Raw genomic sequence first — 56,235 nt, forward strand, 5'->3', positions numbered from 1 at the left:
CTGGCCGAAACGAGAAGTCCCGGATTCGCGGGAACTCGATCGGCGATCTCAACGACTACCTGGGTCCGGGCCCGCAGTGGCGGGCCCGGTGCACTCGGATTTCCTCAGGAGAGTTCCATGCGTTCTCGCGTGTTGTGCGGCCTGGCTGCCGCGGTCGCCCTGCTCGCCACGGGCTGCGGCAGTGACGGCGGTGCCAAGTCCGGCGACGCGAGCCCGGCTGCGCCGGCCGCCTCGGCCGCGGCTGCCGCGTTCCCCGTCAAGGTCACGGACTGCGCGGGCAAGGAGACGACGTTCGACGCCGCGCCGAAGAAGATCGTCACCAGCAACGCGTCCAGCCTGGAGATGCTGCTGCAACTCGGCGCCGGGGACAAGGTGATCGGCACCGGGTTCCCACCCGGCAAGGGCACCCTGCCGGCCGCCATCGCCGACCAGGCCGCGAAGGTGCCGGTGCTTGGCACCATGGTGATCTCCAAGGAGAAGCTGCTCGGCTCCGGTGCCGACCTGTACGTCGACACGTTCGCGAGCGTGGGCGGCATGGGTGGCGGAATGGGCACGGCACCCACCGACCAGGAGTACGCGGCCGCCGGCATCAAGCACGTCTTCCTGCACTCCACCGCGTGCGCGGCGATGCTCAAGGGACCCCAGCAGGACCTCGCCGAGGTCGAGGCGGACATCAAGCGCCTCGGACAGGTCACCGGCACCTCGGCGAAGGCCGATGACCTGGTGGCCGGGATGGAGAAGAAGGTCGGCGCGGTGAAGACGGCCATCGCGGGGGTGCCGGCGGACAAGCGGCCCACCTACTTCTTCTTCGATTTCGACGCCGGCACCAAGCAGCCGATGGCGGTGTGCGGCAAGCAGGTCGCCAACGCGGTGATCACCCTGGCCGGAGCGCGCAACGTCTTCGCCGACTGCGACGGGGACTTCAAGCCCGTCTCCTGGGAGGACGTGGTCGCCAAGAACCCCGACTGGATCCAGCTCGGCGTACGCAACAAGGGAAGCGAGGCCGACAACACGAAGGCCTTCGACGAGGCGGAGAAGTTCCTGCGCGAGTTCCCCGCCACCAAGGACCTCAAGGCCGTCCAGGAAGGCCACTTCCTGCGGGTCGGCTCCGAGGTGACCACCATCGCCGGAGTCCGCAACGCCGACACCGTCCAGCAGATCGCCCACACCATCCACCCGGACCTGGTCAAGGACGGGCAGTAGATGACGGCCGCAGCCACTGCGGCCACCGACCGCCGGCCCGCGCGCACCGCACGGGTCGGCCTCGTCGCGACCGCACTCACCGCAGCTCTCGTCGCCGCCCTCACCCTCGCCGTCTCGCTCGGCGCCGTCGACATCCCCATCGCCGAGGTGTGGACCGTCGTCGGCCGCAGACTCACCGGCGCCACGCCCGAGCCCGGTACCCGTGACCTGATCGTCTGGCAGCTGCGCGCCCCCCGTGCCCTGCTGGCCGCCGTGGTCGGCGCCGGTCTCGGCCTGGTCGGCACCGCCGTCCAGGCCATGGTCCGCAACCCGCTCGCCGACCCCTACCTGCTCGGCATCTCCTCCGGCGCCTCGCTGGGCGCCGTCGCCGTGACCGTCCTCGGCGCCGGCATCGGCACGGGGCTGGGCTTCGGCGTCTCCGCCGCCGCCTTCGCCGGGGCGCTAGCCTCCTTCGCCCTGGTCTGGGCCATGGCCCGGCGAGGCGGTGGGTTCTCACCGCTGCGCCTGGTGCTGGCCGGGGTCGGCATCGGACAGTTCCTCTCCGGCTTCACCAGCTTCCTCGTCCTGCAAGCCGGCGACGAGCAGCAGACCCGCGGCATCCTGTTCTGGCTCATGGGCAGCCTCGGCGGTGCCACCTGGAGCCAACTCGCCATCCCCACAGCCGCCGTGGCGCTCGGCCTGCTCGCACTCCAGGCCCGCGCCCGACCCCTCAACGCCCTGCTGATGGGAGACGAGACCGCAGCCGGCCTCGGCGTCGACGTCACCCGGCTGCGCCGCGAACTCTTCGCCGTCACCAGCCTGCTCACCGGTGTCCTGGTCGCCGTCTCCGGCGCGATCGGCTTCGTCGGCCTGCTGGTGCCGCACGTCTGCCGTCTGCTCGTCGGCGGCGACCACCGCCGCCTGCTGCCCGTCTCCGCGCTCGCGGGCGCCGTGCTGCTGGTCGTCGTGGACACCGTCGCCCGCACTGCCCTGGACACCCAGGAGGTCCCGATCGGCGTCGTCACCGCGCTGCTCGGCGCCCCAGTCCTGCTCTACCTGCTGGACCGACGCCTGGAGCGCAGTTGAGAATCACCATCGACGACGTCACCGTCACGCTCGCCGGACGCGACGTGCTCTCCGGCATCCACCTGATCGCCGCCGAAGGCGAGATCGCCGGACTCGTCGGCCCGAACGGCAGCGGCAAGTCCACCCTGCTGCGCACTGTCTACCGGCATCTGAAGCCGCAGGCGGGGCGAGTGCTGCTCGCGGGGCGCGACGTGCGCTCCATGACGACCACCGAGACGGCCCGGCACATTGCGGCGCTGCCGCAGGAGCGCGGATCCGACTTCGAGTTCACCGTACGCGAGGTGGTGGCGATGGGCCGCTCCCCGTACAAGCGGGCGTTCGCCGGGGATGACGATCTCGACCGGTCGGCGGTCGCCGCCGCGCTGGAGCAGGTCGGCCTGGACGGGTACGGAAGGCGCGGTTTCGCGGCGCTCTCCGGCGGTGAGCGCCAACGCGTGCTGCTGGCCCGGGCGTTCGCCCAACAGCCCGATGTGCTGGTGCTCGACGAGCCCACCAATCACCTCGACGTCCAGCATCAGGTCGAACTCCTCGCGCTGCTGCGGGCCCAGCGCCGCACGACGCTGATCTCGCTGCACGACCTCAACGCGGCGGCCTCGCTCTGCGACCGGTTGCACGTGCTGCACGAGGGCGCGGTGGTGGCCTCCGGCACACCGCGTGAGGTGCTGACGCCGGAGCTGCTGGCGAAGGTGTTCGGCGTGCGGGCCGCGATCGTCGAGCATCCGCTCACCGGCGACCCGCTGATCGCCTTCGACCACAGGGAGCCCGCCTCTTCGTCCGCGCAGGCGGCCTCGCCGGTGTGAACACTCGGCCACCCGGAAGTCCCGACCCCCACAGCACAGACGGGGGCCGGGACTTCCGCATTGCTACGCGCTCTCGAAGTGGCTGGGGCGGCCGTTGCGCAGGACGAGGTTGCCGAGTTCCTCGGCCTCGCAGCGCCGCATCAACTCCCAGCCGCCGTCGGGCCGGTGCAGGACACTTGAGTGCCAGGGTGTGGTCCAGGCATCTTTGGCGTCCAGCAGTCGGATGCCGAACTTGGCGGCGCCGCGCGGCTGGGGGTGAATGGAGAGCCGGACAGCGCGGGGGTGACGCTCCGCGATCAGGTCGCCCCAGGCGCGGCTGCGCTGGATGACGCCGTAGGCGCGCTGTCTGCACTCGCGCTGGAGGGCGGATCTGGTGCCGGTGAAGTCCACGGTGTCCTCGGTGAGGAAGCGGGTGATGCCGCGGTAGAGGGCGAGGGTGCCGTCGTCGGCCTTCACCTCGGCCCGAAGTTCCTCGACGGTGGGCGCGTACGTCGCGTGGACCCGGGCGCGCTTCTCGTCGTAGGGGAGGTCGCCGAGGACGTCGCGCAGGTCGAACACCGAGAGGTGGCGGAGCCCTTCACGGCGGATCATGGCGGCCAGCTCGTCGGAGTAGGCGTCGATGTGGTGGTCGGGGACGTGGATCAGGTCGCCGAAGATGTGGCCGTCCGAGCAGATCACCATCCGCGCGCCGGGTGCGTACACCTTCCCGACGGTCTCGCACAGCTCGTTGAGGAAGGTGAGGGAGAGGCGCTCACCCTCGTCCGGGAGGTGGCCGAGGACCTTGGCGGGGCTCGGGGACTTGCAGGGGAAGCCGGGCAGGGTGAAGACGATCGGATCGCCGGTGCGGACGAAGTCGGCGAGCTGGCGGAGCTGTTCGGGGAACGCCTCGACGGGTGCAGGGGTGCCGGGGTCGGCGGCGCGGCGGTGGGGCAGGAGCAGTTCCAGGACGGCGGCGCAGGCGCGTTCGACGCCGGGGGCGGGCGGTGTGTTGGTGCCGACGGGCGGCATGCTTCTCCTCCACGAGGGCATGGCGGGATGGCGCCCCGGCGATAGGTGGTGCCGGGGCGCCCGGACGGACGGGCTCAGTGGTTCAGTGGTGCCGGAGTGTCAGATGCGCTTGTCGTACGCGACGGGCAGGCTGTTGACGCCTCGGGCGAGGACGGCCGGGATCCACACCAGCTCGTCGAGGTCGCCCGCGGGCCGCAGCCCGGGCAGGTGCCGCAGCAGGGTGCCGATGGCGATCTGCAGTTCGGCGCGGGCCAGGGCGGCGCCGGGGCAGAAGTGGATGCCGTGGCCGAAGGCGAGGTGGGCGTTGGGGGTGCGATCCAGGTCGAGGGTGTCGGCGTCGGGGAACTGCCCCGGGTCGCGGTTGGCGGCGCACAGGGAGACGATCACGGAGTCGCCGGCCGGGATGCGGGTGCCGTGCAGGTCGCTGTCCTCGGCGAAGAACCGCCAGGTGGTGAGTTCGAACGCGCTGTCGTAGCGCAGGAGTTCCTCGATCGCGCGGGGCGGCAGCTCCGCCTCGTCGCGCAGCCGTTCCAGCTGGTCGGGGTGGCGGAGCAGGGCGATCAGCATGGTGCTGATCTGGTTGGTGACGGGCTCCTGGCCGGCGACCAGGAGCTGGAAGATCATCGAGTCGAGTTCCTCCTGGCTCAGCTCCCGGCGGTCCTTGGCGACGACCAGGCGGCTGAGGAGGTCGTCGTCCGAGTGCTCGCGCTTGTGGGCGACGACGTCGGCGATGTACGTCTGAAGGCCGCGCAGCCGGCCCTCGTAGACGGGTCGGCCGGGGTCGGCCGGACCTACGGGCTGGACGACCTTGCCCCAGTCGCGGTCGAAGCGCGCGGCGAGCTCGGGCGGCAGGCCGATGACCTCGGCGAGGACCTGGAAGGGGTAGTGCGCGGCGAAGCCCTGCACGAGGTCGGCGCCGCCCTCGTCGGGCAGGGCGTCGATGAGGGAGTCGGCGAGCTCCTGGAAGCGCGGGCGCAGGGCCTCGATGCGCCGCGGTGCGAAGGCGTCGAGGACGAGGCGGCGCATGTCGGTGTGCTTGGGCGGGTCCTGGTGCAGGAGGTGGACCTGGAGCTGCGAGTGCTGCGGCTCGGGCATGATCGAGGCGAGGGCGCGCCAGTCGTCGTTGCCGAGGCCGTGGTTCTTGCCTAGGCGGGGGTCGTTCAGGGCCTGGTGGGCGGCCTCGTAGCCGGTGACGAGCCAGGCGGCGATCCCGGAGGGGAAGCGGACGCGGTGGACGGGGCCGGCGTCGCGCATCTCGCGGTAGAGGTCGTACGGGTCGCTCTTGTAGGCGCTGCCGTACAGCGGTATCGGCTCGTCGGCGGTGGCACCGGTGACGGGGCAACGGCCCGGGGAGGGCGTGTTCTGCTCGGGGGAGGTCATGCCTGTGATCCTTCGGAGGCGGACGCGGGTGTTAGAGGGAGAGGGAGGGGCGGTGGTGGTCGAGCCACAGGGCGAGGTCCACCACCCGCTCCAGGCGCAGGCGGTGACCCCACTGGAGCTGGTCGGCAGGGGTGTCGAGGCTGGTCTTGATGACGCTCTCGTCGGCGATGTCGCGCACCTGCGGAGCGTCGAGGGCCTGGCGGGTGAGTTGCTGCAGGCCGCGGTTGTAGTCGGCGTGGTGGGTGGCGGGGTAGTGGTTCTTCGGCCGCCACAGCACCGACTCGGGTGCGATGCCGGTGCCGACGGCGCGCAGCAGGCTCTTCTCCCGGCCGTCGTAGCTCTTCATCGACCAGGGGGCGTTGAAGGCGTACTCGACGAGGCGGTGGTCGCAGTAGGGAACGCGGACCTCCAGGCCCTGGGCCATGGAGAGGCGGTCCTTGCGGTCCAGCAGCTGGCGCAGCCAGCGGGTGAGCGACAGGTGCTGCATCTCGCGCTGGCGGTGCTCGACGGGGTCCTCGCCGTCCAGGTGGGGGACGGCGGCGAGTGCGTCGCGGTAGGTGTCGGCGCGGAACTCGCCGATGCGCAGGGTGGCGGCCAGGTCCGGGTGGAGCGGCATCGCGGCGTTGTCGCCGGTGACCAGCAGCCAGGGGAAGGCCTGCGCCGTGAGTGCCTTCGGGTTGTGGAACCACGGGTAGCCGCCGAACACCTCGTCGGCGGCCTCGCCGGACAGGGCGACGGTGGAGTGCTCGCGGATCCGTCCGAAGAGCAGGTAGAGGGAGGTGTCCATGTCGCCGACTCCGATCGGCGAGTCCCGGGCGACGACCACGGCCCTGCGGTGCTCCACATCGAGCAGGGCGCACGGGTCGAGGACGACGGTGGAGTGCTCGGTGCCGATGAACTCCCCGGCCTCGGCGGCGAACGGGGTGTCGTGCCCGGTGCGCAGCACGTCACCGGTGAACCGCTCGGCCTGGTCGCTGTAGTCGACGGCGTACGAGCGTAGGCGGGCCTGCGGGCCTTCGCTGTGCCGCAGTTCGTCGGCGATCAGAGCGGTGATGACGGTGGAGTCCAGACCGCCGGAGAGCAGGCTGCACAGCGGTACGTCGGCTTCCAACTGGGCGCGGGCGGCGCGGTTGACCAGGGAGCGGACCCGCTCCACGGTGGTGTCCTGGTCGTCGGTGTGCGGGCGGGCCTGAAGCTGCCAGTACAGGTGCTCGGTGATGCCGTCGCGGCCGAGGGTGAGCAGCCCGCCGGGCTCCACCTCGCGGACGCCGGCCCACACGGTCGGGCCGGTGTTGAACAGCAGGCTGTACGCCTCGCGCAGGCCGTCCGCGTCCACGCGGGGCTCGAGTTCGGGGTGCGCGAACAAGGCCTTGGGCTCGGAGCCGAAGGCGAGTCCGCCGTCGATCCGCGCCCAGAACAGCGGCTTGACGCCGAGCCGGTCGCGCACCAGCAGGAGTTGCTCGCTGCGCTCGTCCCAGATCGCGAAGGCGTACATGCCCTCCAGTCGGTCGACGACGCCTTCGCCCCACTCCTGGTAGGCGCGCAGGACCACCTCGGTGTCGCTGCGGGTGCGGAACCCGTGGCCGAGGCGGCGCAGTTCGGCGCGCAGCTGGTGGTGGTTGTAGACCTCGCCGCTGTAGCTGAGCACGACACCGGACGGGTCGGTCATCGGCTGGGCGCCGCCCGTGAGGTCGATGACGGACAGCCTGCGGTGGCCGAGCGCGGCGTGCGCGCCGAGCCAGACGCCGTCGGCGTCGGGGCCCCGGCGGGCCATGGTGGCGGTCATCGCCTCGATGACCGGGGCCTGGGTGCGGGCGTCCTGGTGGAACGACACCCAGCCGGTGATTCCGCACATCGGATGCTCTCCTTGAGGTGGCGTGCAGTCAGTTGGTCCGTGCGAGGCCGGCGGTCCGCCGGCCGGGGACGGCGAGCAGGAGTGCGGCCACGCATGCGGCGGCCGCGGCGAGTCCCAGTCCGGCCCGTACGCCGCCGGTGCCGGCCCCGCCCAAGCCCCAGGCGGTGGTGGCGAGGGCGGGCCCGAGGGTGAAGCCGAGGCTGCGGGCGAGCTGGACGGCCGACCCCGCGGTGGCGATCCGGTCCGGTGGTACGGCGGCCATCACCAGCGACTGGACGGGCCCGCCGTACAGGCCCATGCCGACGCCGGCCAGAGCCAACCGCCACGCGACGTCGGCCAGGGACCAACCGGCGTCCAGCGGGACGAGCAGCAGCAGGCCGAGGGCGGTCACGGTGGCGCCGGCGGTGGCGAGCGGCCGGGCTCCGAAGCGGTCCGCGAGCCGTCCGCCGAGCGGCCCGGCCAGGCCCATCCCGAGCGGGAAGCAGAGCGTGGTCAGCCCGGTCGCGGTGGCGCTCACCGCATCGTCCAGCTGCAGGTGCAGGGAGAGCACGTAACGCATCGCGGCGAAGCCCGCCGCCAGAGCGAGGACGGCTCCGTTGACCCCGTACGTGCCGGAGTCCCGCAGCGTCGAGCTGACGGGCCGCCCACCGGGTCTTCTCAGCCACAGGGCGGTCAGCGGGACGGCCGGGACGGCCAGCAGCAGCCAGGCGGGCGAGCCCGGGGAGAGGGTCAGTGCCAGCAGGAGCGCCGCTATGGCGCCGCCGACCAGGCCGGCGTCCCCGAGCGAGGACCGGTCTGGCAGGCGCAGCCGCCCGCCGGCCGGTGCGTTCCGACGTGCGATCAGCAGGGCGGCCGCGCAGACCGGAAGCTTGACGAGGAAGATCGCCCGCCAGCCGAGGTGGTCGAGCAGCAGCCCGCCCACCGCCGGTCCGGCGACCGCTCCGAGCGGCCCGAGGGTGGCCGGCACGCTCATCGCGCGCCCGCGCAGCTCGGGTCGTACCGAACGGGCGGCGAGCACCGGCATCAGGACGAACAGGACGGCCCCGAAGGCTCCCTGGGCCAGTCGGGCGGTGATCAGCCAGGCGGCCCACGGGGAGACCGCGGCTGCCGCGCTGCACAGGGCGAAGCCGCCCACTGCGAACATCAGGGCAGGGCGAGTTCCGACCTGGTCGAGCCAGCGTCCGGCGGGCAGCAGCAGGGCCACCACTGGGAGTTGGTAGCCGAGCACGGCCCATTGCGCGGTCTCAGCGGAGATACCGAAGCTGCGCGAGATGTCGGGGAGGGCCAGGTTGACGATGTTCATATCGAGCATCGCGACGAAGGACAGCATCCCGGCGACCGCGACCAGGCTCCACTGGTCCTCGGCCACCGCCCGCCCCCTCTCGGCGGCGCGGGTCACGATCCCACCCCCGCTATATGGGGTCTGAGCTGCCGTGATGCCCGCCCGTGCGGCCGCATGATCCGTCCTTCCGCTGTGACGGACTCCGTCGGGTGACGGAGTCCGTCACATCAGTCGGCCGCGGGCCGCCGGAAGTTCCGAACAGATGGATGATTTTTCGAGAAGTCGCCGCTGACCTGGAGGTTCTTCCACGACAACCGGAGCCTCCCGGAGGGCGTGGATGCCGCGAACTTCGCGGCACCCTGCACAGCGCACGGCCGCGGATGTCATGATGTGCCCGCCATGTCTGCCTTCGTAACCGGGGCCGGGCCCGCCCCGGCGCCTCCCGCCTCGCTCGACTTTCGCGTACTGCGTGCCATGCCGTTCGCGACGGTCTGCGTCGTGCTGGCCGCAGCAGGCCACACGCTGGCCTCCGGCGCCGTGGTGCCGACCCGGGCGGTGCTCCTGGGCTGGGTCCTGACCTTGGGCGCGGCCGTCCTCGGGGCACGGCGGGAACGGTCGCTGGCCGCGATCGCCGGCGGGCTGGCCGTCGGCCAGCTGGGCCTGCACCTCCTCTTCCACACCGAGCAGACGCCCGCACGGGCCCAAGCGATGCCGAATGCGGCGGGCATGGCCGGGATGGCCGACATGCCGACCATGCCCGGCATGGGGATGGCCGACGGCACTCACTCCAGGGCGGTGGCCGCGCAACTCGCCGCGCCGCTCGGAAGCGGTTCCCACGCCTCCGCAGCGGCTGCGCCGCACGTCGCCCTGTGGTGCCATGCCTTCCTGCTCGGGCTGAGCCCCGCGATGTTCGCCGGCCACCTCACCGCCACGCTGCTGGCGGCATGGTGGCTGCGGCGGGGCGAGGCGGCCGTGTGGCGGCTGGTCCGCACCACCGCCGAGGCGGCCTCGGCCACCGTGAACGCGGGTGCGGCGAGACTGCGGGAGATGATCGCACGGCTCGAAGCCGTGCTGTCCGGCAGCACCGGGCGCAGGTCGCAGCCGCCCGTCGCGTGGTTCACGAGGGACAGCGGGCGGTGGCAGCTCCCGTCACCGGGGCTGCTCCGGCACTGTGTGATCAGGCGAGGTCCGCCGGTGGCCTCCGCTGCCTGACCGGACGGGCAAGCGCACCCCCACGGTGGTAGCGCTGCCCGCGTCGGCGGCAGCTCCGCGCCCCCGACCACATCAGCACGCCTGGCCTGACCGACGGCGTACGGTGCCCCTGCCAGGAAGCGGCCGGGAGCCGCCCGTACCGACGTCCGCGCGTGCACGCTCCCACACGGAGAACACACAGCCATGAGACCGTCCTTCAAGAACCGCCTTGCCGCCGCCTCCGCCCTGGGCGCCGCCGTCGTCCTGCTGATCGCAGGCCCTGCGTCCGCGCACGTCACCGTGCAGCCGTCCAGCGTGGCCAAGGACGCGACTGACCAGACCTTCGCCTTCCGCGTGCCGAACGAGCAGGAGAACGCCAGCACGGTGAAGGTCGAGATCGACTTCCCCACCGACCACCCGATCCCGTCCGCCATGGTTGCCGCGGTGCCGGGCTGGACGGACCAGATCCAGACCACCAAGCTCGCCACCCCGATCCACACCGACGACGGCGACATCACCGATGTCGTCTCCCAGATCGTCTGGACGGGCGGGCAGATCGCCCCCGGCCACTTCCAGGACTTCACCGTCGACTTCGGCGCGCTCCCCGACGGCACCGACAAGGTGGTCTTCAAGGCCCTTCAGACGTACAGCGACGGCAACGTCGTGCGCTGGATCGAGGAGGCCAAGGACGGCCAGAAGGAGCCCGAGCACCCGGCACCGGTCCTCAAGCTGACCGCTGCCGCCGGTAACGCCCCCAGCGCCGCACCGAGTGCGAAGGCTGACCCGGCCGAGCAGAGCACCGCGACGGCGAAGAGCAGCAGCAGTGACTCCACCGCTCGCGGCCTTGGTATCGCGGGCATCGTCGTCGGCGTCCTCGGCGCCGTGGCGGGCGCCGTGGCGGGCGTTGTGCGCGGCCGCCGCGGCCGCGGCGCCGACAGCACCGGCACTTCGGCGTAACGGACAGGGCCGGTGTGGGACGCAGCACATGTGTCCCACACCGGCCCTACCCGGCCATGGCACCGGGTCCTCTCCCGCCGCCCGGTCCGGAAACGAACAGCTGGTGTCGTACCCCGGCGGCATGACGCACAGCTCGCCGCCGTGCTTGACCTGCGGCGCCGCAACTGCGGTGATGTCGCGGGCAGTAGCGCGATGACCTGAAGGTCCGGGCCGTGGCGTTCGGCGTCCCGGCCCGGACCACGCGCACAAGATGTGCGCCACGGGCGAGTCCCCGCCACGACACCGTGCATGACGATGCGGATGACCACTCGGCCCGAGTCCTGCGGTTGTGCTGTGCCCGAACTCAGGTCACTGTGGATGACGCGGTGTCAGACGGCCGAGGTTGCGAGGTCGTCCAGCGCGCCACTCTTGGCCTGGGCGATGAGGTCCCGGAACTGTTCCTCGCTCATCTGCACCTGCTGCCCGAAGTCGTCGGTGATCCGCACCCGCTTCTCCTGGGGGGCGGCTGGGTCCACAAACAGCTGCGGGCAGCCGCAGTTGCAGTTTCCGCAGAAGGTCGCGATCGGTTCCGTACCGGTGTCGTGCATCTGTGCCACCTCGGTCGCCTCTGTCGTGGGCGTATTTCTCCACCCCAGCGATGCCCGCAAGCCAGGAGCGTTCAAACCAACTCCCGGGCGCCGAAGGACCCGTGGGGTGGCGAGCCGCGGGTGCGTCTCGTTGACGATCCACCCGCGAACCGGGTGGCGGCGGACAGATGCGCCGACGAGGGATGTGGCCAACCTTCGTACCCGACGCGCCCGCGCGGCGTTCCCGTCGGGCAAGACGTTCCTATGGGCCCTGGTCGCCGAGTTGAGCGTACTGCGGCAGTCTCGACCAGGCGCAAGCGTCAGCGAAGCCGATGCGGGTACGACTGAGCCACCGGATTTTCGGTTATCACTGCGTCCGCCACGGGTCTCCTGTCCTGTGAGGCCGTACTTCCCCCGGTTCTCACAGCAGCACGGGCCAGGCGCATCAGGGCGCCATCGGCCGAGGACGAGCAGGAGACCGCCCATGGGACCTCACCGTCGTACCAGACCCATCACCGGCGCCGCCTTGTCCGCCGCGACCGTGATCGGTGGCGGCGTCTCCTCGACTGCCGACGGCCATCCGGCGCTGGCCGTTGTCGCCGAGCCGGTCGCGGACCGCAAACTGGCGGCGACCGGTTCCTACCTCTCGGACGGCTTCGACACCCGGGGAACTGTGACGGCCACGATGATCTCCGTGGATGTCCGGTGGGATGACGCGCCGTCGGGCCGCCATCGCTGCGCACCACCTGCGGGGTCCGCCGGGCGGCGAGCGAGGAATGCTGCTGCAGGTGTGTCGCACCAGCCTGACAGGGTCGCGGCTGTGACCGGCGCAGCCACGCGTATCTGTTCATCCAAGCGCCCTTCTCGGCGCGCTCGTACGGGAAAGACCTGCTGATGTTCGCTTCTCCTCGTTCGGTCTCGCGTGGTTGGGCCGTGGCGGCCGGTGTGCCCGCACTGCTCGCCTTCGCGCTCATTGCGTGCGGTTCGTCCTCGCACTCCGAGCACTCGGGCATGCCGGGCATGGACCATTCGGGCATGCCGGGCATGCCCGGCATGATGGCGGCAGGCGAGGGGCTCGCCGCCGAACTGGACGGCTACCGCCTGGACGCGCCAGCCACCAGCCTTCCGGCCGGCCAGGCGGTGAGCTACCCGTTCACCATCACCGGCCCGGACGGCCGACCGATCACCGACTTCGCGGTCGTCCAGACCAAGACGCTGCACTTCTACGCGATCCGCTCGGACCTCACTGGCTATCAGCACCTGCACCCGACCATGGCCGCCGACGGCACGTGGACCGCCGACCTGGCCGCCCTCGAACCGGGCAGCTGGCGGCTGTACGCCTCGTTCACACCGAACACCGGCCCGCACAAGGGCAGTGAGTTCGTCCTCAGCCGTACCGTCACCGTGCCCGGCGAGGCCGCCGCCGCGCCACTGCCCGCCGCAGCCGACAGCACCACCGTCGACGGCTACACCGTCGCCGTCCAGAGCGGGCCGATGGCCGGGATGACCCACAAGCTCACCGCCACCATCAGCAAGGACGGCCAGCCGGTCACCGATCTCCAGCCGTACCTCGACAGCTACGCCCACCTCAGCGCCTTCCACGAGGGCAACCAGGCGCTGGCCCACCTCCACCCCCAGAACATCGTCGACGGGGACCACGGCGGGCCGACGCTGACCTTCAACGCCATACTCGGCGACCTCGGAAACTGGCGGGTCTTCCTCCAGTTCCAGACCGCCGGACAACTGCACACCGCAGTGCTCACGCTGCACGTCGCCTGACGCGAAGCCGTGGGGGAACCGCTCCGGTGGCGCTCCCACGGCACGGAGTGCGGCCGGTTGTCCAGAGCAGCACGTGGTGCCGGGTGCTGTGCATGGGCCGCCGTCGCGGTGCTCTGCTCGACCGTTCGCGGCCTCGGTGTCGCGGCATCGTCGTCGGCGTGCTCGGCGCTGCGGCGGGCGTCGTGATCGGCCGCTGCGGCAACGGTACTTCGACGTAGCGAGTAGTCCGTCGTCGCGGACCTGGGCGACGTCAGGCTCGGTGGAGTCCCGGTCGAACGGCCAGTAGGCGACCAGGTCCTCCTTCTCGCCCTTGAGCCGGGTGAACAGGTTGTCCAGCAGCTGCTCGTGGGTGCGGGCGGTACGCCAGATCCGTACCTCCTCCAGGACGCCGTCGAACGACTCCACCGCCTTGCCGCCCCTGACCACCGCGCCCAGGGTGAGCTGGGCGTCGCCCGGGTCGGCGAAGGCGGCGGTGTCGGGCGTGCCGGGGGTGCCAGCCGGGTCGCAGGCCACCGAGACGCCGTTGCGATAGAGCCGGAATACGCTGCCACGCGGGTCGGGGTTGCGCACCCAGCGGGCGCCGCGCAGCCGGGCGGGGTGCGAGCCGGTGGCGTCGGCCGCCGTGCTGCCCGCGTTCTCCTCGAAGCGCCAGTGCGCGACCAGGCCCCGGTCGCGGGCGGTCACGGCGGTGCCGAGGCGGGCCGCGTCGCGGGCGGCGCCCCAGATCCGCACCTCGGCGAGCACGCCGGTCAGCGGCTGCACCGTCGAGCCGTCACGGGCCCGGCCGAGCTCCAGGTGCGCGTCGTTGCCGCGCGGGCCGGGGCCCTCGTAGCGGGCCGCGCCGATCTCCCGGCCGTCCAGGTGGAAGCGGACGTCCTGCCACTCGCGGACCTCGACCGACTCGACCAGCTCCACGCTCTGGGTGACCGGCTTGCCGTCCGCCCCGACCGCGCTGATCTGGCGGGTGCCCTTCTGCTCCTGCATCGAGCGCCCGCCCTTGCGGACCACCGCGATCCGGTGGAACGTCCCGGCCTCGACGCCCTCGGTGGAGGTGAAGCGCACGGCCCGGCCGTCCGGCTCCTCGAAGGCGAACTCCAGCCGGCCGTCCGGCAGTACCGCCAGCCGGTACGGCACGCAGCCGCCCGCGCCGTCGGCGGTGCGGCCCTTGGAGAGCAGGCCCTGGGTCTCGCCGAGCCGCTCCAGTCGGGCGAACACCTCCAGCGTCAGGTCGTCGGCGATGTCCAGAGTGTCGTCGTCCGCGACCTCCAGGTAGGCCTCGCCGTCCAACCGGACCGCCCAGGACTGCTGGTAGGCGGCGGCGAGGTGGCTCCACTCGCGCAGCGGGAAGCTCTCCCGGCTGACCACCCGCCGGTCGCCGACGGTGGCGACCGCCCGGTAGCCGCCCTCGTCGATCGGCGAACGCGCCGGGACAGGGCCGGGTTTGCCGCGCAGCTCGGCGTGCCGGTTGCTGCCGGAGCGGTCCGTCAGCACGGGCTGCGCGCCGGGCGCCGGGGCGGAGTACGCCCAGTAGCCGAGCAGCCCGGCCTCGGCGCCGGTCAGCCGCCGCTTCATGGCCGCGCGTACGTCGTCGCCGCCGCGCGCCGTCGACCAGAGCCGGACCTCGTCGAGGTGGACCGAGGCGAACTCGCCCGGCCAGCACGGCACCGAGGCGAACGAGAGCCGGCCCTGGCCCCGGTAGGTGGCGGTGGCGGTGCGGCGGGCGATCTCCTGGCCGTCCAGGTAGATCACCTGCTGGCGGGTCTGGCTCTGGAAGACGCAGGCCCAGTGATGCCACTCGGTGTCGACGAACTGCCGGTCCGTCGTCAGGTCGTCGCCGCAGAAGGCGAAGGTGAAGGAGGAGTTGGAGCGGAAGCCGATGTGCAGGGACTCGCTGTTCCGCTGCTGCTCGGTGCTGTGGCCGAGCAGGTAGTGCGCCTTTGGGTTGATGGTGGTACGGCGGGCCCAGAACTCCACCGTGAAGTCGCCGTCCCCGAAGCCGAACGCGCCGGGCACCACGGCGGCGGCGCTCACCCCGTCGTAGGCCAGCGCGGTGACGGCGGGACCGCCGACCAGGCCGAGTCCGTACGGGGTGTCGCCCGCGTTGGCGTGCAGCAGCCGCACCGGGCCCTCGACCCGCTCCGGGTTGATCCATGCCTCCAGCGTGAGGTCACCCGCCGTCGCCGCCCGAGACACCTGCTCGGCTGGCAGTGCCAGGAAGCGTCCCTGGCCGTCGAAGGCGTACGCGCGGCCCGGCATGTCGGCGCGCCAGCGGCCGCCGTGCCCGCGCACCAGGCCGTCCGCGCCGCCGAGTGGGATCTCGGCCAGACCGCCGGGTCGACGGTGACCAGCCGGGAGCCGGCCGAGAGCGCGACGCCGGGCCGCGAGGCCGTGGACCAGCGGTGGTCGTAGCGCACCCGCTGCACGCTCATGCCCGGCTTGAGCAGGGTCACATCCGCGCCCGCGCCAAGGCGCAGCGACTTGGCGCCGATGGGATGGCTGCCCTCGAAGCGGAAGCCGTGGCCGCCGACGGTCACGAAACCCGGGCCGGTCAGCGGGGCGAGGGTGACCTCGGTGAACTGCACCACGTCGCCGTCGATCCGCAGCACGGTGCCGATCGTCACGGGCTGCTCGTCCGGGTGGGCTCGTGGAACGCCCGGCCTTCCATATCCCGGGTGCCGAGGCTGTCCTTCCCGGAGTCCGGGCGGCCCTTGTGGCGGCTGCGCCGGTAGCGGACCTCCAGCACCGGCTTCAACTCGCCGCCGGCCAGCACGAAGCGGTCGCAGAGCAAAGTGGCGTCGACCAGCGCGACCTTGCCCGCGCCGGGTCGGCAGAGGAGCCGGTGCCGTCGGAGAGCCGGAAGACCGCGTCCGGGTCGTCGGCCCGGACGGACTGGCGCAGCACGTACAGGTGGGTGCCGTCGGAGACGACGTGGAAGGGCGTGGCGGCGCCGAGCCGGGCCGTGCTGGACAGGAACGGGTCCAGCTCGTCCTCGTCGAGCCGCTCCTCCGGTTCGGCCTCAACCCGTCCGCCGCGCTTGACCGCGGGCATCCGTACCGCGCCGGCCACGGCGTAGCCGACCCGGGCCAGCTCGGCCGGGAAGCGCAGCGGCAGCGGATTCTCTGACCAGCACTCCGCGTCCGCCTCGCCGCGCGCCTCGTCGTGCTGCGACAGGTCCAGGACCGTGTAGACGATGCGCCGCTGCTCGTCCATCGCGAACGCGACCGTGCTGCCCTGGTGCCGCACGGTCGTGGTGTGCACATAGGCGCGGTCGCTGTAGACCTTCGTCAGGTGCTGAATCTCCGTCAAGCCTGCCACCTCGTACGTCACTGGCCGCCGGGAGCCGACGCCCACGATCAATACCGAACGTGGCAAAACTTTCACCCAGTGTGACAGGCGGACAAGATGCTTTTCTGCCAGCCGAGAGATCGAAATCGGCCCAGGCTCGTGATGCAGACCCTAACCTCACGCTTTCATGGAGCGGAGCCGTCCGACGGGTGGTCAGAAAAGCAGAGAACACCGCTTAGCCGGGATGACAGGGTTTCTCGTTCGTACTCCGAGAAGCAGGACGCCGCCCCGGCCCGGGAGAAGTCCTTCGGGTACCATCCGCTGTTCGCGTTCGTCGACCGTGGCGCCTGCGGTTCCGGGGAGCTGCCGCCCGGCGCAGGATCTCCTTTTCGACCTGCCACTCCCGCTCGGCCTTGCGCAGCCGCGCGAGCTCGGCACGCTCGTCGGAGTCCAACGCCGGCTCGGGCCCCGCCGACCCGGCGCCAGCGGCGCGCACCCAGTTCCGGAGAGTCTCGTGATTGACCCCGATCTCCTTCGCGACCGCCTCGAACGTACGCCGGCCACCCGACGCTCGGTGCAACGCCACCGCATCACGTCGGAACTCATCCGAGTACTTCGACGGACGTCCCACCTGGACTTCCCTTCCTGGACCTACAAGATCCAAGTGTCAGGGGTGTCCACGTCGCGGGGCAAAGCTCAGCTCAGTCGTTTGCCCAGGCCACTGCGGGAAAGACGTGTGGCTAGAGTTGTCTGCGAGATCGGAGGACACCATGATCGTCCTCGGAGTCATCCTGCTTGTCGTCGGGTTTCTGCTCCACCTCGGCTTCCTGTGGATGATCGGGATCGTCCTGCTGGTCATCGGGGCCATTTTGTGGATCCTGGGATTGGTGGGACACGCCGTCGGCGGCCGCCGCCACTACTGGTGACACACCTCTACCTCGCCGTCCGCGAGCAGATCACCTTCAGGGCACGCGACATCAACCATGTCGCCGCACACTGGCAGGAGGCGCTGAACCAGTTCTCACTCTTCTTCGAGGACCGGCTCAGCATCCGATAACCCAAGGCACTTACACGAGATCGCTGACACGCCCCCGGGCCGTTCGGGAGGACTGATGAACCGGGTGGAAGTCGTTGTGCGCCAGATCGACCGTTTCCAGCAGCGGCATGCCGTAGCAGGGATACCGTTCGCGGTCATTCAGAAGTTCGGCAACGACCAGGCTGGCGGCAAGGCCACCATCATCGCCTACTACGGGCTTTTCGCGATCTTTCCCCTGCTCCTGGTCTTCTCCACCGTCCTCGGCTTCGTCCTGAGCGGGGATCCCGAACTGCAGCAGCGGATGGTCAATTCCGCATTGGCCGACTTCCCGATCATCGGCAGCCAGCTTCGCAACGCGGCGCACCCGATGAGGGGCAGCCCCCTGGCACTCGCAGTGGGCCTGGCCGGCGCGCTCTACGGCGCGCAGGGGGTCGGTCAGGCCGCGCAGAACGCCATGAACACGGTCTGGAACGTCCCTTTCAAGGAGTGGCCGGGGTTCGTAGGCCGTCGGGTACGGGGGTTTGCGATCCTGGTGGTCCTGGGGCTCGGCGTTCTGCTGTCGAGCGCCCTGATCGGCTACGCACCCCGGTTCGGGCCCCTGAACGGCCCGTGGACCTTGGCCGCGTCAACGATCGTCAACTTCGGCGTCTTCCTCGCCGCCTTCACGATGCTCACCGCCGCCACCGTACGGGTGCGGGACGTGCTCATCGGAGTGGTGATCGCGACCGGGTTCTGGGAAGTGCTGCAGACGGTGGGGGACGTCTACGTCCGCTACGTCATCAATCACGCCGCCGACGTGTACGGCTTCTTCGCGATCGTGATCGGCCTGCTGACCTGGGTGTTCACCGGAGCTCGACTGACCCTGCTCGCGGCGGAGATCAACGTCGTCCTGCGGTACCGGCTGTGGCCGCGCTCCATGACCCAGCCCCCTTTCACGCCGCAGGACAAGGACGCGTTCACCCTGCTCGCGAAGATGGAGGAACGCCGACCGGAGGAGACGGTCGAGGCGACCTTCAGCGCCGAGGCCGACCGGCAGCCACTCGACGAACTGGCCGCACCTGCTCCTCCGCCCGCTGCCACCGATTCGACAGAGGGGCCACCTCGCTGATCCTCCGCCACATCGGCCGTGTCGGATGTCAACAGCTGGGCGAGGAAGGCGGGTTGTCGCTCAGGACCGCTGGACCACTGCGACGTCCGGATGTCGACCTCGCCGGAGTCCTTGATCTTCTGCCAATGCTTGGTGATGGCCCACCCCCCCCGAACGGTCGCGAGATGAAGGTGCCGGCGGTGTGCGACAGGGAGGCGGGCAGGCCGGCCTCGCGGACGGCGGCCACGCAGGCCTTGACCGGCAGGGTGGCGAAGTGGGCTGCCGGACCGCCGGGCACCACCGGCCGGTCCACCGGCTGCCGGCCCGTGTTGTCGGGGATGCGTGCGTCCTCGATGTTGATCGCGATGCGCTCGACCCCGAGATCGGACCGGCCGTCGGCCTGGCCCACATGGACCACCAGGTCAGGTCCGGTCTCCCGGACCGCCGTCGACAGTTCGTCGACCGCCCGGCCGAACACGCAGGAGAGCCGTCGGACGGTCACCTTCAATCCGTCCGGCGGGCCGTCGGCGACCAGCCGGACGGCTTCCCAGGAGGAGTTGAGCGCCGCGCCACCGAAGGGTTCGAAGCCGGTGAGCAGGACCCGGGTCATCAGGATTGCCGCCTCTCGTGGTGGTCGGTGTCGCCGAAGGCGTCCTCAGAACGCGACGACCGAGATGATGGCGATGTTGCAGGCCAACATCGCGCCCGCGGTGGGGATCTGGGCCCTGATCGGCCCGTACTGGTCCTTCAGTTCGAGCAGTGCGGCGGGCACCAGGTTGAAGTTGGCGGCCATCGGCGTGACCAGGGAGCCGCAGAAGCCGGCCAGCATTCCGACGGCGAGGACGACCGCCGGGTCGCCGTGCAGCCGGACGATGAGTACCGGCCAGCCGATGGCGGCGGTCATGACGGGGAACGCCGCGAAGGCGTTGCCCATGACGGCGGTCAGCAGTGCCATCCCGACGCAGTAGAGCACCACTGCGAGGTAGCGGTTGCCGTCGGGCAGGACGTGCGTGACCAGCCTACCGACCTGGGGGCCCACCCCGGCGGCCTGGAAGATCGACCCCAGTACGGCCAGGAGTTGGGGCAGCAGCAGAGCCCAGCCCATCGCCTCCAGCAGACCGCGGCCGGCGTGTACGGCGACGGCCGGATTACGTTCGCGGGTCACCAGCAGTCCCACTCCCACGGCGGCCAGCGCGCCGAGTCCCAGACCGATGACGGTCTCGCTGCCCGGCTGCAGCAGCGGCCTGCTGCCGAGGTGCCACTGCTTGGCGAGCGTGCCGCAGACGACGGCGACCAGGGGGACGGTGAGCGCGGGCAGGAACAGCCGGTTGCCGATCCCGGCGGCGGATTCCTTGCGCTGCGCGGAAGTCGAGGTCCTCGGCGTGCCGCGTCCGGTCAGACCGAATCCCGCCAGAGCGGCCATGGCCAGCACGGCGGCGCCGAGCGGAGCGGCGGGTGCGGTCTTCCGCACCACCCAGGTGCCGTAGACGAAGCTCAGGCCGAGCAGTCCCCAGAACGCCGCGGAGCCGAACCGTTCGGGATTGCTGCGGTCGGCGGCCATCTGCGCCGCCATTGCCAGGAGCATCGCGCCCACCAGCCAGTACAGCCACTCCACCTGGATCACTTCGCCCCCTGTGCCGATCGGCGCCGCGAACCGGCGAGTTGACGGTTCACTACGGTCGACTCCCGTTCGAGGCGGTGGTCCAGGCGCAGCAGCCGGGTGCCGTGGATGAGGGCAGCGCACAGCGCGGAGGGGATCGCCCACATTGCGAGCTGGGCGGGCTCCAGGTGGGTGTGGTAGGTCGCGTTGACGAAACCGGTGATCAGCAGGACCGAACCGATCGCGAGGAAGCAGTCCTCGCCGAAGAAGAGCCCGACCGTGTCGGCGCTGGCAGCGTACGAGCGGACCCGCTCGCGGGCGCGGTCGGTCAGCGTTCCGTGCCGGCGTTCGGCCGCGGCCTCCGCCATCGGCGCCACCACGGGCCGCACCGCCTGCGCCGGGCCGCCGATGCTGGTGAGCCCGAGGGCCGCGGAGAGCTGCCGGAACACCAGGTAGACCGTCAGCAGCCGCCCGGCGCTGAGCCCGCGGAGCCGGCCGATCAGGGTCCGGGCCTGCTCCTGCAGGCCGCTGCGCTCCAGCAGGCCGATCACTGGCAGGACGACGACGAACAGGCTCACCGAGCGGCTGGAGGCGAAGCCGGCCCCGAAGGCTGCCAGCACCGCGGTTGGCGAGAGCCCGCCCAGCAGGCCGGTGGTGACGCCGGCGACACCGACGATCAGCAGGGGGTTGCGTTTGGTGGCGAAGCCCGCCACCACGATGAGGATGCCTAAGAGAACGAGCACGCCCTTGGCCGCCTTCCGGGCCGGAGGTCACCGTTTTGTGGGGAGGACCCTGGGGGAGAGTCGTAGCGAGGCTAGGGGTTGTTGAACAATCCGACAAGAGTGCGGGTGTCCGGTTCTCTCCCCGCCGGGCTGCCGCGACGGATCGCCCCGACGGGTCGGGGCCGGGGTTTCGAACGGAGGCGGAGGGCCGCGTGGTCGGAGGCGAGCAGGGCAGTACCGGGGCTTTCGGCGCACTGGCGGCCGAGCGCGGCCGGCTCGAGCGCACCGGGGTGGCGCAGCGGGTGGCCGAGGTACTGCGCGACCACATCACCGAGGGGCGGCTCGCGCCGGGGACGAGGCTGTCCGAGGAGGCGCTCGGCGAGGCGCTCGCGGTCTCCCGCAACACGCTGCGGGAGGCGTTCCGGCTGCTGGTGGACCAGCGCCTGGTGGTGCACGAGCTCAACCGCGGCGTCTTCGTCCGGATCCTGACCCCCGAGGACGTCGACGACATCTTCACCCTGCGCCTCGCCCTGGAGACGGCCGGTGTCCGTGCGGCCCCGCGCGCGGCACCCGAGCGGCTAGCCCAGGTCCGGATCGCACTGGCCCAGGCCGAGGCGGCCGAGGGACGGGGCGACTGGGTCGCGGTCGGTACCGCCGACCTGCGCTTCCACCAGTCCGTCGCCGGGCTCGCCGGAAGCATGCGGATCGACGACTGCATGTCCCGGCTGCTGGCCGAACTCCGCCTGGCGTTCGGCGCGGTGCCCACGGCGCACGGCCTGCACGAGCCGTTCCTGCGCCGCAACCAGATCCTCGCGGGGCTGCTGGAGTCCGGTGAGAGCGACGACGTCGAGGTGGAGCTGACCCGATACCTGGACGACGCGCGGAGGGTGATCGTGACCGCCATGCGGGCGGCCGGGCCGGGAGCGACTCCCGGGCCCGGCCCCGCGGCGGTTACCAGCGAACGGCGGTGAAGTCGACCGGCCGGGGCTGCAGGTCGCTGGCGCGCGCGGCGAGTCCAGCGAGCCGCAGTGCCATGTCGTGGGCGGGGAGCCGGTGGCGGTCGCCGTGACCGGGCAGCAGCCACTCGAAGCGCAGCCGATCGGCGGTCCGGGCCAGTGAGGCGGCCAGCTCCCGGATCGAGTACCAGGTGACGCTCTCGGCGACCTCGATGTCCCCGGTGGTGCGGGACCAGTAGAAGCTGTCGCCGCTGAAGCAGTACCGCCCGTCCGCGAGGTAGAGCACGCTGCCCCGGGTGTGCCCGGAGAAGGGCTGGGCGGTCACTCCTTCGGCGATCTCCACCGGGTCGGTGCCGCGGAGCACGCGGTCGGCGTCCGGCGCGGCGTCCAGGTCACCCTCGTGGATCCAGAGCCGGGCACCGAAACGGTCGGCGTAGCGGCGCCCGTGCGCGGCGTGGTCGCGATGGGTGAGCAGCACGTCCGTGACGGGCCCCAGCGCTTCGTAACGCGCCGCGAGCGAGGCGCTCCAGCGCGGCGTGTCCACCATCATCGTGGTGCCGCCGGGGCGGCGCAGCAGGTACGAGTTGGCTCCCGCGGTCTGCCTGGAGTTGTGTCCGCACAGCAGCACGCCGTCGTCCAGCGCCAGCGGGAACGGGTCGTCCGCCGCGGCCAGGGGCCGCCGGCCCGGGGGGTGGATCGACCTGGTGGGGCAGGCGTGCGCGGCGGCCTGGAGCAGCCGGACCTCGGACTCGTCCTGCGGCTGGCGCAGGACGACCGAGCGCCCGTCGACCTCGCCGATCAGCCCTGGGGCCAACTGCCGCGCGACGTCGCAGTTCGTGCAGCGCCCGTCCACCTGCCAGCCGTCCTGTGATCGCACCTCACCCATGGTGGTGCTCCCTTCCGCGGTATGTCCGACAACCTGTCGCTCGATTTCAGGAGTACCCCGCGCCGGAGGGAGACCGGAAGGGGGACGGATCTTGTACTTGGGGCACCAGGCTGCTCTGCCGCTGGTTCTTCTGCCACTCGCGGCGAGAACGTCCGGGCGCGCTGTTCCGGATCAGGCTGGGGGAACGCCGGGCCGGGCCGGAGTGCCGCTGGGGCCGGGCCGGACGCCGTGGCGGAGGCTCCGTCCGGCGGATGGTCAAGGCGGCGACGGATGCGCTCGGTTGACGCGGAATCCCTGCTGGCGTATACCGCTTTACGTGATCATTAAGAAGTGGAACCCCGTCACCGGGAGCGCGTAGCCGTGAACCGCGTCCTCGGCGACCTCCGCGCGCTGGCCGAGGAGACCGGCCAGAGCCCCGGCCTGACCCTGCTCACCGCCCTGTTCCTGGCCGCGGCCGCCGCCGCCCTGCTGGTGCACTTGTGCGCCGCCGTGGCGCGGCGCGGCAGCCTGCGGGCCGCGACACCCACGAGCTCTTGGCGGGAGGCCGCGGTGAGCTGCCTCGCCACCGCGGCCGTGCTGTACGCCTTCGGCCTGCTGAAGGGCTACCGGCGGGTCGAGGACGAGGCGCGGGTGTGCGGACTGGCCCGGTACGGCGACCCGGCGGAGTCCGACGTGCTTCCCAAGGACAGCCTGCTGCCGCTGAGCTCCAGCTGTACCTGGAGTGACGGGTACAGCATCGAGTTCGTCCCCTCGTTCGTGAACCCCGGCCTGGCGCTCTCCCTGGCCGGTGCGGCCGTCGCCGTGGTGCTCGCCGCCATCCGCCATGAACAGTCGCGCCGGAACAAGTGAGCCAAGAGCAGGGCCACTTGACGTAGCGAGTGGCGAGGGACATCCGGGGCGGAATGTGCGTCAAGCCGACGTCGGAGCACATCTCGGCAGCGAGCGGGTTTGACCAACTCTTGGTCCAGGAAAGACGACTTGCAGGTATGCGGCCACCTGCATGAGGTTGACGTGGGCCGGGCGTGCGGAGGCCTTCCAGCGCCGGACGCGGCGCGAAACAGCCGGGGCGGCAGCGTCCGATTCGCGGAAGAACCCGACTTGAATCCGCAACGAATTGGTGGAACTAGCCTTGAGGGAAGGCCAGTTGGTCGGAGTGGCGGGATTCGAGGCTACGAAGGGCAGAGTCTCGATCACCGACTGCACGGAGACATCTCAGTGGTCTCTTCGGTCGCCGCGAAGACGCCCTGGACATACGCTGGTCCTATTGACGGCGGTCATGTGGCCGCCGGACAGAGTGATTTGTCGTCGATGGCGTCCTGGCCATCGCATGAGCCAGGCGTGCGGCCCGCTTCCGTGGCGGTCGTGGTCCGCGCCGGCACTTGCTGCTGTTTTCTGTGCGACCAGGGGGTCGCAATGAGAAATCCAACTCGGGTACACCATCGCGCCGCGAGCATCTTCGCAACGGCGCTGATGACCGGAGGCATGATGCTGGCGACGGTTGCCACCGCGACCGTCTCCCACGCGGCGGAGTTCCCCGCCCAGATCAGCCCCGGTGACCAACAGACCATGCTCTCCCAGACCAACAGCGTTCGCGCCCAGGCCGGCCAGTCAGGTCTGAGCTGGGACGGCGGGCTTGCCTCCGAGGCACAGTCCTGGGCTGACAACCCGGCATCCACCGCGGGCGGCACGCTGCACCACGGGTCGATAAGCAACGCCGCCGAGAACATGTCGAGCGGCGGGCCGGGCCAGGCCACGGGGCAGTGGGCCAGCGAGAAGAGCGCCTACGACTCCGATCCCAACCATGACCCGTACGCCAACCAGGCGGGGTACCAACGCTGGGGTCACTACTACAACATGATCAACCCCAGCTACAGCAAGATGGGCTGCGGAGCGAGGAGCGGCGTCACGGTGTGCCGGTACGCGCCCTGACCACCCGGCACCTCCGGATGTGGACCGGTCGTCGCAGTCGACTCCGCCATCCATCGTCCGTACTCACCAACACGCCGCCGGGGCCCGTCAAATGGGGCCCCGGCGGTCTGGCAACCGCCTCCGCGGAGGCCGGAACGCCGCAACCGACCGCCACTCGGCGCGACTGAACGGCTGCACCGTGCTCTCCTCGCCGGCAACCGTGATCACTCGTCAACGAGACTCCGATCCGCCGGGCTGACGGTGCGTCGGCGGATGGACAGTTGACCGGCTGCTCGTCAACGTCGCGTTGCTGCGGGACGGTGTCGTCGACTGCGTCGCGCGCCTGCTCGGGCACCTCACCGCCCGGCGGTAGTCGGACTCTGCCCTCCCACCCGGCCCCGGTCAGGCAGGCAGCCGTCCGCGTCGCAGGCTGGCGAGCACCCCGAGTGCGATCAGCGCCACCACGGCGGCGAAGACGGTCCCGGCGTACCGGAGCCCGACGTGGACGATCAGCACGCCGACCCCGATCGCGGGCAGCGCCAGCATCGCGTACGCCACCGCGAACAGGGCCGAGAACGCCTGGCCCCGGACAGCCGGCTCGGTCCGCCTGGTGATCAGTGCGATGCCCTCGCCGAGTGCGAGGCCGGCCGAAAGCCCGTCGGCCACCGCGGCGGCGACGAGCGGCACGGCGGAGGCGGTGAGCATCGCGGTGGCGATCAGCGCCGCGGACGCGACCAGGCCGAGGCAGGCGGCGGGCAGGACCGGCCGGGGAGTCAGCACCCGGGCGAGCAGCTGCCCGGTCGCGACGCAGACGAAGGTGAGCGAGACGGTGGCTCCGGAGAGCGTGGGGGAGTCCAGTCGCAGCAGCGTGGTGAAGAACAGCCCGGTGGTGGCCGTGAGCACGCCCATGACCGCGAACCCCGACCCGGCCGCCAGCGCGCAGCGTACGAAGGGCGCCCTGATCTCCGCCGGGACCCGTGGCAGCTGGAGGGTGAACAGCCGCTGTTCCGCCCGGCGTTCGACGGTCTCCGGCACCGGGCCCAGGAGCAGCAGGGTGACAAGGACCAGGACGGCGTTGACGGCCCAGGCCAGCCGCAGCGGATCGGGTGCCCACTCGGCCAGGACCCCGGCGAGCAGCGGGCCGCCGGCCAGGCCACCCATATTGGCCGCCAGGGCGATCCGGCCCGCCCTGATCCGCCCTTGTGGCGGGGCCAGTTCGGTGAGATGGGCGGTCGCCGCACCGGTGACCAGCGCCGCGGACAGCCCGGACAGCACCCGTCCGCCCAGCAGCAGCGCCAGACCGTCGGCGACCAGGAAGATCCCGGCGGCGGCCCCGGCCAGCAGCAGTGCGGCGGCGGTCACCGGCTTGCGTCCGGCCCGGTCCGAGAGCGAGCCGAAGCCGAGCAGACCGGCCACCACACCGAGCGCGTACACCGCGAACGCGACTGTGACCGTCAGCGCGGAGAGACCGAAGGCCGCCGCGTAGTCCGGATAGAGCGGGGTGGGGATGGTGGTGCCGACCATCACCGTCCAGAAGGCGCCGGCCACGCTGGCGGTCGCCTTGCCCCGGTGGTGACGGGCCCGGCGGGAGCGGGAGACGGTGCGGTCGGAGGGCATCGGGACTCCTGCGAGCTGGCCGTTGCGCTGACGGGGATCACCGGGCAGTGAACCACCGCCCGGTAGCCGGAGCGGGCTCGCCATGCCAGTGAGCCGCCGCCCGCACTCACTCCACCGGTCCGCTGCCGGGCCGCCGCCGGGCCCGGGCAGGGCGGTCCCGGTCGAACGCAACGCGCAGGAGGTCGGCTGCGCTCCGCGGCGCTCTTTTGATGCTTCGATAGGTGCGCCCGACCCGTCGGTGGGATGACGCTGATCACCCGTCAGCAGAGAGGCACTGGGATGACCGAACAGCTGGACGCCCGGCCGGGTGGCGGCGCGGATGCGCCGGTGCGGCCGGCGGTACGGACCGGAGCCGTGGTCCTGGGCTGGCTGCGCACCACCGACCACAAGACCATCGGGAACATGTACCTGCTGACCTCGTTCGGGTTCTTCCTCTTCGGGGGCGTGCTGGCGATACTGATGCGCGCCGAACTCCTGCAGCCGGGAATGCAGTTGCTCAGCCGGGACCGGTACAACCAGCTGTTCACCATCCACGGCACGGTGATGCTGCTGCTGTTCGCGACGCCGACCTTCACGGGATTCGCCAACGCCGTGATGCCGCTGCAGATCGGGGCGCCGGACGTCGCCTTCCCCCGGCTGAACGCCTTCACCTACTGGGTCTTCCTGTTCGGCGGGCTGATCGTGGTGAGCGGATTCCTCACCAGCAACGGCGCGGCCTCGTTCGGCTGGTTCGCCTACGCCCCGCTGAACGGGCCGGTCCGTAGCCCGGGCGCCGGCGGGGACCTCTGGGCCATGGGCCTGGTGGTGGCCGGTCTGAGCACCATCCTCGGCTCGGTCAACTTCATCTCCACCATCGTGTGCCTGCGGGCGCCGGGGATGACCCTGTTCCGGATGCCGATCTTCACCTGGAACGTGCTGTTCACCTCGATCCTGGCCCTGCTGGCGTTCCCGGTGCTGACCGCCGCCCTGCTCGGCCTGGAGGCGGACCGCAAGTTCGGGGCGCACGTCTTCGACCCCGCCAACGGCGGCGCGATCCTGTGGCAGCACCTGTTCTGGTTCTTCGGACACCCCGAGGTGTACATCGTGGCGCTGCCGTTCTTCGGGATCGTCTCGGAGATCATCCCGGTGTTCTCCCGCAAGCCGATCTTCGGCTACTACGGGCTGATCGCCGCCACCATCACGATCACCGGCCTCTCCGCGGTGGTCTGGGCGCACCACATGTTCGTCACCGGGCAGGTGCTCCTGCCGTTCTTCTCGGCGACCTCGCTGCTGATCGCGGTACCGACCGGGGTGAAGTTCTTCAACTGGGTCGGCACGATGCGCTACGGCTCGCTCTCCTTCGAGACGCCGATGCTGTTCTCGGTCGGCTTCCTGGTGACCTTCCTGCTGGGCGGTCTCACCGGAGTGCTGATCGCCTCCCCGCCGATCGACTTCCATGTGTCCGACAGCTACTTCATCGTGGCCCACCTGCACTACGTGCTGTTCGGCACGGTGGTCTTCGCGACCTTCGCCGGCTTCTACTTCTGGTGGCCGAAGATGACCGGCCGGATGCTGGACGAGCGGTACGGGAAGCTGCACTTCTGGCTGCTGTTCCCGTCCTTCCAGGTCACCTTCCTGGTCCAGCACTGGCTCGGCGCGCAGGGCATGCCGCGCCGGTACGCGGACTACCTGCCCACCGAGGGCTTCACCACCCTCAACGCGATCTCCTCCATCGGTTCGTTCGCGCTGGGGCTGTCCACCCTGCCATTCCTGTACAACGTCTGGCACACCATGAGACACGCGGGACGGGTCGCGGTCGACGACCCCTGGGGCTTCGGCCGCTCGCTGGAGTGGGCGACCTCCTGCCCGCCGCCGCGGCACAACTTCCATGCCCTGCCCAGGATCCGCTCGGAGGCTCCGGCCTTCGACCTCAACCACCCCGAGTACTCGCGCGAGGCGATGGAGGCGCTGGAGGCCAGAGGGGAGAGCGAGCGCCGATGAGAGCCGAGGGGTACCTGTTCGCCGGGGTCGCCGCGTTCTTCGGTGTCACCGGCGCGATGTACGGCTGGCTGGCGGCCGAGCCGGCCGGTACGGTCGCACTGACCGTGTCCTTCCTGATGTCCGGCCTGGTGGCACTGTTCTGCTGGACCCAGCACACCAAGCGCGGCGACCGCCTCCAGGACCGTACCGACATCCCGATCGCCGATGGGGCGGGGCCGCTCGACTTCTTCGCGCCGCACAGCCTCTTCCCGGTGCTCTGCGCCCTGGGGGCGGCACTCTTCGGGCTCGGCGTGGTGTTCGGCCTGTGGCTGGTGCTGATCGGGTTCGGCGTGCTGATCCCCGCGGCGGTGGGCTTCGTCTTCCAGTACGGTCAGCGCCGGCCGTGAGGGCTCACGGCCGCTCGGAGGGCACCGTGTCCTCGCGGGGCTCGGGGAAGTCGACCCGGTCCCGGTAGTACCAGGAGCTGAGCGCCGCCCTGAGCCGGGCGAGCCGAGAGGCGCCGGCTACGGGGCGGGGCAGCGGACGCGGCACGGTTCGGGCCGCCAGGGTGAACCGTCGCCGGTCGGTGAGCGAGTGTGAACTCTCGTGGAATCCGCCCTCGACCGACGCGCGGATGAACCCGCTCTCCTCACCCTCCGCCAGCCGCTCGCGGTCCACCTGCTGCAGCCCCAGGCACACCCGCTTGGTCACCCAGAACGCCACGACCGGGACCACGAACACCAGCGCCCGCAGCACGCGGTCCAGCCCCTCCACCGAGACGGCGAAGGTGCGGGCGATGACGTCCTGCGCACCCGCCAGCAGCAGGATCACGTAGAACGAGAACCCGGCCACGCCGATACCGGTGCGGGTGGGCTGGTTGCGCGGACGGTCGCACAGGTGCTGCGGGCCCAGGTCGCCGGTGACCCAGCGCTCCAGGAAGGGGTAGGCGTACAGCGCCGCGAAGAAGCCCAGCGGGAAGAGCACGGCGGGGATCAGCGGGTTCCAGGGGATGCTGTGGCCCCACAGCCGGGTCTCCGCGCCCGGCATCAGCCGCAGCGCGCCCTCGATGAACCCCATGTACCAGTCGGGCTGGGCGTCGGTCGAGGCCTGGTCGGGACGGTAGGGACCGTACCGCCAGACCGGGTTGATCTGGCCGATCGCCGAGACCAGCGCCAGGACGCCGAAGACCATCGCCAGCAGGCCGTTGGTCTTCACCAGGAACAGCGGGTAGAGCGGTTTGCCGACTACGTTGCGGTTGTTTCGGCCCGGCCCGGCCCACTGGGTGTGCCCGAGGGCGAACACCAACAACAGGTGCAGCGTGATCAGGCCCGCCAGCGCTCCCGGCAGCAGCAGGATGTGCGTGGTGTACAGGCGCGGGATGAGGATCTGACCGGGGAAGTCGCCGCCGAACAGCAGATAGCTCAACCAGGTGCCGACCAGCGGGACGGACAGGATGAACCCCTGCGCGGTGCGCAGGCCGGTGCCGGACAGCAAGTCGTCGGGCAGCGAGTAGCCGGCGAAGCCCTCCAGCAGGGAGAGCTGGAAGAGCGTCAGCCCGACCAGCCAGTTGACCTCCCTCGGGCGGCGGAACGCACCTGTGAAGAAGATCCGCAGCAGGTGGACACCGATCGCCGAGGTGAAGACCAGCGCGGCCCAGTGGTGGATCTGACGGATCAGAAGCCCACCGCGCACCTCGAAGCTGATCGCCAGCGTGGAGGAGTACGCCTCGCTGACCAGCACCCCGCGCAGCGGCGCGTACGGTCCGTTGTACACGGTCTCGGCCATCGACGGCTGGAAGTACATCGTCAGGAACACCCCGGTGAGCAGGAGCACCACGAAGCTGTACAGCGCCAGCTCGCCGAGCAGGAAGGACCAGTGGTCCGGGAAGATCTTCCGCAACAGGCCCCTGAGCCCGTCGAACAGCGGGGCCCGGCCGTCGAGTGCCACGGCCGTGCGCCGGACGGCCTTGCGGGTACGTCCGCCGATCCCGGACCTGTTCCACCACCGCGCCATCACGACTCCCGTCCGCGAGCGACCGTCCCGCACAGCCATACCGTGAAGCCCCGGCCGTTCCCGGGCGGACGCGCTCCGCAGCGCGGCCTTCACCCGATTGCCCGGAGCTCCCGCGGGCCGGCGGCCGGTCGGGCGGGTGCGGGCCGGTGGCCCGGCCACCGAACTCCCGATGTGGCCTGTCAGCTGAGCGGCCGCGCGCTTCGGGGGCGCACGGTGGTCGCCGAGACGGCCACGGCGCGATGCGGCCGGGGTTCAGTCCCGGCGGCCTCCCGGCGCCCCGCGCGGGACGTGCTGCAGTCGGTCGCCGCCCGCGAGCAGGGCGTCGGCGAGCGAACGCACCGGTCCCCGGGCGGTCCTGCGTCCGGAGGTGAGCACGAACTCGGTTTCGCCGAGGTCCGGCAGCTCCGGCTGTGGCGGCAGCTCGCGCAGACCGGGCGGGATCAGGCTCCTGGCGTGGGCCATCACGCCGAGACCGGCCAGTGCCGCCGCCCGTACCCCGGACAGGCTGGTGCTGGTGCAGGCGATCCGCCACGGCCGTCCGTCCCGGTCGAGGGCCTCCAGGGCACGGGCCCGGGTGATGCTCGGCGGCGGATAGACGATCAGCGGTACGGGCTGCCCGGGCTCGGGTGCGAAGTCATCGGCCCCGATCCAGACCAGGCGGTCCCGCCACAGCAGCCGTCCGTCGGAGCTTTCGGAGGGACGTTTGGCGAGCACCAAGTCCAGTCTGCCGTCGGCCAGTTGCTCGTAGAGGGAGCTGCTGAGGCCGACCGTGAGCTCCAGGTCCACCCCTGGGTTGCCCCGCCGGAAGGTGCGCAGGACCTGAGGCAGCTCGGTGTACACGAAGTCCTCGGACGCCCCGAACCGAACCCGGCCCCGGGCCGGGCTGCGGGCGAAGTACGCGTAGGCCTGCTCGTTGGCGTCCAGGATCGACCGGGCGAAGCCCACCATGGCCTCGCCCTCGGCAGTGAGCTCGACGGAGTGGGTGTCGCGCCGGAACAGCCGTCGGCCGGTGCTCTCCTCCAGCCGCCGGACGTGCTGGCTGACCGTCGACTGGCGCACTCCCAGCCGGTGGGCGGCGCGGGTGAACCCGCCGGTCTGCGCGACCGCCAGGAAGGACCTCAGCTGGATCGGATCGAACACCTGATGAGCGTAGCGCTGGTCATCATATTTTGTGATGGCAGTGAGCGCCGCGAGCGGGATTCACAATCACCGGGCCCGGGACCAGGCTGAGGGCCATGCCCTTCCCCAAGCTGCCACGCCGCCTGCCCTTCGACCCCTACCTGGCCGCCCTGCTCGGCACCGTCGCCCTGGCCGCCCTGCTCCCCGCCCGGGCAGCGGCCGCGACGGCCGTGTCGGACACCGCCGACGGGGCGGTCGCCCTGCTCTTCTTCCTCTACGGCGCGCGGCTGTCCACCCGGGAAGCCCTCGACGGCCTGAAGCAGTGGCGTCTGCACGGCACCGTGCTCGCCGTCACCTACGTCCTCTTCCCGCTGCTCGGACTGGCCTGCCGGGCACTCGTCCCCGGACTGCTCTCCCCGCAGCTCTACCAGGGACTGCTCTTCCTCACCCTGCTCCCGTCCACCGTCCAGTCCTCGATAGCCTTCACCTCCATCGCGCGCGGCAACGCCGCCGCCGCCGTCTGCAGCGCGACCTTCTCCAGCCTCGTCGGCGTCGTGCTCACACCCCTGCTCGCCGCCGCGCTGCTCAGCACCCAGGGCCGGATCGCCGCCCACTCGGTGCTCGGCATCGTCGAGCAACTGCTACTGCCCTTCCTGGCCGGGCAGTTGCTGCGCCGCTGGATCGCCGCCTGGATGGGCCGCCACCGCCGGGTGCTCGGCCTGGTGGACCGCGGCTCGATCCTGCTGGTGGTCTACAGCGCCTTCAGCGCCGGCATGGTCGGCGGCATCTGGAGCCAACTGCCGCTGCCCGGGCTGGCCGTGCTGCTGGTGGTGGAGGCGGCGCTGCTGGCACTGGTGCTGTGCTGCACCGCGCTGCTCGGCCGCCGGCTCGGATTCGGGCGCGGGGACCGGATCGCCCTGGTCTTCTGCGGCTCCAAGAAGAGCCTGGCCGCCGGGCTGCCGATGGCATCGGTGCTCTTCCCCGGCTCGGCGGCCCTGATGGCACTGCCGCTGATGCTCTTCCACCAGATCCAGCTGATGGTGTGCGCGGTCCTCGCCCGCCGCTGGGGCGCCGAGGAGCTGCCGGCCCCCGCCCCGGCCCCGGTCGTGGTCGCGGTCCCGGTCGGTGGTCAGGGCACGGAGACCTGACCGGCGCCGGGTCGAAGCCACGGTGGACGACCACCGTGCCGCCGCGGACCAGGGCGCCCAGGGCCAGCGCGTTGAGCCCGCCGATGTGGAACATCGGCGCGACGGCGAGGGTGGTGTCCCGGAGCCGGCTGTCCAGCATGGCGCAGACGTTGACCTGGTTCCACCACAGGCTCCCGTGGGTCAGCATCGCCCCAGGCTCGGCCCGCCCGGTCGGCCTGACAAGGGCGGACGGCAGGAAACCGTGCTCCGCACGCGGCCCGCCAAGCGGTATTCCGCCGTGGGTCACTGCTGGGGCGGTTCGTCCGGTGGGCGGTTCACGCCCAGCTGCTCCTTCAGCTTGTCCTGGGTCGAGTGGACCCGGCTGCTGTACCTGCCGTGGGTCTTCTCGTCGAAGAAGTCCCCCGCTTTGTCGATGCCTCTCATGGCCTGCTCCTCGTGGCCCTTCAGCATCTGCCTGACCTTGTCCATCACAGACATGGGCGTCCTCCTTGCCGAGACTGCTCCCTCTCCAGCGTCGCCGCTCGGCCCGGAGTCCGCACGCCGATCGGTCCGGCACCGGTGCCCGCCACGGAACCGGCCACCCGGTACGGTCGGGGCCGGCCCCCGGCGTCTGGCTGCCCGGACCCGGACCGTCCTCGGGCGATGCGTGATACCGGCGTTCCTGATTCTCCGTCAGAATCGTCGGCAGATGAGGTCGGGAAGATGGGAGCCGCATGAAGGAGCAACTGCAGCAAGCCCGCTGGACGCACGTCGCACTGCCGGTCGGTGATCTCGACCGGGCGATCGACTTCTACACCTCGCTGACGCCGCTCGTGGTGGTGTCCCGGTTCGCGGACGACGCGGGCCGCAGCGCCTGGCTGTCCAACCCCGGCCAGTACGAGACACCCTTCGTGCTGGTGCTGGTGGCCTTCGACCGGGAAAGCGGCAAGCAGCTCGGCCTGCTCACCCCCTTCGCTCACCTGGGCATCGAGGTGCCCAGCCGCGCCGAGGTGGACCTGATCGCCGAGCGGGCCAGGGAACTCGGCTGCCTGCACTGGGAACCGCAGGACGTGTCCGAGTGGGTGGGGTACGTCTGCGCGCTGCGGGACCCGGACGGGAACGTGATCGAGATCTCGCACAACCAGAAGGTGTTCGAGACGGTGCGCAGGCTGTGGGCGCCACCGGCCGAGGCATAGTCCGCACAGGGCCCAAGGACCAGGCCCTGGCAGACTTACGGAATGATCATCAGAGCCGCCCAGGAGCGGGACTTCACCGGCTTCCTCGACCTGGCGGCCCAGGTCGAGCACTGGTTCGGCCCGATGGTGGGGGAGAGCGGCTTCCACCGCGCCGTACGCAAGCACACCGGCCGGGCGACGGCCCTGGTCGCCGTCCCATCCGACGGCGGGCCCGGTCCACTCGGCGGGCCCGGTGCACTCAGCAGGCCCGGTCTGCTCGGCGGGCTGCTGTTCGGCGGGCAGGCCCCCGTCCACCACGTCCACTGGCTGGTGGTCGCGGAGCACGCGCGCAGGCAGGGCGTCGGACGCGCGCTGATGGCGGAGGCGCTGCGCCGGATCGGGCCCCTGGTGGGCAGCGTGGACGTGGTCACCTTCGGGGCGGGCCATCCGGGGGCCGTGACCAGCGGGGCGCGGGTCTTCTACGAGCGGCTCGGGTTCGCCCCCGCCGAGACCGCCGAACCGGGCCCGGAAGGCGGTTCACGGCAGGTCTACCGGCTGGCCGCCGGCCGTCCCGGAGCGTGAGGCCGGGTTTCTACGGAGCGGGGACATCGCCAGGTCCCGGCACGTTGCAGGGAGACGGAGCACGACGATCACGAAAGGGGCCGGGCCGGTGGAACGGATCGATCTGGAGCGGGTGCGTCGAGATACGGCGGGCTGCGCACGAGTCGTTCATCTGAACAACGCCGGGGCCGCTCTGCAGCCGCGTCCGGTGGTGGACGCGGTGATGCGGCACCTGCGGCTGGAGGAGGAGGTCGGGGGTTACGAGGCCGCCGGTGCCGAGGCCGACCGGATCGAGCACACCTACGACGCGCTGGCCCGGCTGGTGTGCGCCGGCCGGGAGGACATCGCGGTGGTGGAGAACGCCACCCGCGCCTGGGACATGGCCTTCTACTCGATCCCGTGGGCACCGGGCGACCGGATCCTGACCGCCCGCGCCGAGTACGCCAGCAACGTCATCGCCTTCCTCCAGGCCGCCCGTCGGTACGGAGTCCAGGTCGAGGTCGTACCGGACGACGACAGCGGCCAGACGGACGTCCAGGCGCTGCGGGAGATGATCGACGAACGGGTGAGACTCGTCGCGGTCACCCATGTGCCCACCCAGGGTGGCCTGGTCAATCCCGCCGCCGAGATCGGCAGGGTCACGCGGGAAGCCGGGGCGATCTATCTGCTGGACGCCTGCCAGTCCGTCGGCCAGTTCCCGGTGGACGTCACCGAGGTCGGCTGCGACCTGCTCAGCGCGACCGGCCGCAAGTTCCTGCGCGGACCGCGCGGCACCGGCTTCCTCTACTGCTCACCGCGCGTCCGGACCCGGCTGGAGCCGCCCTTCCTGGACTTGCACGCCGCGACCTGGACCTCGCCTGACACCTACCGGATCCGCGACGACGCCCGCCGGTTCGAGAGCTGGGAGACCTTCTACGCGGGGAAGATCGGTCTGGGGGTCGCCGCCGACTACGCCCTGGAGCTTGGCCTGGACGCGATCGAGGAGCGCATCACCCGGCTCGCCGACGTACTGCGCCGGCGCCTGCGCGCCCTGCCCGGGGTGAGCGTCCACGACCGGGGAGCGCGCCAGTGCGGCATCGTGACCTTCACCGTCGAGGGCCGGGACAGCCACCGGATCGCCCAGGACCTCCGGGAGCAGGGGATCAACGTCTCGGTCTCGACCACGGACTCCGCCCGCTGGGACTTCGAGGCCCGGAACCTGACCTCAGTGGTCCGCGCGTCGGTCCACTACTACAACACCGAGGACGAGCTCGACCGGCTCTGCGAGGCACTGCCGGGGCCGCGCGCTGCCCAGAGCGCCCGGATGTGATCACGCGCCCCAGAGCGTGCACGGTTCCGCGGCGTCCCAGGCAATCTCCCCGGACCGCGCGCGCTCGGGCCCGCCCCGACCGGCCCCCAGGTCAACCACGCCCGCTCAGGTCCGCCTGAGGGCGATCAGTGCCGCGTCGTCCCGCAGCCGCCCGCCGACGTGGTCGACCAGGTCGTGCCGGATGTGCCGGAGCAGGTCGGGCGGGTCGGCCGTGGACCAGGCGGAGACCCGGTCGGTGAGGGGATAGAAGGCGCGGGAGCGGTCCCGCGCCTCGGTGATGCCGTCGGTGTACAGCAGGATGGTGTCGCCGGATTCGAAGGCGAAGGTCTCCACGGGGTACCGGGTGTCCCGCAGCCCGCACATTCCCAGGGGGGGCGCCGGCTCCCGGGGGTGGAGGAGGTCGACCAAGCCGCCGTGCAGCAGCAGTGGCGGCGGATGGCCGCAGATCGTCGTCCTGACCACCGGGGAGGCGTCGGGGATGTCGAGCAGCAGTGCGGTCACGAACCGCTCGGTATGCTCCCCGTGCTTCTCGTCGGTCGGCGCGGTCTCCGCCAGATGGCGGCAGAAGCTCTCCTCCAGGGCGGAGGCGAGTGCCGGCAGGTCCTGGTAGTGGTGGGCCAGCTCGCGGAAGGCGCCGAGCAGATGGGCGGAGTCCCCGACGGCGGCCAGGCCCTTGCCCCGGACGTCCCCGATGATCAGCCGGGTCCCGTGGGCGACCCTGGTGGCGGCGTAGAGGTCGCCGCCGACATGGGCTTCGTCCTCGGCCGCCAGGTACGCCGCCGCGACTTGGAGCGGGCCGAGTCGCGGCGGCAGCGGTCTCAGCAGCACCTCCTGGACGGCCTCGGACACCGACCGGACATGCGTCAGCTCCCGCCCGTGCCGCTCGCGCACCCGGCAGTAGAAGACGATCACGGCCGAGACCACCAGCAGCGCCGCGACCTGGGCCTCGTGGTTGGTGGTGCCCAGGCCGCCGTGGAAGATCCCGATCACCACCTGTGCCACCACGGCGGTGAACCCGATGAGGGCGGTGAGTCGGGCACCGGCGAAGGAGGCCGTGATCGCCGGCGCGACCACGAGCAGCGGCCCGAGGTGGACGTAGGGGGGCGAGGCGATGTCGATCGAGGAGATCGCCACGATGAAAGCGAGCGGGATCAGCACCAGCAGCCCGGTCGGGCTCGGCCGGCGGAGCTGCGTGCGAGGCTGCCGTACTCTCACGACTCCACCCTGCACCTTGCCCGGCCGTCACACCTTCCGGCCAAGGCATATCCGATCAGATGTTCGATATATGGCGTAGCCTGGACGAGTGAGCGTCCACCTCCAGACATCGCTGTTCGACTCCGCCGAGGCCGCGCCGCTGCGGCTGGGGGATCTCGCCGCGCTGCGCCGCACCGAGCTGTCCCACGACGCCTGGGTCGACCTGCTGCCGGGCTGGCTGACCGGCTCGGACGCGTTGTTCGAACACCTGGCGACCCATGTCCCCTGGCGCGCCGAGCGCCGGAAGATGTACGACAACGTGGTCAGCGTGCCCCGGCTGCTGGCGCACTACCGGGAGGGTGAGCCGCTGCCGCACCCCGTCCTGGGCGCGGCCCGCGAAGCGCTCAGCGCCCACTACGCCGAGGAACTCGGCGAGCCGTTCACCACCGCCGGACTCTGCTTCTACCGGGACGGACGGGACGGCGTCGCCTGGCACGGCGACCGTCTCGGGCGCGGCAACACCCACGACACCATGGTGGCCATCCTCTCGGTCGGCGAGCCCCGAGCCCTCGTGCTCCGCCCCCGGTACGGCGACGCACCCCAGCTGCGCCTGCCGCTGGGCCACGGCGACCTCGTCGTGATGGGCGGCAGCTGCCAGCGCACCTGGGAGCACGCCATCCCCGAGACCGCCCGCGGCGCGGGCCCGCGCATCAGCATCCAGTTCCGCCCGCACAACGTCGGCTGACCGGCACCGGCAGCGGGGCCGATGGCCGATCCCGCCCAAAGCACCTACCACCAGCACATATTGACGGTCAGTGCCCCAAGGGAGCCCGACTACGGCCACCGCGTATCGTCGGTCGTATGGCTCTTGACCTCGACGACTACTTCACCCGCACCGCCTGGACCGGAGAACGTCGGCCCATCGTCGAAACCCTGCGGACGATCCACCGCGTGCACCTGTACGGCATCCCGTTCGAGAACCTCGACCCCCTGCTGGGGACGGCTCCCTCGCTGGACCTCGACGACCTGCAGGCCAAGCTGGTGCGCGGTACCCGCGGCGGTTACTGCTACGAGCACAACACGCTGCTCGCCGCCGTACTGGAGTCCCTCGGCTTCGGCGTCACCCTGCTCTGCGCCCGGGTCCTGGTCGGGGCGCAGCCCGGGGCCGTCCGGCCGCGCACGCACATGATGCTGCTGGTGGAGATCCCCGGACACGAGGGCCGCTACCTCGCGGACGTCGGCTTCGGCTCCAGCGGCGCGCTGACGGAGCCGGTGCCGCTGGTCGCGGACCAGGAGTTCGACGCGGACGGGCGGCGCCACCGGCTGGTGTTCGACGCGGAGCGGCGCGGACCGCTGCCGACCTGGGTGCTCCAGCACGGCCGGCCGGACGGTTCCTGGGCCGACCAGTACGCCTTCACCCTGGAGCCCTACGAGGCACCGGACTTCGAGGTCATCAACTGGCACATCGGGACCAACCCACGCTCGCCCTTCACCAAGGAGGTGTACGCCTGCCGCACCCTGCCCGGACGGCACCTCCAACTGAGCGGACGGAAGCTGGTGGAGACCAGGACCGGAGGGGAGCGCGAGGAGCGCGAGCTGGCCGACGTGGACGAGGTGTTGCGGGTACTGGAGGCCGAGTTCGGGATCGTCCTCCCGGAGGGGACCAAGCTGCCGTGAGCACGGCGCCGTCGGTCCGCGCCCGCCGCACGGTGAGCGCGGCTCGCCGCCGAGGCCGGGTGCGGGCGGGGAGCCGCGCTGATCCGGTGCTGGCGGATCAGACGCCTTGGTCCGCGAAGCCGGTCCGCCAACTGGTCCGCTCGGTGCGCCAGCCACGCGAGCGGGCCAGGCCGCCCGCCGCACCGCGGGCCCAATCCTGTCGCCCGGCAGTGGCCTCGGGCGCGGGAACCCCGAGCGTCCGCGCCAGTACCGGGAGCCAGTCGCGGGCCCGCGCGGGCTCGTCGTCGACGATGTTGACCGGCCCGGCGGGCCAGGCCAGCGCGGCGACCGCCGCCCTGGCCGCGTCCGCGACGTGGACGAAGGAGCTCACCGAGTCGTCCGCCTCGACGCTCCCCAGGAACCGCGCGTCCGGGGCACCGGCCAGCGCCGCGGCAACGGCACCGCCGGGTGCGTACCAGGTGCCCGGACCGTAGAGGATGCCGTAGCGCAGCACCACCGCGGCGTCCATCTCGATGGCCGTCTCCTCCAGCGCCCGGACGGCGGCCACCATCCCGGCCCGTGGCTGCCGTGCGTCGTCGTCGAGCGGTACCGACTCGTCGGCGGGCCCCTCTCCGGGGGCGTACGCCCAGCAGATGGACTGGGCGACGATCCTCGGCACTCCGGCGGCCCTGGCCGCGTCCACCAGGTTGCGGGTGCCCTCACGGCGGAGCCGGCCGTTGGCGGCGCCGTCCGCGTCGGTGAGATCGGTCAGTTGATGGATCACCACCTCGGGGGCTGCCGCGGCCACCGCGCGATGCAGCCCTTCGGCGTCGAACACGTCGACCCGGGCGGCCGCCGCACCCTGGCGGCGGATCCGCTCCGTCCCGGACTCCGAGCGGGAGGTGCCGGTGACCTCGTGCCCGGCCGCCAGCAGCAGGGGGACGAGGAGTCGGCCGACGGCGCCGGTGGCGCCCGCTACGAAGACACGCATGGGGACTTCCGTTCCACTGCTCGGTTCAGTCGTCCGCAGACCTGCGGACGGAGCCCAGGCTAGACCCGGGCCTCGCCCTCCAACTGGGCCAATCGCACGGAGGTCGGCTGGGCCATTCGTCCGGGACCCGGGCGGCTCGGCTGGGTTCGGCGATGGCGGGCGGGAGGCAGGCCGATCCGGGTGAAGGTGAGCCCGGCGGCGACGACCAGGGGTACGGTCAGCAGGATCATCACGGTCATGGCATCCTCCCGAGAGACGTGAAGGCATGTCGTCGGATACCGTCTGCCCGGCCCGTGACAGGTCGATTCCTCAGATCACCCGATCGGGTGGGGCCAGGTTGCGCAATTGCCTGACAAGCGGTTTCCTGATGGGCTCTTCGACCTCCTTCTCGGCTGATTCTGCGGTTGACCAGGCATGCCACCCCGGGTTCGTCGGACTCCTGTGCACGACATCCCGTGATTGCGGCCGGCCGCCGGGTGCGGAGGATTGATCTCATGGTGGTTCAGGACACCGTCGACGCGGCCGTCGCGTCGGGGGAGGAGCCAGGTATGCCCGTAGCGGACGCCGAGGTGGCGGTACTGATCGTCGGTGGTGGGCCGGTCGGGCTCACCGCCCGGGTGCTACTGGAACGCTGGGGCGTGCGGACCCTGCTGGTCGAGAAGCACGGTGAGCTGTCGCCCTTTCCCCGGTCCCGGCTGGTCAACGTGCGCTCGATGGAGATCTTCCGCCAGCTCGGACTTGCTGACAGGATCACGGCCGGCGCGTTCGCACCGGAGTACGGCCGGATCCGCTTCCGCGACACCCTGCACGACCGCGACTTCGCCACAGCGGCGATGGTCGGGGTCAACGCTCCGGTACCCGCGAGCCCCGTGACCGGCGTGGTCACCTCGCAGGACCGGCTGGAACCCACCCTGCTCGCCGCAGCGGACGCGCCGGTGGGGTTCGGGGTCGAGCTCATTGACCTGGCCGAGGAGGCCGACGGCGTCGTGGCCCTGCTCGTCGACCACCGGCGTGGTGCGGAGACCCGCGTCCGGGCCCGTCATGTCCTGGCCGCCGACGGTGCGAACTCCACCCTCCGGCAACGGCTGGGGATCGACACCACCGGCCCCGGAGCGATGGGGGACTTCACCACCGTCGTGTTCGATGCCGACCTCGACCGCTGGTGCGCCCACCAGCCCGCCGGGGTCTACTTCACCGCGCACGGACTGTTCGCCCCGCTCTACCCCGAAGGCGGCTGGGCCTGGTTCGTCGCCACGCCCGAAGCCGCCGCACGCGCCGACTGGCCCGGCCTCGTCTCGCGCGCCCTCGGCGCCGGCGCCGACGTACCTGCCGACGTGTCGCGGGTACAGCACTGGGTGATGAGCGCGTTCGTCGCCGACCGCTTCCGCAGCGGCCGGATCCTGCTGGCCGGCGACGCCGCGCACGCGGTTCCCATCGTCGGCGGCCTGGGCATGAACGCCGGCATCGCCGATGCGCACAACCTGTGCTGGAAGCTGGCAGGTGTCCTCCAACGGTGGGCCCGGCCGAGCCTGTTGGAGACCTACGAGACGGAACGGCAACCCATCGCCCACCGGACTCTTCGTCAAGCCGTGGTCAACACCCGACTCATGCTCCAGGTACAGAACCGGCGCAGCGAGCAGCTCCGAGCCGGCGAAGCAGCGTCGACCCGGATCGAACTTCCCTGGTCCGAGCGGTACTTCGCCCAACTCGGTCTTGTGTTCGGCGTCACCTACCACTCTGCCGCCGTCCTCGCCGACCGCGGCATCCCGCTCGAGCCGTCCGACAGCGGCCCGGACTATGTCCCCACGGCGAGGCCAGGCCGTCGCATGCCACACCTCTGGCTCACGCGGGACCGCTCCACGCTCGACGCCTTCGGCGAATGGTTCACCCTGCTCACCCCGGACCCCAACCACTGGGCGCAACAGACCACCGCACCATGGCCGCTGCACATCGAGCGCCTTCCCGACGACCATGCCGACCTCTGCGGCCTCGGCCCACATGGAGCACTGCTCATCCGACCTGACGGCCACGTCGCCGCCCGCTGGCCCGATCGCCCATCCAGCGAGTCCACCCTCCACCGCGCCCTCACCGCGATCACCCGCTCGACGCTCCGGTGATCTTGCGGAGACGAGTTCGGGCCGCGGCCCGGGTCGATTGAACTCTCCCACCACGGCGGGTCCTTGCCACCCCGGACGGGGACGGGTAGGGCAGACTGCTCCCCTGGCCAACGACCGTACCGCCCGGGCGCGTTCGGGAATCACTGGCGAGGACCCGGGCGGCGGCGGAGGCGAGCGGCTGATCGACGTCGTGTTCGTCCGGGGCAGGCCGGAGGACATCGCGGTCCGGCGCACCGGGCACCCCGGGCCGGGTAACAAGGCGCCGGGACGCGAGGGAGGCGATCAGCGGGGTTGCCGCAGCTGCCGGGCGAGGGATTCGAACCTCGGCGCCAGGTGCGGGCCCAGCGCGGCGACGACCATCGCGGTGGCGACTCCGGCCCAGGCCACCGGGCCGAGGGGTGCACAGCCGAAGAACCGGCTGACCAGCGGCGTCTCGATCAGCACGAACAGCGAGAGCGCCGAACCGAGGACCGTCGCCAGCACCAGCGGACTGCGTCGCCGGCCGCCGACCGTCTGGGTTAGCTGGGCGCCGACCACACCGCACAGCGCCATCGTGCTGGTCCGCCGGGCGGAGCCCGGCGTGAACGTGCCGATCAGCCAGGCGGTGCTCGCGCCCAGCGCGGTTACGACCCCACGCTGGCGGATCTGCCGCGTCAGCGGCTCACCGAGCACCGCGATGCCCACCGGGACGGTGCCGACCAGGGCGGATTCGCCGGCCAGGCTCTCCTCGGCGGCGTCGTCCCGCGGGGTGACCGCGACGGCCATCGCCGGGAACATGTCGGTCAGCAGGTTGACCAGCAGGATCTGCCGGGTGGACAGCGGCGAGGCCCCGGACAGCAGGGTGCCGAGCACCGAGAAGCCGATCTCACCGGCATTGCCGCCGATCAGGACGCTGATCGCGTCCGCCACGCTGCGCCACAGCGCCCGGCCCTCGGCCACGGCATCCACCAGGACCGACAGGTCGCCGCCGGTGATCACCAGATCGGCCGCGTTCCGGGCCGCCGCCGAGCCGTGCACCGCGATGCCGACTCCGACGTCGGCGGCGCGGATGGCGGCCGCGTCGTTGGAGCCGTCCCCGACCATTGCCACCACCCGGCCGGCCGCCTGCAGCGCCTCCACCACCTGCAGCTTCTGCTCCGGGGCGACCCTCGCCGCCACGTCGCAGCCGCGCAGCAGGCGGGCCCGTCCGATGCGGTCCAGGGCGGCCAGCTCGTCCCCCGTGATCACCGATACGTCATCCGGCCAGCCGAGCTGGAGGGCCACGGCGCGGGCCGTCTGCGGGTGGTCGCCGGTGAGCATCACGGGCCGCACGCCGGCCCGGCGGAGGTCGGCCACCAGCGGTGCGGAACCGGGGCGGGGGGTGTCGGCCAGGCCGATGAAGCCGAGCAGGTCCAGATCCTCGAGCGGCCGGCCGATCACCTCGGCGGGCTCCTCGGCCTCCGTGAGCCGGCGACCGGCGACCGCCAGCACCCGCAGGCCGTCGGCGGCCAGCGCCTGCGCGGTCCCGTCGCCCTCGGCAGTCTCCGTGCAGGCCGGCAGCACGACCTCAGGCGCACCCTTCACCAGCAGCGCGCGGGCCCCCTCCGCGTCACACCCGACGGCGGAGGCGTACCCGCGACTGGCCTCGAACGGCTGCACCTCGGCGAGGGTCCACGGCGAGCCGGGCAGTGCGGCGGTGAGGATCGCCTCGTCGGTGGAGTGGGCGTGGACACCCGCCTCCCGGCCGGGAGTGCGGCAGGTCAGCGCGGCGGCGTGGACCAGCGGCGCGGCATCGGTGGAACCGGCCGGGTGCTCGGTGCCGTCCGCGGTCGCCACCCGCACCACGCGCAGCCGGTTCTCGGTCAGCGTGCCGGTCTTGTCGAAGCAGACGGTGTCCATCCGGCCGAGCGCCTCCAGCGCGCGCGGGGCGCGGACCAGGATGCCGATCCGGCTCAGTCGCCGGGTCGCGGACAACTGCGCGACGGTCGCCACCAGCGGCAGGCCCTCCGGGACCGCGGCCACCGCCACCGCCAGCCCTCCCCGGACCGCCTCCCGTACCGGCCGGCCGCGCAGCAGCGACAGACCGGTCACCGCAGCGCCGCCGAGCAGGGTGAACGGCAGCATCCGGCCGGTCAGTTCGTGCAGCCGGGCCTGGACGCCGGGCGCGGGCGCGGTGCGCGAGGCCAGGTGCGCCGCCCGCCCGGCCTCGGTCTCCCCGCCGGTGCCCACCACGACGGCCCGGCCGTGGCCGGCGACCACCGTGGTGCCCTCGAACACCATGCAGTGCCGCTCGGCCACCGCGGCCTGCGGTGTTGCGTCCACCTGCTTGCCGGTCGGCAGCGACTCGCCGGTCAGCGAGGACTCGTCCACCTCCAGTTCATCGGCCTTCAGCAGCCGGGCGTCGGCGGGTACCACGTCGCCGGTGTAGAGCTCGATCACCTCACCCGGGGCCAGCCGCCCGGCCTCCACCGTCCTCGCCTCGCCGGTTCCCAAGTCGGTTATCCGGCGGGCCTTTTGGCGCTGTTCCAGCTTGAGTCCGGAGAGCGCGCGCTCGGCCCGCAGTCGCTGGACCCCGCCGACGAGGGCGTTCACGCCCATGGCGCCGAGCACCATCAGCGCGTCCACGACGGACCCGAGCAGGGCGGAGGCGATGGCGCCGACGAGCAGCAACGGCGTGAGCGGATCGTGCAGTTCGCCGCGGACGGAGCTGACCAGCCGGACCGCCAGGCGCTCGGGCGCGAAGACCGGAAGACGCGCGAGCCTGACGGCGCCCTCCCGGATCCGCGCCGACACGCCCGGTTCCACGCCCGCGGCGCGGGCCCGCAGCCGGGTCAGTGCCTCCTGCGGCTGCAGGGCGTGCCAGGGCACCCGCGGCGGCGGGTGCGGCGCACGGTCGGTGTTGACCCGCAGCGCGGCACGCCAGCCCGAGACGAGCGAGGCGGCAGCGGCGGCGTGCACCGGGCCGAGCCGGAAACCGAGCGGGAAGGTGAGGTGCTTCGAACGCGGTCCCCGGGTCACCACCAGCAGCCCGGCGAGCGCCGCACCCGCCTCGGCGAAGACCTTCGAGTGCTCGCCGACGGTACGGGCCGCGGGTATCGCCGCCAGCAGTCGCCAAGCCCCCTCCAGCCCGTGCAGCAGCAGCACATCCGCGCCCCACACCACCGCACTGCCCTCGTCGGTGAGTGAGACGGCGACGTCGCTGCGCAGCAGGCCGGCCAGCACCTCGCGGCTCTCCGGGCTCAGTTGCCGCTCCGTCCCGGCCCGGCCGCACGGCACATGAGCTACCGTCAGAACGACCCGGCCGCTGCTGCGCAGCTCTCCGACCAAATCGGCCAACGTCCTTTCGGCACCCACGAGTTCGTCCGCCAGTGCGCCGAAGTCGCCGAGCGAACCATCGTCCTGCACCACGACGTACAGGCCGGCTCGGCGGGCCGCGTCCAGTGCCGCCTCGGCGAGCGGGTCGAGCTCCCAGCCGACCAGCACGGTGCCGACGTCCCTGCCCCGCTCCGACGCGATCATCAGCCCGATACGGGAACCGGCCTGGTCGGGCACCGGACGCAGGCCGAGCGCCCCGCCACCGTCCAGGGTCGCCGTGGCCGTCTGCCACAGTCGGTCGTGGTCCCAGTCGGGCACGTTGGAGTTGACGTCCAGGACCGTACGCCGAGTGCTGCGCAGCGCCTCGGGGTGGAGTACCACCGTGTCGACGAGCTCCAACTGCCCGAGTCGGTCGAGGTTGCGCACGAGTACGCCCTCGCGGGCCAGTTCGGTGCACAGTGCGGCGGTGAAGGCCTCCGGGCCGTACCGGACGGCCTTGGGATTGCCGGCCATCAGCGCCTCCGCCGCCTCGTGCACGTCCCGGGAGAACAGGAGCGTTCCGACCGCGCCGAACAGGGTTCCCGTGATCGCCTGGTCCCGGTAGTCCTCTCCTGGACGGCGGTGCAGCTGCGGCCGGGCGACCTGGCGGCCGGCCAGGCTCAGCCGATCCGGAGCGCAGACGGTGTCGTGCGCGGCGTCGAACGCGGCGGCACGGGCGACGGCCTCGGCCAGCTGACCCACCCTCAGCACCGCGTCCAGGGCCAGGGCGGTCGGCGACTGCCCCACGCCGTGCGCGGCCGCGTTGGCGGCGGCCAGCACCAGATCGGTGGCCGAGCGGCCCAGATGGCGGCGGAGCACCGATCGCACCCGCGGGTCCTCACGCAGCAGCGTCACTCCGGTCGTGACCAGGTGGGAGTTGCTCTTCAGGTGGACCGTCCGCGCGGCGACGGCGCTGGCGATACCCACCGCGTCGCAGGCCAGGGCGAGCGCACCGGAGCGCACACCGCCGGTATGACCCGGGTGCGCGGGCTCCAGCACGTCCTCCTCCGGCCGCTCCAGCCGCTGCCCGGCCGCGAGCTCGGTCGCCCGCTCCACCACGCGGTCGGTGACGGCGTCCTGCGTCATCTGCACCACCAGCCGGGCCAGCCCGCCGTCCCAGTAGGCGGCGAGCACGTCGGGGCGCTGCACCAGGCCGGTCGCCACCCGCCGGGCCGCCGCCTCCAGGCTGCGTACGGTCGCGCCCGGGCTCGGGCGCAGCGGGAGCTGGACCCGGGACCCGGCATGCCAGTAGCGCCGGCCGGGGGCCATGGCGCTCAGCCCGACCCGGCCGACCCGCACCGCGGTCTGCGACACCGCCAGCGCGCCGCGGGCGGTGGTGCGCACGCCCGTGCCCGCCGCATCGGCCGCCACTCGGACGGCCGTGCCGGCCGCCGGGACGACCCGCCGGGCCGTCCGGACGGGAACCCCGACCGCGAGGTCCATCCCCGCGGCGGGCAGCCGGGTCAGCAGACGCAGGACCGCCATCACTCGCCTTCGCCCAGCCGCGAGCCCTCATCCGCCCGCGGCCGAAGCGGACTCTGCGGCGGTGGCCGTGCGGCGCCCGCCCGACTGGGTGGTCCGCTTCGCCTTGGTCGTCGCCGTCTTCTTCGAGCGCGGTTTCGTCGTCGCGGGGCGCTTGGCCGAGGACTTCGCCTTGGCGGAGGGCTTCGCCGCAGCCCTGCGGGTCGTCCGGGTCGCGCGGGCCCCCGTACCGGCAGTGGCGCCCTCGTCGGCCCCGCCCGGACGCGGCTGGGTCAGCCACACCACCGCGGCGCCGGCGGCGGCGATCGGCCACTCCACGAGGCCCGCCGCGCCCAGCAGGCCGGCACCGGCGTAGGCCGCGATGCGGCGTGAGCGTGGCGAGACGACACCGACGGTGTCCAGAACGGAGCCGAAGGCGTCCTTGACGGTGGCGGCGCCCGGTAGGTGGCTCACCGTCGTCATCACCGTGTCGACCGGATGGAGCAGCTTCTCCGCGGCTGAGGGGGATGCGGAGCTTCCCGGTGTGGTCTCGCTCATGGTCTGGTCATCTCCTACTGGTCCGCATACCCGGTGACCGGCGGAAGGAACCAGCACGGCGGGGCCCGGGCCCGGGGGTGCGTCCACCGCGACCGTGCGCTGCCCGCCCGGCCGTCGCGGGCGGTTGCGCGGTCCGCCGGAGCCGGCGGCCGTCACCCGTGTCCTGTCCGGCCTCCGGGGCCTGGACTTGATCGTGTGCTGTAGTTCTGACGTTCCATCAACGAAGGTGGGAAGTCCAGCATGCGAGACGGCGGTGGCGGGCAGGACCCGGGAACCGGGCTGAAGGCGCCGGCGAGACCGAATCGGCGGTCACGGTTCGGGGCCGGGGGCGTCGCCGGGCGGGTGCTGCTGTGGCAGTTGGCGGCGGTGGTGCTGCTGGTGGCAGCGGCCACCACCGCCCTGGTGATCCAGATCGGGAAGGACATGCGACGCGACGCCACCGACCGCTCGCTCGCCGCCGCCGAGGCCTTCGCGCACGCGCCGGGGATGGTGCCCGCGCTGCGCAGCACCGATCCGACGGCGGCGCTGCAGCCCTTCGCGGAGCCGGCGCGGAAGGAGTCCGGGGTCGACTTCGTCTCGGTACTGTCACCCGACGGCATCCGCTATACCGGCCCGGTGTCGGTCCTGATCGGCAAGCGCGCCGACGGCGACATCGCGCGGGCGGCCGCCGGGCAGGCCGTCACCGAGACCTACCGGGGACCTCTGGGGGAGGCGGTCCGGGCCATCGTCCCGGTCACCGATCCGACCGGGAGGCTGGTCGGGATGGTCAGCGCCGGGATCCGGACCGGGAACGTGGTGAGCACGGTCGACCACAGACTGCCGCTGCTGCTCGGCGCCGCCGCCCTGGCCCTGGCACTGGCCGTGAGCGGCGCCACGCAGATGAGCCGGCGGCTTCGCCGCCAGACCCACGGCCTGGGCCCGACCGGGATCACCCGGATGTTCGAGCACCACGACGCAGTGCTGCACGCCGTCCGCGAGGGAGTGCTCATCATCGACCAGGACGGGCGGCTGCTGCTCGCCAACGACGAGGCGAAGCGGCTGCTCGGCCTTCCCCCGGCCCCGGAGCACCAGCACCTCTCCACCCTGGACCTGGACCCGGCCGTCACCGAACTGCTGCTCTCCGGGCGGGCCGCCGAGGACGAGGTCTTCCCCGTCGGCGAGCGGCTGATCGCGGTCAACCACCGGCCGACCGCGATCTACGGCGGGCCGCTGGGATCGGTGGCGACCCTGCGCGACACCACCGAGCTGCGGGCCGTCGCCGGACTCGCGCAGGTGGCGCGGGAGCGACTGCGCCTGCTGTACCAGGCGGGCAAGCGGATCGGCACCACCCTGGACGTCGTGCGCACGGCCGAGGAACTGGCCGAGGTGGCCGTCCCGCGGTTCGCGGACATCGCCACGGTGGACCTGCTGGACCCGGTACTGGCCGGCGACGAGCCGGGCACGGACCTGCTGACGGTGATGCGCCGGGTGGTCGCCCGGGGCATCGAGGGGAACTGGCCGCTCTACGGCGTGGGCGAGAGCATCGAGTGGATCCCGGGGGCCGCGCAGACACGGAACCTGGAGAGCGGCCGGGCGAGCATGGTGACGGACCTGAGGGCCGACCAGGCCTGGCGGACCCAGGACGAGGAGCGGTCCGAGGAGATCCTCCGCCGCGGCCTCCACTCGCAGATCACCGCGCCGATGCGGGCACGTGGCGTCACCCTGGGCATGGCCATCTTCTGGCGCGGCGCCGCCACCCCGGAGCCGTTCACCGAAGACGACCTCTCCCTAGCCGAGGAACTGGTCGCCGGCGCGGCGGTCTGCATCGACAACGCCCGCAGGTACACCCGCGAACACGCCGTCGCCGTCACCCTGCAGCGCAGCCTGCTGCCCAGACGCCTGCCGGAGCAGAACGCGCTGGAGGTCGCCCACCGGTACCTGCCGGCCCAGGCCGGAGTCGGCGGCGACTGGTTCGACATCATCGCGCTGCCCGGGGCACGGGTGGCCCTGGTGGTCGGCGACGTCGTCGGCCACGGGCTGCACGCCGCGGCCACCATGGGCCGGCTGCGGACCGCGATCCACAACTTCTCGAGCCTGGACATCGCCCCCGACGAGCTGCTGGGCCACCTCGACGAACTGGTCGCCACCATCGACCAGGACAAGACGGTGGAGAGCGACGGCGGCACGGTCACCGGGGCCACCTGCCTGTACGCGATCTACGACCCCGTCTCGGGCGTGTGCACCGTGGCCCGGGCCGGACATCCCCCGCCGGTGATCGTCCAACCGGACGGCACCGCCGTCTTCCCCGACGTTCCCGGCAATCCGCCGCTCGGCACGGCAGCCCTGCCCTTCGAGGTGACCGAACTCCGGCTACCCCAGGACAGCCGGATCGTCCTGTACACCAACGGACTCGTCCACAGCCGCCACCGGGACCTCGACGTCGGGATGCAGCTGCTGCGCACCACCGTGGCCGGCCCCGGCCGCACCCCGGAGGAGACCTGCGAGGCCGTACTGGCCACCGCACTGCCCCCGCACCCGAGCGACGACATCGCGCTGCTGGTGGCCCGCACCCGGCTGCTGGCCGAGCGTCAGGTCGCCGAGTGGCAGGTCCCCGCCGATCCCGCCGCCGTCTCCCGGATCCGCACCGAGTGCGCCAGCCGGCTGGCCGACTGGGGCCTGGACGAGATCGCCTTCACCACCGAGCTGATCCTCAGCGAGCTGATCACCAACGCCATCCGCTACGGCGCCCAGCCCATCACCGTCCGGCTGATCTGCGACCGCTACCTGACCTGCGAGGTCGCCGACGCCAGCAGCACCTCGCCGCATCCGCGCCACGCCTCCAGCACGGACGAGGGCGGCCGCGGGCTGTTCCTGGTCGCCCAGTTCGCCAACCGCTGGGGCACCCGTTACACGGCCCACGGCAAGGTCATCTGGACCGAGCAGTCGCTGGTTTCGGACGCTCTGGACCGCCGGGACTGAGCGAGGGGTGGGCCGGGCCACGTACACCGCAGAGCGCCGGGTGCCGCCCGGCCGTCGACAGCCCGGTCTCCGGCGGGAGTAGCCGCTCCCGCCGGAGACCGGGGCCGATCGGCACGAGGCAGGCCCGGTCAGTCGCTCCAGCGCAACACCGCGCCCACCCCGCCAGCCGGACCGCCGGCCTCTGTGGGGACGAGTACCGCCTCGGCACCGGCGGCCGCCGCGGCGCGCAGCAGGGCGTCGTCGGCCCGGGCCGGCTGCGGTCGCGCGACGCCGAGGGCGTGGGCGTCGGTGCGCCTGCTGGCCAGCTGGTCGGGGCCGGGACCGACCCAGACCTGGCGGCCGGGATCGCCCGCGGACTCGTCGAGCAACAGGGTGGCCACCTGGTGGCGGCGGGCGGCGTCCAGGACGGCCGGGATGCCCTCGGCGGCCGGTCCCGGGCTGCTGTCCGGGCCGGATGCACCGTGTTCACCCGGTCGTCCGCGCCCGGCGTGGAACTGGTCCAGGGCGTCGTCCAGCCGCTCCGTCCGGTACGCGGTCTTGGCCTCGGCGATCCGCCGGTCGAGTGCCTCGGAGGAGGCTCCGGCCGTCCTGGCACCGCCGTCGACTTCCACGGCGTGCGGCTGCAGCCAGTCGGGCAGCCGGTTGTGCACGGCCCGGCGCTCCCGGGCGTCCCCGGCCAGCACCAGCAGCCGGGCACCACTGTCCGGCCAGCGCCGGGTGAGCTCGTCGGCGATGACCTGGGCGGTCTGGTCCCAGGTGTCCTGGAGCCGCTGCTCGTAGTGCCAGCCGTAGCGGTCGGCCGGAACCGAGCGGTGCCCGCGGTCCTGCCACTGCTCGCCCTCCGCGCTGCCGAGCCTGACCCGCGCCCGGGAGTGGCCGTTCGCCCGCCCGTCGCGCAGCTCCAGATCGGCACCGGTGCGGTCGATCAGGGCGACCAGGCAGGCGGTGTCCTCACCGCGCAGCGTGAGAAGCGGGGCCAGATGCGGTAGCGCGGACCAGGTGGCCTCCGGCATCGCCGGGGCCGCCTCCAGCGGAACATCCAGCACCACCGAGCCTTCGGTGGCGAACAGGGCCCGTCCGGCCGGGGTTCCGGAGACGGGTGCGGCGGCGAGCGTGCCGTCCACGGCGGCCCGGGTGGGCTCGTCCGCGCCCTGGTCGGCGAGCTGCCTGGCGACCGCGCGTCGGCGCAGGTCCTGCTGCTTCACCGCGTCCTCGGTCGCCCGGGAGGTGTCCAGGTAGACGGACGCCCAGGGCTTGGCCCGCTCCGGCAGCGGACCCGCGAGCAGCGGGCTGAGAAAGGCGAGTTCCATGATCTCCTCCAATGCCCGGGGGTTCGCCGCCGGGCGGCTACCCGGTCGCGGACCGCGGCTGCCCGGTACGGCCGTCGGCGCGTGGGCCGGCGGTCGGACCCGGGGAGCCGCCCGGGGGCTGGTCGGGCCGGTGGACGGGTGGCCGGTGGCGGGGGAGCGGGACGTGGCCCACCGGGTGGCCGGCCTGCCAGGTTGTCGGCCGGGCAGGGGCCAACTTCCCTTTCAGAGGCCGGAGTCGGGCTGCGGGACTGGCCCGCGCCGCTCCACCGGCTGCTGGTGCTGTCGCTGCTGTGCTGTTGGTGGTGTGGGGTGCGGATCCGCGTGTAGACGGCGACCGCTGGGCCCGGAAGCTGTCCGCGGACGGTCTGCGCACGGCACGGGCAACGGCGGCCTCGGACTGGCGACGTCGGTTCGACGTCCTGGGCAGGGCGCACTACCGACGGTACGACGAGAGCACGGCGACGGCACGGTGCGAGCGTGCGGAGCCGGTAGTCGGCCGGGCCGCGGATCGGCTCACGGGCCGCAGTCTGCCTCGGGCAGCGGTGGCTCCTCGATCGGGAAGAAGACCGCGCTCACCAGGTGGGGGCTGCGGCCGGGCGCGGGTGCGTTGGCCGCCCGTGCCACGAGGACCTCGCGGAGTGCGTCGATCATGTCGGTGAGTTCGTCCTGGCTGAGCCACAGGACGCCCTGCCGGTAGCCGACCTGGTCGTCCGTCGGGTCGGCTCCGTCCCGGTCGAGGTAGCCGCCGAACTCGGCGAGCAGGGCCGCCATGGCGGCGGCGAACCCGCGGCGGTGGTCGTCCAGGGACATCGACGCAGCCGTGTCGGTGCCGATCGCCGCGCGGTCCCGGTGCAGCCGGTAGTGGCGTTCCACCGCGCCGTGCACGCGCTGTTCGGCCGCGACATCGAGCACGCCTGCCTCGACCAGCAGACCGACATGGCGGTACAGCGTGGTCTTGGGGACATCGGGCAGGTGCGCGCACAGCTCGGACGTGGTGCGGGTCCGCCCGCCGGAGAAGGCGTGCACGATGCGCAGTCGGACGGGGTGGAGGAGAAGGTCGAGCGAGGTCATCCTGACACGATCCCATATCTGGTACCGTTCCCAAAAATGGAAATACAGACCTTCCTCCGAGCGACAAGGGGCCAAAAGTGAGCAGGCAGCCTTCGGTGGCACCCGTCCGACTGAGCGGTGAGGCGGTGATCCCGCTGAGCACGCTCGATCCGAGCGGACCGCTGGACGACCTTTCATGGCTGGACCAGGTGACCGGCGACGCGAGGGTGGTGGCGATCGGTGAAAGCGCGCACTACAACCGCGAGTTCTTCCAGCTCCGCCACCGCCTGCTGCGCTATCTGGTCGAACGGCACGGGTTCGGCGCCTACGCGATGGAGACCGGATTCGTCGAGGGCCGGCTGGTCGACGACTGGGTCCGAGGGGGTGGGGACCGGCTCGGCCGGGTCATGGCGGACGGAATGACGTCCCTGATGGGGCTGTGGTCGCAGATGCGCGCCCACCTGGAGTGGATGCGGGAGCACAACCGCACCGCCGCGCGCCCCGTGGGCTTCCATGGGATCGACCTGCCCGGCTCGATGGTGTCCCTGTTGCCCGGCCTTGACGCCGTGTCCGCCTACCTCGCGCAGGCCGATCCCGAGTTCGAGATCGATCCGGGCATCCGGGAGACGGCCTCGGCCTTCGCGGCCGCGTCCGCGTTCGCGGCCCCCGCAGCCATCGCCGCCTACGGGAACCTCACGCCCGGGAGCCGGGACGCGCTGACGGCGGGCCTCGCCGATCTCACCGCGCGGATGACCGGCAGGCGCCTGGAGTACCTGCGGCGGACCACCGAGGGGGCCTACGAGTGTGCGCTGCGTTCGCTGCGTGTCACGGTCACCCTGGATGCGATGTTCCGCGAGATGGCGCGCGGGGACCGGCAGGGGATGATGCTCGACCGCGACGCCACGATCGCGGACACGGTCGACTGGATACTGAGCAGGCAGGACCGGATCGTACTGGCCGCCCACAACGGCCACGTCCAACGCTGGCCGGGAACTCTTCCCGGGCTGTCCCCGATCACGCCGATGGGCATGCACCTGGCAGACCGGCTGGGTACCGACTACCGGGTCATCGGCACCACCTCGGGGACCGGCCAGATCCTCAACAACGGGCCCGACTTCTACACCGGCACCCTCTTCGCGCGGATGGAACCGCCCCGGTCCGGCAGCCTCGACGCGCTCATGGCCGCCAGCCACGACGGACCCTTCGCGACCGACCTGCGGCGGCTGTCCCCGGCCGACGCCGCGACCGTACGAGCCGCCTCCCAGCAGCGCGCCGGCGTCGGCACCTTCTACTCCGACCAGAGCCCGCTGGACGCCTACGACGCCATCGTCCACCTACCGCACCTCACCCCGGCCGAACCCGACCGAGGTGCACTCGCCCACGCAGCCGGCGATGTCCAGCAGGCCTTCTCCCATTGGCAGCGCGAGTGGCACACCGGACCCGGCCGCTGCGGTCAGGCCGGCCGCCTCTGACGGAATGTCATTGCCAGGCTGCCGCATCGACGGCATCCTGCACTCATGGCTGACGAGCGTTGTGATCACGACCTGATAGTGGGCCAGTGCGGCCATTGCAAGCCGGTACCGCGTGGGCTGTGCGCGTCGGTCTACACGACCCGGGGCGGGTCGGTCTTCCACCGCTCCGAGTCGTGCGAAGCACTGCACGACGGCCAGCGGCGGGCCGCGCGCTTCGGACGTGAGGTCCACACCCCGGAACGCGTCCCGGTCGCGGACGCCATGGCCCGGGGGCGGGGAGCGTGCATCCGCTGCTTCCCCGGCTACCGTCCCACGGTTGACACCAGACCGTGCCTGGTACGGGTGGGACGGCAGTGGGTGCGCGGCCTGCTCACCGAGTGGCGGCGGAGTGCCGACGGCCGCTGGAGCGGCGTGGTCTCCTACGTGGTCGACGGCGAGCAGACGACGGCGGTGAAGGGCCAGGACGACCTGCGCCCGGCTCCAACCGGCAGCTGAGCCAGGCCCGTTGGAGCACTGTGCAGGACCAGCGTGAGCGCGTTGACGCTGCGTTGGAGGGGTGTCGCGTCCTCCGGATCAGGCTCGAAGGAGAGCCAGTCCTCGTTGGACGCCTCCACGGTGACCCGGTAGGCGAGACGCTCGATCTCCCGAAGACGGTCCAGTGCGCTGATCCGGGGCGCAGTCCTGTCCCGCCCGGCGCCGGGAGAAGCTGTGGGGCCTGTCGTCCGGAAAGGACGGCAGGCCCCACAGCGGCGATGACCGCTGGTCAGGGTTGGGTCGAAGTGTCGGCCGACCCGTTCTCGAGAACGAGGTGGGCTGCCATCTCCTCGTGGGTGGGGGGCGGTGGCAGGGTGCGGGTGTGCTCCGGGCGTAGCCCGTCGAGGAAGACGCCGAGGTGTCGCGTGGCCAGCGCGGTGGCCTGCTGGGGTGGGAGATGGGGGAGGGGGCGGCAGATCAGGGCGGCGGTGGTGATCAGGTCGACGGCGGTGACGTCGGGCCGGAGCGCCTGGCGGGCGCGCCCTTCGGTGAGGATTTCCTCCAGAGCGGAGGCGATCTCCCGTAGCAGTTCGTGGGCCTGGGGGTCGTTCGTCATGGGGCCCCCGATCAGGGGCAGTGAGAGCAGGTCGCGGTTGTCGATCAGGCCCTGCAGAAAGGTCTCCACGGCCGTGAGCGGGTCGGTCTGCGCCTGCTTCGCCGCCGTACGGGCGGTGTCGAGCACCAAGGTGAATCCGTCCAGGAGGACCTGGGTGATCAGGGCGTCGCGGTCGGGGAAGCGTCGGTAGAGGGTAGCGATGTTCACGCCTGCCCGGCGCGCGATCTCGTCCAGGGGGACGGCGGTGCCCGACTCGCGGAAGGCGATGCGTGCCGCGGCCAGGATCTGGGCGCGGTTGCGTGCGGCGTCGGCGCGCAGCCGCGGGGTCCCGTGTCGTCCTGGAGTGCTGCCGGTCACCGTGGTCCACCTCTGCTGTCGTCGTGCTCCGTGTGTGCGCCGAGCGTATGACACCCAGAATAAGTGAAGGATTTCCTGCGGTTAGTGCTAGCCTCGAGATGTCGGCCTGAGGAACGCAACGGCCGGAGCCAGAGCCGTTGCCGCTCTCGTGCTCGTGCACCAGTGGCGGCGTCGCAGGAAGGGAGAAGACCCATGGCATCTGTGGGCAGCAGCCGCTTCACGGGCAAGATCGCGGTGGTGACCGGAGGCAGCCGGGGGATCGGCGCGGCGGTCGCTACACGGTTGGCCGCGGAGGGGGCGGCGATCGTCATCGGCTACCGCGGCAACCAGCAGGCGGCGGACGCGCTGGTCGCCAGGCTCGCGGCCGACGGCGGCAGGGCACTCGCCATGTGCGCGGACGTCGCGGACCCCGAGCAGACCAAGGCCCTGATCGAGCGGGCGGTGTCCGAGTTCGGCCGGCTCGACGTGCTGGCCTCGTGCGCCGGCATCGAGCATTTCGACGCCCTGGAGAACATCACCCCGGCCGACTTCGACCGTGTCTTCACCGTGAACACCCGCGGTCAGCTGTTCGCCGTCCAGCACGCCGCTGCCCACATGCGGGAGGGCGGGCGGATCGTGCTCACCTCCTCGGTGAGCGCCTCCCGAGCGGTGTTCGGTCACACCCTGTACGCCTCGTCCAAGGCGGCCGTGGAATCCATGGTCCTCAACCTGTCCGCGGAGCTCGGTCGGCGGGGCATCACCATCAATGCGATCGCCCCCGGCGGTACCGCCACCGAGATGGCCGCGGAGCATGCCGCCAGTTACCAGCACCCCCAGCTCAGGGGGTCGATGCCGCTCTCCCAGTGGCTGTCCGTCCACGGTGCGCTCGGGCGCCTGGCCCAGCCCGAAGAGATCGCCGCGGGTTACGCCTTCCTCGCCTCCGGCGACGCTGCCTACATGACCGGCCGCACGCTGGCCATGGACGGCGGCTTCTTCTAGAAGTCTTCTCCCGTGCCGAGTCGGCCCTTGCAGGCGGTTGTCGGGCCGATCCGGCACGGGCGCTTGACGGGCAAGTCCGCACGGCTGAAGCCCAGTTGGCGCTCACCGCAAGAAGTCCCCCGATCGCACGCCGCGCGTAAGCGGTAGATATCCTCCCCATGCACCACAGCACGACTGTCTCCTCGCACACCTACCCCGAAGGGGCCGAGTCGACCCGGTCGGCCTCGTCAGCCGACCGGCAGGAAGGGGCGTCCGTCGACGTGC

51 protein-coding genes and 1 pseudogene (1 of these 52 running past the window's edge) are annotated in these 56,235 nt (G+C 71.9%); 27 read left to right on the forward strand and 25 right to left on the reverse strand.

All coding sequences use genetic code 11. The annotated features are described in order from the left end of the window. The first annotated feature begins 117 nt into the window (after positions 1-117). Genes ACWDAK_RS10210 through ACWDAK_RS10220 form a run of 3 tightly spaced genes read left to right on the forward strand, consistent with a single transcriptional unit; the run spans position 118 to position 3,068 of the window. On the forward strand, positions 118-1,203 hold the full coding sequence (locus ACWDAK_RS10210; protein WP_427393941.1) for an ABC transporter substrate-binding protein: 1,086 nt from the start codon (positions 118-120) through the stop codon (positions 1,201-1,203). After that, positions 1,204-2,268 (forward strand): FecCD family ABC transporter permease, encoded by a 1,065-nt coding sequence (locus ACWDAK_RS10215; protein WP_344636097.1) that lies wholly within the window; start codon positions 1,204-1,206, stop codon positions 2,266-2,268. After that, positions 2,265-3,068, forward strand: coding sequence for an ABC transporter ATP-binding protein (locus tag ACWDAK_RS10220; protein ID WP_344636096.1), 804 nt, complete (start codon positions 2,265-2,267; stop codon positions 3,066-3,068). The genes ACWDAK_RS10215 and ACWDAK_RS10220 overlap by 4 nt, the downstream gene beginning before the upstream one ends. A gap of 63 nt (positions 3,069-3,131) precedes the next feature. On the opposite strand, the gene ACWDAK_RS10225 is transcribed toward ACWDAK_RS10220, so the two are convergent. The 4 genes from ACWDAK_RS10225 to ACWDAK_RS10240 all read right to left on the reverse strand — a co-directional run bounded on the left by ACWDAK_RS10225 (position 3,132) and on the right by ACWDAK_RS10240 (position 8,710). Beyond that, a complete protein-coding gene (locus ACWDAK_RS10225) occupies positions 3,132-4,076 on the reverse strand; it encodes an isocyanide synthase family protein (protein ID WP_344636095.1) in 945 nt (314 codons plus the stop codon). 99 nt (positions 4,077-4,175) lie between these two features. Continuing rightward, entirely contained in the window at positions 4,176-5,456 is a 1,281-nt protein-coding gene (locus ACWDAK_RS10230) for a cytochrome P450 family protein (protein ID WP_427393942.1), read from the reverse strand. A gap of 31 nt (positions 5,457-5,487) precedes the next feature. After that, positions 5,488-7,311 carry an asparagine synthase (glutamine-hydrolyzing) gene (gene asnB, locus ACWDAK_RS10235; protein ID WP_427393943.1) on the reverse strand — a complete coding sequence of 608 codons (1,824 nt, stop codon included), beginning with the start codon at positions 7,309-7,311 and terminating at the stop codon, positions 5,488-5,490. 28 nt (positions 7,312-7,339) lie between these two features. Next, complete coding sequence (locus tag ACWDAK_RS10240) at positions 7,340-8,710, reverse strand: MFS transporter (protein ID WP_427393944.1); 1,371 nt, start codon at positions 8,708-8,710, stop codon at positions 7,340-7,342. A gap of 282 nt (positions 8,711-8,992) precedes the next feature. Between ACWDAK_RS10240 and ACWDAK_RS10245 the strand changes: the two genes are divergently transcribed. Together ACWDAK_RS10245 and ACWDAK_RS10250 are read left to right on the forward strand one after the other, a co-directional pair. Next, positions 8,993-9,805 (forward strand): hypothetical protein, encoded by an 813-nt coding sequence (locus ACWDAK_RS10245; RefSeq protein ID WP_344636091.1) that lies wholly within the window; start codon positions 8,993-8,995, stop codon positions 9,803-9,805. A gap of 183 nt (positions 9,806-9,988) precedes the next feature. Further along, positions 9,989-10,741 carry a YcnI family copper-binding membrane protein gene (locus tag ACWDAK_RS10250; RefSeq protein WP_344636090.1) on the forward strand — a complete coding sequence of 251 codons (753 nt, stop codon included), beginning with the start codon at positions 9,989-9,991 and terminating at the stop codon, positions 10,739-10,741. 368 nt (positions 10,742-11,109) lie between these two features. Here ACWDAK_RS10250 and ACWDAK_RS10255 read toward each other — a convergent pair whose 3' ends face one another. Together ACWDAK_RS10255 and ACWDAK_RS10260 are read right to left on the reverse strand one after the other, a co-directional pair. Beyond that, on the reverse strand, positions 11,110-11,328 hold the full coding sequence (locus tag ACWDAK_RS10255; RefSeq protein ID WP_344636089.1) for a hypothetical protein: 219 nt from the start codon (positions 11,326-11,328) through the stop codon (positions 11,110-11,112). A gap of 618 nt (positions 11,329-11,946) precedes the next feature. Next, the gene (locus ACWDAK_RS10260; protein WP_427393945.1) at positions 11,947-15,375 is read right to left on the reverse strand and encodes a LamG domain-containing protein; all 3,429 of its coding nucleotides are present in this window, start codon (positions 15,373-15,375) and stop codon (positions 11,947-11,949) included. Between ACWDAK_RS10260 and ACWDAK_RS10265 the strand changes: the two genes are divergently transcribed. Together ACWDAK_RS10265 and ACWDAK_RS10270 are read left to right on the forward strand one after the other, a co-directional pair. After that, entirely contained in the window at positions 15,364-15,495 is a 132-nt protein-coding gene (locus tag ACWDAK_RS10265; protein ID WP_344636087.1) for a hypothetical protein, read from the forward strand. The genes ACWDAK_RS10260 and ACWDAK_RS10265 overlap by 12 nt on opposite strands. Positions 15,496-15,578: 83 nt before the next feature. Further along, positions 15,579-15,815, forward strand: a complete 237-nt coding sequence (locus ACWDAK_RS10270; RefSeq protein ID WP_449806453.1) for a hypothetical protein — start codon at positions 15,579-15,581, stop codon at positions 15,813-15,815. 19 nt (positions 15,816-15,834) lie between these two features. Here ACWDAK_RS10270 and ACWDAK_RS10275 read toward each other — a convergent pair whose 3' ends face one another. Together ACWDAK_RS10275 and ACWDAK_RS10280 are read right to left on the reverse strand one after the other, a co-directional pair. Next, a complete protein-coding gene (locus tag ACWDAK_RS10275) occupies positions 15,835-16,392 on the reverse strand; it encodes a hypothetical protein (protein ID WP_344636085.1) in 558 nt (185 codons plus the stop codon). Positions 16,393-16,606: 214 nt separating this feature from the next. Further along, positions 16,607-17,002 (reverse strand): transposase, encoded by a 396-nt coding sequence (locus tag ACWDAK_RS10280; protein ID WP_427393946.1) that lies wholly within the window; start codon positions 17,000-17,002, stop codon positions 16,607-16,609. A gap of 139 nt (positions 17,003-17,141) precedes the next feature. Between ACWDAK_RS10280 and ACWDAK_RS10285 the strand changes: the two genes are divergently transcribed. From ACWDAK_RS10285 to ACWDAK_RS10295, 3 genes are read left to right on the forward strand one after another with little or no spacing between them, the layout of a single operon-like run. Further along, complete coding sequence (locus tag ACWDAK_RS10285; protein WP_344636084.1) at positions 17,142-17,297, forward strand: DUF6131 family protein; 156 nt, start codon at positions 17,142-17,144, stop codon at positions 17,295-17,297. After that, positions 17,294-17,428, forward strand: a complete 135-nt coding sequence (locus ACWDAK_RS10290) for a hypothetical protein (protein ID WP_427393984.1) — start codon at positions 17,294-17,296, stop codon at positions 17,426-17,428. Before ACWDAK_RS10285 ends, ACWDAK_RS10290 begins: the two co-directional genes overlap by 4 nt. 55 nt (positions 17,429-17,483) lie before the next feature. Continuing rightward, positions 17,484-18,515: a YihY/virulence factor BrkB family protein gene (locus ACWDAK_RS10295; RefSeq protein ID WP_344636082.1), complete on the forward strand. Its 1,032-nt coding sequence runs from the start codon at positions 17,484-17,486 to the stop codon at positions 18,513-18,515. 28 nt (positions 18,516-18,543) lie between these two features. Here ACWDAK_RS10295 and ACWDAK_RS10300 read toward each other — a convergent pair whose 3' ends face one another. From ACWDAK_RS10300 to ACWDAK_RS10310, 3 genes are read right to left on the reverse strand one after another with little or no spacing between them, the layout of a single operon-like run. Then, positions 18,544-19,104, reverse strand: coding sequence for a pyroglutamyl-peptidase I family protein (locus ACWDAK_RS10300; protein ID WP_427393947.1), 561 nt, complete (start codon positions 19,102-19,104; stop codon positions 18,544-18,546). Between the two features lie 45 nt (positions 19,105-19,149). Next, on the reverse strand, positions 19,150-20,118 hold the full coding sequence (locus ACWDAK_RS10305) for a DUF979 domain-containing protein (RefSeq protein ID WP_427393948.1): 969 nt from the start codon (positions 20,116-20,118) through the stop codon (positions 19,150-19,152). Then, complete coding sequence (locus tag ACWDAK_RS10310; protein ID WP_427393949.1) at positions 20,115-20,837, reverse strand: DUF969 domain-containing protein; 723 nt, start codon at positions 20,835-20,837, stop codon at positions 20,115-20,117. The genes ACWDAK_RS10305 and ACWDAK_RS10310 overlap by 4 nt, the downstream gene beginning before the upstream one ends. A 191-nt stretch (positions 20,838-21,028) precedes the next feature. Between ACWDAK_RS10310 and ACWDAK_RS10315 the strand changes: the two genes are divergently transcribed. Beyond that, complete coding sequence (locus ACWDAK_RS10315) at positions 21,029-21,787, forward strand: GntR family transcriptional regulator (RefSeq protein ID WP_427393950.1); 759 nt, start codon at positions 21,029-21,031, stop codon at positions 21,785-21,787. On the opposite strand, the gene ACWDAK_RS10320 is transcribed toward ACWDAK_RS10315, so the two are convergent. Then, a complete protein-coding gene (locus ACWDAK_RS10320; protein WP_344636077.1) occupies positions 21,768-22,658 on the reverse strand; it encodes an MBL fold metallo-hydrolase in 891 nt (296 codons plus the stop codon). The genes ACWDAK_RS10315 and ACWDAK_RS10320 overlap by 20 nt on opposite strands. Positions 22,659-23,018: 360 nt before the next feature. On the opposite strand from ACWDAK_RS10320, the gene ACWDAK_RS10325 reads away from it, so the two are divergent. Then, positions 23,019-23,507, forward strand: a complete 489-nt coding sequence (locus tag ACWDAK_RS10325; protein ID WP_427393951.1) for a hypothetical protein — start codon at positions 23,019-23,021, stop codon at positions 23,505-23,507. A gap of 621 nt (positions 23,508-24,128) precedes the next feature. Next, entirely contained in the window at positions 24,129-24,587 is a 459-nt protein-coding gene (locus ACWDAK_RS10330; protein WP_344636075.1) for a CAP domain-containing protein, read from the forward strand. A gap of 381 nt (positions 24,588-24,968) precedes the next feature. Here the strand turns inward: ACWDAK_RS10330 and ACWDAK_RS10335 are convergent, their stop codons facing one another. Further along, positions 24,969-26,183: an MFS transporter gene (locus ACWDAK_RS10335; protein WP_344636074.1), complete on the reverse strand. Its 1,215-nt coding sequence runs from the start codon at positions 26,181-26,183 to the stop codon at positions 24,969-24,971. 279 nt (positions 26,184-26,462) lie between these two features. Between ACWDAK_RS10335 and ctaD the strand changes: the two genes are divergently transcribed. Then, entirely contained in the window at positions 26,463-28,163 is a 1,701-nt protein-coding gene (ctaD, locus tag ACWDAK_RS10340; RefSeq protein WP_344636073.1) for an aa3-type cytochrome oxidase subunit I, read from the forward strand. Then, complete coding sequence (ctaF, locus tag ACWDAK_RS10345; protein WP_344636072.1) at positions 28,160-28,549, forward strand: aa3-type cytochrome oxidase subunit IV; 390 nt, start codon at positions 28,160-28,162, stop codon at positions 28,547-28,549. Before ctaD ends, ctaF begins: the two co-directional genes overlap by 4 nt. Before the next feature lie 4 nt (positions 28,550-28,553). Here the strand turns inward: ctaF and qcrB are convergent, their stop codons facing one another. Beyond that, positions 28,554-30,155, reverse strand: coding sequence for a cytochrome bc1 complex cytochrome b subunit (qcrB, locus tag ACWDAK_RS10350; protein ID WP_427393952.1), 1,602 nt, complete (start codon positions 30,153-30,155; stop codon positions 28,554-28,556). 252 nt (positions 30,156-30,407) lie between these two features. Continuing rightward, positions 30,408-31,295 (reverse strand): LysR substrate-binding domain-containing protein, encoded by an 888-nt coding sequence (locus ACWDAK_RS10355; RefSeq protein WP_344636070.1) that lies wholly within the window; start codon positions 31,293-31,295, stop codon positions 30,408-30,410. A gap of 95 nt (positions 31,296-31,390) precedes the next feature. On the opposite strand from ACWDAK_RS10355, the gene ACWDAK_RS10360 reads away from it, so the two are divergent. Beyond that, the gene (locus ACWDAK_RS10360) at positions 31,391-32,422 is read left to right on the forward strand and encodes a bile acid:sodium symporter family protein (RefSeq protein WP_344636069.1); all 1,032 of its coding nucleotides are present in this window, start codon (positions 31,391-31,393) and stop codon (positions 32,420-32,422) included. Positions 32,423-32,489: 67 nt separating this feature from the next. Here the strand turns inward: ACWDAK_RS10360 and ACWDAK_RS10365 are convergent. Both ACWDAK_RS10365 and ACWDAK_RS10370 read right to left on the reverse strand, forming a co-directional pair. Further along, a pseudogene (locus ACWDAK_RS10365) lies at positions 32,490-32,609 on the reverse strand (hypothetical protein); the annotation flags it as partial. A gap of 95 nt (positions 32,610-32,704) precedes the next feature. After that, positions 32,705-32,899, reverse strand: a complete 195-nt coding sequence (locus tag ACWDAK_RS10370; protein ID WP_344636068.1) for an antitoxin — start codon at positions 32,897-32,899, stop codon at positions 32,705-32,707. Positions 32,900-33,135: 236 nt separating this feature from the next. Here ACWDAK_RS10370 and ACWDAK_RS10375 point away from each other — a divergent pair, with 236 nt between their 5' ends. From ACWDAK_RS10375 to ACWDAK_RS10385, 3 genes are all read left to right on the forward strand, one after another. After that, entirely contained in the window at positions 33,136-33,597 is a 462-nt protein-coding gene (locus tag ACWDAK_RS10375) for a VOC family protein (protein WP_427393953.1), read from the forward strand. Between the two features lie 42 nt (positions 33,598-33,639). Next, positions 33,640-34,158, forward strand: a complete 519-nt coding sequence (locus tag ACWDAK_RS10380; protein WP_427393954.1) for a GNAT family N-acetyltransferase — start codon at positions 33,640-33,642, stop codon at positions 34,156-34,158. An 88-nt stretch (positions 34,159-34,246) separates the two neighbouring features. Further along, positions 34,247-35,446: an aminotransferase class V-fold PLP-dependent enzyme gene (locus tag ACWDAK_RS10385; protein WP_427393955.1), complete on the forward strand. Its 1,200-nt coding sequence runs from the start codon at positions 34,247-34,249 to the stop codon at positions 35,444-35,446. 105 nt (positions 35,447-35,551) lie between these two features. Here the strand turns inward: ACWDAK_RS10385 and ACWDAK_RS10390 are convergent, their stop codons facing one another. Then, a complete protein-coding gene (locus ACWDAK_RS10390) occupies positions 35,552-36,661 on the reverse strand; it encodes a PP2C family protein-serine/threonine phosphatase (RefSeq protein WP_344636064.1) in 1,110 nt (369 codons plus the stop codon). 88 nt (positions 36,662-36,749) lie between these two features. Here ACWDAK_RS10390 and ACWDAK_RS10395 point away from each other — a divergent pair, with 88 nt between their 5' ends. After that, positions 36,750-37,385 carry an alpha-ketoglutarate-dependent dioxygenase AlkB gene (locus tag ACWDAK_RS10395; RefSeq protein ID WP_427393956.1) on the forward strand — a complete coding sequence of 212 codons (636 nt, stop codon included), beginning with the start codon at positions 36,750-36,752 and terminating at the stop codon, positions 37,383-37,385. Positions 37,386-37,501: 116 nt separating this feature from the next. Then, complete coding sequence (locus tag ACWDAK_RS10400; protein ID WP_427393957.1) at positions 37,502-38,317, forward strand: arylamine N-acetyltransferase family protein; 816 nt, start codon at positions 37,502-37,504, stop codon at positions 38,315-38,317. A 97-nt stretch (positions 38,318-38,414) separates the two neighbouring features. Here ACWDAK_RS10400 and ACWDAK_RS10405 read toward each other — a convergent pair whose 3' ends face one another. Next, positions 38,415-39,287, reverse strand: coding sequence for an NAD-dependent epimerase/dehydratase family protein (locus ACWDAK_RS10405; protein WP_427393958.1), 873 nt, complete (start codon positions 39,285-39,287; stop codon positions 38,415-38,417). A 59-nt stretch (positions 39,288-39,346) separates the two neighbouring features. Beyond that, a complete protein-coding gene (locus ACWDAK_RS10410) occupies positions 39,347-39,526 on the reverse strand; it encodes a hypothetical protein (RefSeq protein ID WP_344636060.1) in 180 nt (59 codons plus the stop codon). A 309-nt stretch (positions 39,527-39,835) separates the two neighbouring features. Here ACWDAK_RS10410 and ACWDAK_RS10415 point away from each other — a divergent pair, with 309 nt between their 5' ends. After that, positions 39,836-41,404 (forward strand): FAD-dependent monooxygenase, encoded by a 1,569-nt coding sequence (locus ACWDAK_RS10415; protein ID WP_427393959.1) that lies wholly within the window; start codon positions 39,836-39,838, stop codon positions 41,402-41,404. Between the two features lie 282 nt (positions 41,405-41,686). On the opposite strand, the gene ACWDAK_RS10420 is transcribed toward ACWDAK_RS10415, so the two are convergent. Further along, complete coding sequence (locus ACWDAK_RS10420) at positions 41,687-46,222, reverse strand: cation-translocating P-type ATPase (RefSeq protein WP_427393960.1); 4,536 nt, start codon at positions 46,220-46,222, stop codon at positions 41,687-41,689. Positions 46,223-46,249: 27 nt separating this feature from the next. Beyond that, positions 46,250-46,756 (reverse strand): hypothetical protein, encoded by a 507-nt coding sequence (locus ACWDAK_RS10425; RefSeq protein ID WP_427393961.1) that lies wholly within the window; start codon positions 46,754-46,756, stop codon positions 46,250-46,252. A 240-nt stretch (positions 46,757-46,996) separates the two neighbouring features. Between ACWDAK_RS10425 and ACWDAK_RS10430 the strand changes: the two genes are divergently transcribed. Further along, positions 46,997-49,714, forward strand: coding sequence for a SpoIIE family protein phosphatase (locus ACWDAK_RS10430; protein WP_427393962.1), 2,718 nt, complete (start codon positions 46,997-46,999; stop codon positions 49,712-49,714). Between the two features lie 128 nt (positions 49,715-49,842). Here ACWDAK_RS10430 and ACWDAK_RS10435 read toward each other — a convergent pair whose 3' ends face one another. Together ACWDAK_RS10435 and ACWDAK_RS10440 are read right to left on the reverse strand one after the other, a co-directional pair. After that, positions 49,843-51,024, reverse strand: a complete 1,182-nt coding sequence (locus ACWDAK_RS10435; protein ID WP_344636055.1) for a baeRF2 domain-containing protein — start codon at positions 51,022-51,024, stop codon at positions 49,843-49,845. Between the two features lie 513 nt (positions 51,025-51,537). Further along, the gene (locus ACWDAK_RS10440) at positions 51,538-52,095 is read right to left on the reverse strand and encodes a helix-turn-helix domain-containing protein (protein ID WP_344636054.1); all 558 of its coding nucleotides are present in this window, start codon (positions 52,093-52,095) and stop codon (positions 51,538-51,540) included. 77 nt (positions 52,096-52,172) lie between these two features. Here ACWDAK_RS10440 and ACWDAK_RS10445 point away from each other — a divergent pair, with 77 nt between their 5' ends. Both ACWDAK_RS10445 and ACWDAK_RS10450 read left to right on the forward strand, forming a co-directional pair. Continuing rightward, on the forward strand, positions 52,173-53,546 hold the full coding sequence (locus ACWDAK_RS10445; protein ID WP_427393963.1) for an erythromycin esterase family protein: 1,374 nt from the start codon (positions 52,173-52,175) through the stop codon (positions 53,544-53,546). A gap of 45 nt (positions 53,547-53,591) precedes the next feature. Then, positions 53,592-54,041 (forward strand): hypothetical protein, encoded by a 450-nt coding sequence (locus tag ACWDAK_RS10450; protein ID WP_344636052.1) that lies wholly within the window; start codon positions 53,592-53,594, stop codon positions 54,039-54,041. A gap of 268 nt (positions 54,042-54,309) precedes the next feature. Here ACWDAK_RS10450 and ACWDAK_RS10455 read toward each other — a convergent pair whose 3' ends face one another. Further along, positions 54,310-54,993, reverse strand: a complete 684-nt coding sequence (locus ACWDAK_RS10455) for a TetR/AcrR family transcriptional regulator (RefSeq protein WP_427393964.1) — start codon at positions 54,991-54,993, stop codon at positions 54,310-54,312. Between the two features lie 192 nt (positions 54,994-55,185). Here ACWDAK_RS10455 and ACWDAK_RS10460 point away from each other — a divergent pair, with 192 nt between their 5' ends. Further along, complete coding sequence (locus ACWDAK_RS10460; RefSeq protein WP_427393965.1) at positions 55,186-55,971, forward strand: SDR family NAD(P)-dependent oxidoreductase; 786 nt, start codon at positions 55,186-55,188, stop codon at positions 55,969-55,971. 158 nt (positions 55,972-56,129) lie between these two features. After that, a protein-coding gene (locus tag ACWDAK_RS10465) for a hypothetical protein (protein ID WP_344636049.1) crosses the window boundary here: on the forward strand, positions 56,130-56,235 show its 5' end (the start). The gene runs 530 nt beyond the window's last position; the window shows 106 of its 636 coding nt (coding positions 1-106); the start codon lies at positions 56,130-56,132; its stop codon lies beyond the right edge, outside the window.

This window comes from Kitasatospora sp. NPDC001175 (genome assembly GCF_053598215.1).

Bases quoted from the DNA above. Each gene is read 5' to 3' on its own strand.
- ACWDAK_RS10210 (WP_427393941.1), top strand. From the start codon at position 118: ATGCGTTCTCGCGTGTTGTGCGGCCTGGCTGCCGCGGTCGCCCTGCTC.
- ACWDAK_RS10215 (WP_344636097.1), top strand. From the start codon at position 1,204: ATGACGGCCGCAGCCACTGCGGCCACCGACCGCCGGCCCGCGCGCACC.
- ACWDAK_RS10225 (WP_344636095.1), bottom strand. From the start codon at position 4,076: ATGCCGCCCGTCGGCACCAACACACCGCCCGCCCCCGGCGTCGAACGC.
- ACWDAK_RS10230 (WP_427393942.1), bottom strand. From the start codon at position 5,456: ATGACCTCCCCCGAGCAGAACACGCCCTCCCCGGGCCGTTGCCCCGTC.
- asnB (WP_427393943.1), bottom strand. From the start codon at position 7,311: ATGTGCGGAATCACCGGCTGGGTGTCGTTCCACCAGGACGCCCGCACC.
- ACWDAK_RS10245 (WP_344636091.1), top strand. From the start codon at position 8,993: ATGTCTGCCTTCGTAACCGGGGCCGGGCCCGCCCCGGCGCCTCCCGCC.
- ACWDAK_RS10250 (WP_344636090.1), top strand. From the start codon at position 9,989: ATGAGACCGTCCTTCAAGAACCGCCTTGCCGCCGCCTCCGCCCTGGGC.
- ACWDAK_RS10255 (WP_344636089.1), bottom strand. From the start codon at position 11,328: ATGCACGACACCGGTACGGAACCGATCGCGACCTTCTGCGGAAACTGC.
- ACWDAK_RS10270 (WP_449806453.1), top strand. From the start codon at position 15,579: ATGGCTGCCCTCGAAGCGGAAGCCGTGGCCGCCGACGGTCACGAAACC.
- ACWDAK_RS10285 (WP_344636084.1), top strand. From the start codon at position 17,142: ATGATCGTCCTCGGAGTCATCCTGCTTGTCGTCGGGTTTCTGCTCCAC.
- ACWDAK_RS10295 (WP_344636082.1), top strand. From the start codon at position 17,484: ATGAACCGGGTGGAAGTCGTTGTGCGCCAGATCGACCGTTTCCAGCAG.
- ACWDAK_RS10300 (WP_427393947.1), bottom strand. From the start codon at position 19,104: ATGACCCGGGTCCTGCTCACCGGCTTCGAACCCTTCGGTGGCGCGGCG.
- ACWDAK_RS10320 (WP_344636077.1), bottom strand. From the start codon at position 22,658: ATGGGTGAGGTGCGATCACAGGACGGCTGGCAGGTGGACGGGCGCTGC.
- ACWDAK_RS10330 (WP_344636075.1), top strand. From the start codon at position 24,129: ATGACCGGAGGCATGATGCTGGCGACGGTTGCCACCGCGACCGTCTCC.
- ACWDAK_RS10335 (WP_344636074.1), bottom strand. From the start codon at position 26,183: ATGCCCTCCGACCGCACCGTCTCCCGCTCCCGCCGGGCCCGTCACCAC.
- ctaD (WP_344636073.1), top strand. From the start codon at position 26,463: ATGACCGAACAGCTGGACGCCCGGCCGGGTGGCGGCGCGGATGCGCCG.
- ctaF (WP_344636072.1), top strand. From the start codon at position 28,160: ATGAGAGCCGAGGGGTACCTGTTCGCCGGGGTCGCCGCGTTCTTCGGT.
- qcrB (WP_427393952.1), bottom strand. From the start codon at position 30,155: ATGGCGCGGTGGTGGAACAGGTCCGGGATCGGCGGACGTACCCGCAAG.
- ACWDAK_RS10360 (WP_344636069.1), top strand. From the start codon at position 31,391: ATGCCCTTCCCCAAGCTGCCACGCCGCCTGCCCTTCGACCCCTACCTG.
- ACWDAK_RS10370 (WP_344636068.1), bottom strand. From the start codon at position 32,899: ATGTCTGTGATGGACAAGGTCAGGCAGATGCTGAAGGGCCACGAGGAG.
- ACWDAK_RS10375 (WP_427393953.1), top strand. From the start codon at position 33,136: ATGAAGGAGCAACTGCAGCAAGCCCGCTGGACGCACGTCGCACTGCCG.
- ACWDAK_RS10380 (WP_427393954.1), top strand. From the start codon at position 33,640: ATGATCATCAGAGCCGCCCAGGAGCGGGACTTCACCGGCTTCCTCGAC.
- ACWDAK_RS10400 (WP_427393957.1), top strand. From the start codon at position 37,502: ATGGCTCTTGACCTCGACGACTACTTCACCCGCACCGCCTGGACCGGA.
- ACWDAK_RS10405 (WP_427393958.1), bottom strand. From the start codon at position 39,287: ATGCGTGTCTTCGTAGCGGGCGCCACCGGCGCCGTCGGCCGACTCCTC.
- ACWDAK_RS10410 (WP_344636060.1), bottom strand. From the start codon at position 39,526: ATGACCGTGATGATCCTGCTGACCGTACCCCTGGTCGTCGCCGCCGGG.
- ACWDAK_RS10415 (WP_427393959.1), top strand. From the start codon at position 39,836: ATGCCCGTAGCGGACGCCGAGGTGGCGGTACTGATCGTCGGTGGTGGG.
- ACWDAK_RS10420 (WP_427393960.1), bottom strand. From the start codon at position 46,222: ATGGCGGTCCTGCGTCTGCTGACCCGGCTGCCCGCCGCGGGGATGGAC.
- ACWDAK_RS10425 (WP_427393961.1), bottom strand. From the start codon at position 46,756: ATGAGCGAGACCACACCGGGAAGCTCCGCATCCCCCTCAGCCGCGGAG.
- ACWDAK_RS10430 (WP_427393962.1), top strand. From the start codon at position 46,997: ATGCGAGACGGCGGTGGCGGGCAGGACCCGGGAACCGGGCTGAAGGCG.
- ACWDAK_RS10435 (WP_344636055.1), bottom strand. From the start codon at position 51,024: ATGGAACTCGCCTTTCTCAGCCCGCTGCTCGCGGGTCCGCTGCCGGAG.
- ACWDAK_RS10440 (WP_344636054.1), bottom strand. From the start codon at position 52,095: ATGACCTCGCTCGACCTTCTCCTCCACCCCGTCCGACTGCGCATCGTG.
- ACWDAK_RS10450 (WP_344636052.1), top strand. From the start codon at position 53,592: ATGGCTGACGAGCGTTGTGATCACGACCTGATAGTGGGCCAGTGCGGC.
- ACWDAK_RS10460 (WP_427393965.1), top strand. From the start codon at position 55,186: ATGGCATCTGTGGGCAGCAGCCGCTTCACGGGCAAGATCGCGGTGGTG.